The 57,671-nt window shown below is 42.3% G+C and carries 54 protein-coding genes and 6 pseudogenes (1 of these 60 running past the window's edge); 29 read left to right on the top strand and 31 right to left on the bottom strand.

The genetic code is table 11. From position 1 onward, the window contains the following. Both LC586_RS12345 and LC586_RS12340 read right to left on the bottom strand, forming a co-directional pair. On the bottom strand, window positions 1-1,118 hold the 5' portion of the coding sequence (locus LC586_RS12345) for an MFS transporter (RefSeq protein ID WP_229484847.1). It extends 145 nt beyond the left edge of the window; 1,118 of the gene's 1,263 nt are visible here — the first part of the coding sequence; it begins with the start codon at window positions 1,116-1,118; the stop codon falls past the left edge of the window. A 96-nt stretch (window positions 1,119-1,214) separates the two neighbouring features. Then, on the bottom strand, window positions 1,215-1,814 hold the full coding sequence (locus tag LC586_RS12340) for a hypothetical protein (RefSeq protein ID WP_229484846.1): 600 nt from the start codon (window positions 1,812-1,814) through the stop codon (window positions 1,215-1,217). Between the two features lie 293 nt (window positions 1,815-2,107). On the opposite strand from LC586_RS12340, the gene LC586_RS41870 reads away from it, so the two are divergent. The 3 genes from LC586_RS41870 (at window position 2,108) to LC586_RS12330 (ending at window position 3,991) form a co-directional block, all read left to right on the top strand. Continuing rightward, window positions 2,108-2,281, top strand: coding sequence for a DUF3137 domain-containing protein (locus tag LC586_RS41870; RefSeq protein ID WP_369010521.1), 174 nt, complete (start codon window positions 2,108-2,110; stop codon window positions 2,279-2,281). Window positions 2,282-2,300: 19 nt separating this feature from the next. Next, window positions 2,301-2,393, top strand: a complete 93-nt coding sequence (locus LC586_RS40575; protein WP_309143374.1) for a hypothetical protein — start codon at window positions 2,301-2,303, stop codon at window positions 2,391-2,393. A gap of 479 nt (window positions 2,394-2,872) precedes the next feature. Continuing rightward, complete coding sequence (locus tag LC586_RS12330; RefSeq protein WP_229484844.1) at window positions 2,873-3,991, top strand: ferrochelatase; 1,119 nt, start codon at window positions 2,873-2,875, stop codon at window positions 3,989-3,991. A gap of 304 nt (window positions 3,992-4,295) precedes the next feature. Here the strand turns inward: LC586_RS12330 and LC586_RS12325 are convergent, their stop codons facing one another. Continuing rightward, entirely contained in the window at window positions 4,296-4,841 is a 546-nt protein-coding gene (locus LC586_RS12325; protein WP_229484843.1) for an NADPH-dependent FMN reductase, read from the bottom strand. Window positions 4,842-5,142: 301 nt separating this feature from the next. Between LC586_RS12325 and ftsH the strand changes: the two genes are divergently transcribed. Further along, entirely contained in the window at window positions 5,143-7,032 is a 1,890-nt protein-coding gene (ftsH, locus tag LC586_RS12320; protein WP_306423244.1) for an ATP-dependent zinc metalloprotease FtsH, read from the top strand. A 90-nt stretch (window positions 7,033-7,122) separates the two neighbouring features. On the opposite strand, the gene LC586_RS12315 is transcribed toward ftsH, so the two are convergent. After that, window positions 7,123-7,488, bottom strand: a complete 366-nt coding sequence (locus LC586_RS12315) for a hypothetical protein (protein ID WP_229484841.1) — start codon at window positions 7,486-7,488, stop codon at window positions 7,123-7,125. Between the two features lie 124 nt (window positions 7,489-7,612). Between LC586_RS12315 and topA the strand changes: the two genes are divergently transcribed. Beyond that, window positions 7,613-9,781, top strand: a complete 2,169-nt coding sequence (gene topA, locus LC586_RS12310) for a type I DNA topoisomerase (RefSeq protein WP_229484840.1) — start codon at window positions 7,613-7,615, stop codon at window positions 9,779-9,781. A gap of 104 nt (window positions 9,782-9,885) precedes the next feature. Here the strand turns inward: topA and LC586_RS12305 are convergent, their stop codons facing one another. Further along, the gene (locus LC586_RS12305; protein ID WP_229484834.1) at window positions 9,886-10,404 is read right to left on the bottom strand and encodes a phosphoribosyltransferase; all 519 of its coding nucleotides are present in this window, start codon (window positions 10,402-10,404) and stop codon (window positions 9,886-9,888) included. 129 nt (window positions 10,405-10,533) lie between these two features. Here LC586_RS12305 and LC586_RS12300 point away from each other — a divergent pair, with 129 nt between their 5' ends. Beyond that, window positions 10,534-11,982, top strand: a complete 1,449-nt coding sequence (locus tag LC586_RS12300) for an MFS transporter (RefSeq protein ID WP_229484832.1) — start codon at window positions 10,534-10,536, stop codon at window positions 11,980-11,982. Between the two features lie 160 nt (window positions 11,983-12,142). Here LC586_RS12300 and LC586_RS12295 read toward each other — a convergent pair whose 3' ends face one another. The 4 genes and pseudogenes from LC586_RS12295 to LC586_RS12280 all read right to left on the bottom strand — a co-directional run bounded on the left by LC586_RS12295 (window position 12,143) and on the right by LC586_RS12280 (window position 13,924). Next, on the bottom strand, window positions 12,143-12,625 hold the full coding sequence (locus LC586_RS12295) for a hypothetical protein (protein WP_229484831.1): 483 nt from the start codon (window positions 12,623-12,625) through the stop codon (window positions 12,143-12,145). Between the two features lie 82 nt (window positions 12,626-12,707). Further along, complete coding sequence (locus tag LC586_RS12290) at window positions 12,708-13,046, bottom strand: TIR domain-containing protein (protein WP_229484970.1); 339 nt, start codon at window positions 13,044-13,046, stop codon at window positions 12,708-12,710. Next, window positions 13,006-13,161 (bottom strand): annotated as a pseudogene (locus LC586_RS12285) (RNA 3'-terminal phosphate cyclase); the annotation flags it as partial. The pseudogene LC586_RS12285 and the gene LC586_RS12290, both read right to left, overlap by 41 nt. Window positions 13,162-13,309: 148 nt before the next feature. Then, window positions 13,310-13,924 (bottom strand): annotated as a pseudogene (locus tag LC586_RS12280) (ABC transporter ATP-binding protein). Window positions 13,925-14,158: 234 nt separating this feature from the next. On the opposite strand from LC586_RS12280, the gene LC586_RS12275 reads away from it, so the two are divergent. After that, window positions 14,159-14,377, top strand: a complete 219-nt coding sequence (locus tag LC586_RS12275) for a DNA adenine methylase (RefSeq protein ID WP_229484830.1) — start codon at window positions 14,159-14,161, stop codon at window positions 14,375-14,377. On the opposite strand, the gene LC586_RS12270 is transcribed toward LC586_RS12275, so the two are convergent. From LC586_RS12270 to LC586_RS12260, 3 genes are read right to left on the bottom strand one after another with little or no spacing between them, the layout of a single operon-like run. Next, a complete protein-coding gene (locus LC586_RS12270; RefSeq protein ID WP_229484826.1) occupies window positions 14,333-14,509 on the bottom strand; it encodes a hypothetical protein in 177 nt (58 codons plus the stop codon). The genes LC586_RS12275 and LC586_RS12270 overlap by 45 nt on opposite strands. A 20-nt stretch (window positions 14,510-14,529) precedes the next feature. After that, entirely contained in the window at window positions 14,530-15,273 is a 744-nt protein-coding gene (locus tag LC586_RS12265) for an ABC transporter substrate-binding protein (RefSeq protein ID WP_229484825.1), read from the bottom strand. A gap of 21 nt (window positions 15,274-15,294) precedes the next feature. Beyond that, the gene (locus LC586_RS12260) at window positions 15,295-15,777 is read right to left on the bottom strand and encodes a tetratricopeptide repeat protein (RefSeq protein ID WP_229484814.1); all 483 of its coding nucleotides are present in this window, start codon (window positions 15,775-15,777) and stop codon (window positions 15,295-15,297) included. Between the two features lie 255 nt (window positions 15,778-16,032). Here LC586_RS12260 and LC586_RS12255 point away from each other — a divergent pair, with 255 nt between their 5' ends. Both LC586_RS12255 and LC586_RS12250 read left to right on the top strand, forming a co-directional pair. Next, window positions 16,033-16,227 (top strand): hypothetical protein, encoded by a 195-nt coding sequence (locus LC586_RS12255; RefSeq protein ID WP_438822891.1) that lies wholly within the window; start codon window positions 16,033-16,035, stop codon window positions 16,225-16,227. Between the two features lie 116 nt (window positions 16,228-16,343). Beyond that, a pseudogene (locus tag LC586_RS12250) lies at window positions 16,344-17,108 on the top strand (GTP cyclohydrolase II); the annotation flags it as partial. On the opposite strand, the gene LC586_RS42600 reads toward LC586_RS12250, so the two are convergent. Continuing rightward, on the bottom strand, window positions 17,063-17,227 hold the full coding sequence (locus LC586_RS42600) for a hypothetical protein (protein WP_438822893.1): 165 nt from the start codon (window positions 17,225-17,227) through the stop codon (window positions 17,063-17,065). The pseudogene LC586_RS12250 and the gene LC586_RS42600 sit on opposite strands and share 46 nt — an antisense overlap. On the opposite strand from LC586_RS42600, the pseudogene LC586_RS12245 reads away from it, so the two are divergent. Beyond that, window positions 17,171-17,332, top strand: a pseudogene (locus tag LC586_RS12245) (uracil phosphoribosyltransferase); the annotation flags it as partial. The gene LC586_RS42600 and the pseudogene LC586_RS12245 sit on opposite strands and share 57 nt — an antisense overlap. Window positions 17,333-17,732: 400 nt before the next feature. Continuing rightward, window positions 17,733-19,619 (top strand): aspartate kinase, encoded by a 1,887-nt coding sequence (locus tag LC586_RS12240; RefSeq protein ID WP_229484813.1) that lies wholly within the window; start codon window positions 17,733-17,735, stop codon window positions 19,617-19,619. On the opposite strand, the gene LC586_RS12235 is transcribed toward LC586_RS12240, so the two are convergent. After that, complete coding sequence (locus tag LC586_RS12235) at window positions 19,568-19,864, bottom strand: hypothetical protein (RefSeq protein ID WP_229484812.1); 297 nt, start codon at window positions 19,862-19,864, stop codon at window positions 19,568-19,570. The genes LC586_RS12240 and LC586_RS12235 overlap by 52 nt on opposite strands. A gap of 342 nt (window positions 19,865-20,206) precedes the next feature. Between LC586_RS12235 and LC586_RS12230 the strand changes: the two genes are divergently transcribed. From LC586_RS12230 to LC586_RS12220, 3 genes are all read left to right on the top strand, one after another. Continuing rightward, window positions 20,207-22,267 (top strand): serine/threonine-protein kinase, encoded by a 2,061-nt coding sequence (locus tag LC586_RS12230; protein ID WP_229484810.1) that lies wholly within the window; start codon window positions 20,207-20,209, stop codon window positions 22,265-22,267. A 471-nt stretch (window positions 22,268-22,738) separates the two neighbouring features. Further along, on the top strand, window positions 22,739-23,719 hold the full coding sequence (locus LC586_RS12225) for a magnesium transporter CorA family protein (RefSeq protein ID WP_229484809.1): 981 nt from the start codon (window positions 22,739-22,741) through the stop codon (window positions 23,717-23,719). A 110-nt stretch (window positions 23,720-23,829) separates the two neighbouring features. Beyond that, entirely contained in the window at window positions 23,830-25,314 is a 1,485-nt protein-coding gene (locus LC586_RS12220; protein ID WP_229484808.1) for an acyl-CoA synthetase, read from the top strand. Window positions 25,315-25,728: 414 nt separating this feature from the next. On the opposite strand, the gene LC586_RS12215 is transcribed toward LC586_RS12220, so the two are convergent. The 3 genes from LC586_RS12215 to LC586_RS12210 form a co-directional block, all read right to left on the bottom strand. Next, window positions 25,729-25,950, bottom strand: a complete 222-nt coding sequence (locus tag LC586_RS12215) for a hypothetical protein (RefSeq protein WP_229484806.1) — start codon at window positions 25,948-25,950, stop codon at window positions 25,729-25,731. Window positions 25,951-26,016: 66 nt separating this feature from the next. Further along, window positions 26,017-26,184 carry a type II toxin-antitoxin system RelE family toxin gene (locus LC586_RS41865; protein ID WP_369010522.1) on the bottom strand — a complete coding sequence of 56 codons (168 nt, stop codon included), beginning with the start codon at window positions 26,182-26,184 and terminating at the stop codon, window positions 26,017-26,019. An 85-nt stretch (window positions 26,185-26,269) separates the two neighbouring features. Next, entirely contained in the window at window positions 26,270-26,512 is a 243-nt protein-coding gene (locus LC586_RS12210) for a hypothetical protein (protein ID WP_229484804.1), read from the bottom strand. A 447-nt stretch (window positions 26,513-26,959) separates the two neighbouring features. On the opposite strand from LC586_RS12210, the gene LC586_RS12205 reads away from it, so the two are divergent. From LC586_RS12205 to LC586_RS12195, 3 genes are all read left to right on the top strand, one after another. Then, entirely contained in the window at window positions 26,960-27,271 is a 312-nt protein-coding gene (locus LC586_RS12205; protein WP_229484802.1) for a hypothetical protein, read from the top strand. 30 nt (window positions 27,272-27,301) lie between these two features. After that, a complete protein-coding gene (locus tag LC586_RS12200; protein WP_229484801.1) occupies window positions 27,302-29,242 on the top strand; it encodes a pentapeptide repeat-containing protein in 1,941 nt (646 codons plus the stop codon). Window positions 29,243-29,376: 134 nt separating this feature from the next. Continuing rightward, a complete protein-coding gene (locus LC586_RS12195) occupies window positions 29,377-30,855 on the top strand; it encodes an amidase (protein ID WP_229484800.1) in 1,479 nt (492 codons plus the stop codon). Window positions 30,856-31,560: 705 nt separating this feature from the next. On the opposite strand, the gene LC586_RS12190 is transcribed toward LC586_RS12195, so the two are convergent. Beyond that, window positions 31,561-33,804, bottom strand: coding sequence for a DUF1796 family putative cysteine peptidase (locus tag LC586_RS12190; RefSeq protein ID WP_229484799.1), 2,244 nt, complete (start codon window positions 33,802-33,804; stop codon window positions 31,561-31,563). A gap of 518 nt (window positions 33,805-34,322) precedes the next feature. Between LC586_RS12190 and LC586_RS12185 the strand changes: the two are divergent. The 4 genes and pseudogenes from LC586_RS12185 to LC586_RS12170 all read left to right on the top strand — a co-directional run. Further along, window positions 34,323-34,418: pseudogene (locus LC586_RS12185) on the top strand (transposase); the annotation flags it as partial. A gap of 161 nt (window positions 34,419-34,579) precedes the next feature. Beyond that, a complete protein-coding gene (locus LC586_RS12180) occupies window positions 34,580-34,867 on the top strand; it encodes a microviridin/marinostatin family tricyclic proteinase inhibitor (protein WP_229484798.1) in 288 nt (95 codons plus the stop codon). Window positions 34,868-35,026: 159 nt separating this feature from the next. Beyond that, complete coding sequence (locus LC586_RS12175; protein ID WP_229484797.1) at window positions 35,027-36,031, top strand: MvdC family ATP-grasp ribosomal peptide maturase; 1,005 nt, start codon at window positions 35,027-35,029, stop codon at window positions 36,029-36,031. Between the two features lie 77 nt (window positions 36,032-36,108). Further along, entirely contained in the window at window positions 36,109-37,074 is a 966-nt protein-coding gene (locus tag LC586_RS12170) for an MvdD family ATP-grasp ribosomal peptide maturase (RefSeq protein WP_229484796.1), read from the top strand. Between the two features lie 495 nt (window positions 37,075-37,569). On the opposite strand, the gene acsF is transcribed toward LC586_RS12170, so the two are convergent. Continuing rightward, window positions 37,570-38,646 carry a magnesium-protoporphyrin IX monomethyl ester (oxidative) cyclase gene (gene acsF / locus LC586_RS12165; RefSeq protein ID WP_229484795.1) on the bottom strand — a complete coding sequence of 359 codons (1,077 nt, stop codon included), beginning with the start codon at window positions 38,644-38,646 and terminating at the stop codon, window positions 37,570-37,572. A gap of 610 nt (window positions 38,647-39,256) precedes the next feature. Here acsF and hemN point away from each other — a divergent pair. The 4 genes from hemN to LC586_RS12145 all read left to right on the top strand — a co-directional run bounded on the left by hemN (window position 39,257) and on the right by LC586_RS12145 (window position 43,825). After that, window positions 39,257-40,639, top strand: a complete 1,383-nt coding sequence (gene hemN, locus LC586_RS12160; protein WP_229484794.1) for an oxygen-independent coproporphyrinogen III oxidase — start codon at window positions 39,257-39,259, stop codon at window positions 40,637-40,639. Between the two features lie 607 nt (window positions 40,640-41,246). Next, on the top strand, window positions 41,247-41,525 hold the full coding sequence (locus tag LC586_RS12155) for a GlsB/YeaQ/YmgE family stress response membrane protein (protein WP_229484793.1): 279 nt from the start codon (window positions 41,247-41,249) through the stop codon (window positions 41,523-41,525). Window positions 41,526-41,678: 153 nt separating this feature from the next. Next, window positions 41,679-42,371 (top strand): manganese catalase family protein, encoded by a 693-nt coding sequence (locus LC586_RS12150; RefSeq protein WP_229484792.1) that lies wholly within the window; start codon window positions 41,679-41,681, stop codon window positions 42,369-42,371. 713 nt (window positions 42,372-43,084) lie between these two features. Then, window positions 43,085-43,825, top strand: a complete 741-nt coding sequence (locus LC586_RS12145) for a DUF3891 family protein (RefSeq protein ID WP_229484791.1) — start codon at window positions 43,085-43,087, stop codon at window positions 43,823-43,825. A gap of 204 nt (window positions 43,826-44,029) precedes the next feature. Here LC586_RS12145 and psaK read toward each other — a convergent pair whose 3' ends face one another. Further along, the gene (gene psaK, locus LC586_RS12140) at window positions 44,030-44,290 is read right to left on the bottom strand and encodes a photosystem I reaction center subunit PsaK (RefSeq protein WP_229484790.1); all 261 of its coding nucleotides are present in this window, start codon (window positions 44,288-44,290) and stop codon (window positions 44,030-44,032) included. 679 nt (window positions 44,291-44,969) lie between these two features. Here psaK and LC586_RS12135 point away from each other — a divergent pair. Beyond that, window positions 44,970-46,202, top strand: a pseudogene (locus LC586_RS12135) (glycosyltransferase family 4 protein); the annotation flags it as partial. Between the two features lie 995 nt (window positions 46,203-47,197). Beyond that, a complete protein-coding gene (locus LC586_RS12130; protein ID WP_229484788.1) occupies window positions 47,198-48,925 on the top strand; it encodes an Rqc2 family fibronectin-binding protein in 1,728 nt (575 codons plus the stop codon). A 499-nt stretch (window positions 48,926-49,424) separates the two neighbouring features. Here the strand turns inward: LC586_RS12130 and LC586_RS40405 are convergent, their stop codons facing one another. From LC586_RS40405 to LC586_RS12100, 6 genes are all read right to left on the bottom strand, one after another. Continuing rightward, the gene (locus LC586_RS40405; RefSeq protein ID WP_229484787.1) at window positions 49,425-49,604 is read right to left on the bottom strand and encodes a PIN-like domain-containing protein; all 180 of its coding nucleotides are present in this window, start codon (window positions 49,602-49,604) and stop codon (window positions 49,425-49,427) included. Further along, window positions 49,601-49,909 (bottom strand): DUF433 domain-containing protein, encoded by a 309-nt coding sequence (locus LC586_RS12120; protein ID WP_229484786.1) that lies wholly within the window; start codon window positions 49,907-49,909, stop codon window positions 49,601-49,603. Before LC586_RS12120 ends, LC586_RS40405 begins: the two co-directional genes overlap by 4 nt. Next, window positions 49,910-50,467, bottom strand: coding sequence for a hypothetical protein (locus LC586_RS12115; RefSeq protein WP_229484785.1), 558 nt, complete (start codon window positions 50,465-50,467; stop codon window positions 49,910-49,912). It lies immediately after the preceding gene. 23 nt (window positions 50,468-50,490) lie between these two features. Continuing rightward, window positions 50,491-51,648, bottom strand: a complete 1,158-nt coding sequence (locus tag LC586_RS12110) for a LamG domain-containing protein (protein ID WP_229484784.1) — start codon at window positions 51,646-51,648, stop codon at window positions 50,491-50,493. Between the two features lie 85 nt (window positions 51,649-51,733). Continuing rightward, a complete protein-coding gene (locus tag LC586_RS12105; protein ID WP_229484783.1) occupies window positions 51,734-52,093 on the bottom strand; it encodes a hypothetical protein in 360 nt (119 codons plus the stop codon). A gap of 2 nt (window positions 52,094-52,095) precedes the next feature. After that, the gene (locus LC586_RS12100; protein ID WP_229484782.1) at window positions 52,096-52,431 is read right to left on the bottom strand and encodes a hypothetical protein; all 336 of its coding nucleotides are present in this window, start codon (window positions 52,429-52,431) and stop codon (window positions 52,096-52,098) included. Window positions 52,432-52,648: 217 nt separating this feature from the next. Here LC586_RS12100 and LC586_RS12095 point away from each other — a divergent pair, with 217 nt between their 5' ends. Further along, on the top strand, window positions 52,649-53,230 hold the full coding sequence (locus LC586_RS12095) for a tyrosine-type recombinase/integrase (protein ID WP_229484781.1): 582 nt from the start codon (window positions 52,649-52,651) through the stop codon (window positions 53,228-53,230). A gap of 109 nt (window positions 53,231-53,339) precedes the next feature. Then, window positions 53,340-53,768, top strand: coding sequence for a hypothetical protein (locus tag LC586_RS12090; protein WP_229484780.1), 429 nt, complete (start codon window positions 53,340-53,342; stop codon window positions 53,766-53,768). Here the strand turns inward: LC586_RS12090 and LC586_RS12085 are convergent, their stop codons facing one another. The 5 genes from LC586_RS12085 to LC586_RS12065 form a co-directional block, all read right to left on the bottom strand. After that, on the bottom strand, window positions 53,769-55,445 hold the full coding sequence (locus tag LC586_RS12085; protein ID WP_229484779.1) for an AAA family ATPase: 1,677 nt from the start codon (window positions 55,443-55,445) through the stop codon (window positions 53,769-53,771). It lies immediately after the preceding gene. Window positions 55,446-55,477: 32 nt separating this feature from the next. Continuing rightward, on the bottom strand, window positions 55,478-56,008 hold the full coding sequence (locus LC586_RS12080; protein WP_229484778.1) for a DnaB-like helicase N-terminal domain-containing protein: 531 nt from the start codon (window positions 56,006-56,008) through the stop codon (window positions 55,478-55,480). Between the two features lie 233 nt (window positions 56,009-56,241). After that, window positions 56,242-56,442 (bottom strand): hypothetical protein, encoded by a 201-nt coding sequence (locus tag LC586_RS12075; RefSeq protein ID WP_229484777.1) that lies wholly within the window; start codon window positions 56,440-56,442, stop codon window positions 56,242-56,244. A 48-nt stretch (window positions 56,443-56,490) separates the two neighbouring features. Then, window positions 56,491-56,715 carry a hypothetical protein gene (locus tag LC586_RS12070; protein ID WP_229484776.1) on the bottom strand — a complete coding sequence of 75 codons (225 nt, stop codon included), beginning with the start codon at window positions 56,713-56,715 and terminating at the stop codon, window positions 56,491-56,493. Between the two features lie 112 nt (window positions 56,716-56,827). Then, a complete protein-coding gene (locus LC586_RS12065; protein ID WP_229484775.1) occupies window positions 56,828-57,202 on the bottom strand; it encodes a hypothetical protein in 375 nt (124 codons plus the stop codon). Window positions 57,203-57,671: the final 469 nt, after the last annotated feature.

Raw genomic sequence — 57,671 nt, 5'->3', positions numbered from 1 at the left:
GCGATGTTAACGGCATGATTTTGAAAGCCAAATACTTTACCGAGCATGGTAGATGGTGTTTGCTGTTGAATTAAAGTTTGCATGGGTACGCCAATTAGGGAAGCACCTACACCCAAAAATGCACAGAGTCCTAGCGCCAGTAATAAGTTGTGCGTAAAAGTGAACACTCCTAAAACTAGTGCAATTATCAAAAATCCAATTAAAGGTAGGGGTTTGTGATGCAATTTATCACCCCAGTGGCCTAAAATCGCCGCACCAAATACCATACCCACGCCTGCTGCTGCCAAGAAAAAGCCAAACTGTTTTTCTTTTAAACCAAACTCCTCGGCTAATTGAATTGTCAGCACCGTTAAGGCTGCAAACACACAATATAAAGTTGTAAGTTGCAGCATGGCGTTCAAGATCAAAGGGTTTTTCTTGAGATAGCGCAGGCTTTCGGTGAATTCAGCCCAAAGGTGATTTGATGCCTGGTGTTCTTGGTGGGGTTTGTGTTCTTTAAACTTAATTGGCTGCATGACCGCAGCCGATAATATGTATAATCCACCAACTACAAGCTCTTGACCGTATTGTTCTCCCATCAAGGTTTTCGCCAAACTCAAAATCGGCTCTCCTATAGCAAAGCCAACAATTAAAGCTCCCATCATTGTGCTGCTAAACAGCGCATTGGCTGCCAACAAATTTTCTCGCTTCACCAACAAGGGAATGGCTGCTTGTTCAGCTGGTGCAAAAAATTGCGTCACCGTGGAAATGGCAAAAGTAAGAATTAACAGAATCAGGAATTCTCGTGGCAAAAGGGGAAGACACAGTGTTAACAGTCCACGCACAATGTCTGAGCCGATCATAATCAGCTTTTTTGGCAAGCGGTCAACAAAGAGACCACCGGCAGAGCCGAACAAAATTGCTGGTACTGTAAACGACAGCATCAAGGTTGAATACATCGAGTTTTGTGCCAACCCAGGAAGCGGTGAGTAGTTCTCCAGCAGAGCAATCATTAAAACGAAGAAGACTTTATCTGCTAACTGGGACACCAATTGCCCAATCCACAGGAGCATAAAACCACGGTTTTTTAGCAGTGCGCTAAACCCGTTATTAACAGCAGTCGGTTCAGTTGGAAACATTAGATACTTTCTTTAGGTAGATAGGGAGTGGGGAGTCGGGGAACTAATGACTAATGACTAACTCCTAACTCCTGTTTACTTACTCCATTGTCCGGATTAATTTGCTTCATAGCGCTTTAACAGCATAAGCAAAAATTCAGTGGCTGTCAGACGACCTTTGGGTGGAGAAATTTCAATGGATGAATCTACCCAGCAGCCTTGTACAGTTTGGGGCGTAGACGCAGAGCGGCTTGTCGTTAGACATCGCCAGATGGACAAATGATCAACTGCTGGCTCTGCATAAAAGTTATTTTGCCCACAACCTAGCAAACAAGAACTCCAATGGGTGAAATAATCATGACTCATCCGATGAATAGGGAAATTACCCTGTAGTGGTACTCCCCATCCATCTATAGCAATAAACGCTTTGACACGACCACCCAAGAGTTGCCACAAATGCGCTGCCCCTATTGCCCCGACTACGCCAGCACTAAAGCTAATAAATATAATTGGTGATTTTAAAGAGCCGGTCAAGCTATCGCGCAAAAACTGCAAAATATGAAATGCTGATAAAACCAAAAAATCTTTACCCGGATAAACCAGTATATTTGCGGCATTAGGAGCGATCGCGCTATTAGAAACTATATCTAACAATCCTACTCTAAAGCTTTCAGTTAACTCTGGTTCATGGATTCCAGGGCAAATAATTATACTCATTTTTAACACTACCTTTGATTTGTTGACTCTTCCGATGTACAGAGCTTTTTCAAAAATCAAGTATATTTTATATTTATTACCTTGTTTTTACTGAGTAAATTATAGCCTCTTCACAGATTTTTCCCAAATAATACTAGTTTTAAAAACTATTAGTTTTGATGATAAATAATATTAAATTAATTTCGCTAATCAAATGTTTATCTATTATATAATTAGTTTTATATTTTTGTTTTCAACTGTTTTTAGCGCTTTATATAAAAATAGGTTAATTCAGAAAAAGAATCAAGTCATTAATGCATTTTATACTATTGATGTTAATAGAAGCACGCTATGTTTTATCTACTAGCTTAATGGATAAAATAGTTAGCTTTTGCAAGAAAACCAATAGAAATATTTATATTTTCTTTGTTGAAGACATGATATATATAGCCATTGAAGAAGCAGTAGAAAATAATAAATATATTTGAACCTAATCTATTTAAAAGTGTGTTAAGCTTTGCGCCTTTAAGAGAATATTTTGAAACTCTCAACTTGATGTTGGGAATTGTTGAAGACTTAAATCTGGATAGACGCATTTAGGGAACTCCAAGAAACAAAAACAACCGCTTGAAGTTGTTGACTGTTGACTGTGAACAGTGGGATATTTTTTTATTTGGAAGTCCCTTAGCAAAAAGCTACACCAAATTAATGTCAGAATTCAGGAGTCAGAATAGTGGAAAGCTCAGGAGATAACTTGAAGGGATGAATGTACTTTTGATATGAAACCTTTTATAAATTCTGACTTCTGACTCCTGTTTGACTTTTGAATGTGTGACTTTTGACTTCCCCAAAGGGGCTGACCGCTTTCGCTATTCGAGCGACATACGAGATGGGGCATTGGTTCAATTTTCCATACCCAATGTCCTACGTAAGTTTTGTATGTCTTTTGATGTATTATTTTGGTTTTCCTAGCTTTCCTATCCCCCTGGATGGGATAATAAGTTACTAGTAGGGAAAATGTGTAAACTATTCTCTAACTCCAAATCTCTCTGCACTCTGGTTATATTGAGGAACTCATTGTGGTTGCCACGCCGGAAAAAGTACAACACACCCACGAGCATCTATCAGGTAAAGACCGTGTAGCCGTACTGCTTATGGGCTACGGCGAAGTCGAAAGCTATGAAGATTTCGCCAACTATAACGAACAGGCTTTAAATCTACTGACAGCAAAATTCGCACCGGTGCCAACCTGGATTTATCCCCCTTTGGCAAAACTTCTGGCGCTATTTGACCGCCACGAGTGGGGACACACACACCACGATTTTATCTCCCCACACAATGCCATCTTTGAACAGCAGCGTGCTGGGATTGAGAAGAATTTACAAGAAAAATGGGGCGATAAGGTTCAAGTTTTCAAAGCTTTCAACTTCTGCGCGCCTTTCCTACCCAATCAAGTCTTGGCAGAAATCAAAAACCAAGGCTTCGAGAAGTTGCTGATTTACCCACTGCTGGTTGTTGATTCTATCTTTACCAGTGGGATTGCGATCGAGCAAGTTAACAATGCTCTCGTTGAGTTGACTGATGGTGAGGAACACTGGGTTAAAGCACAGCGTTACATTCCTTCTTTCTTCAACGAACCAGCTTACATCGATTTGATGGCTCATCTGGTTGAGGAGAAAATTGCTGAATTAGCAGCAGCTTATCTACCTTCTCAAATCGGTATTGTGTTAATGAATCACGGCTGTCCCCACAAAGCCAAAGGCTTTACTTCTGGGATTGCCGAAAGTGAAGCAATGTACGATTTAGTTCGGGATAAGTTGATTAACCGCTATCCGTTAATCTCGGTGGGTTGGCTCAATCATGACACGCCCCTAATTGATTGGACACAGCCAAATGCAGAGCAAGCGGCAAATAACCTGATTCAACTGGGTGCAAAAGTGGTAATTTTTATGCCAATTGGCTTTGCCACAGAAAACCACGAAACTTTATTGGATGTACACCATATCATCCATGCTTTAGAGAAACAGCATCCTGGTACGAACTACGTGCAAATGGCTTGCGTCAACGATCATCCAGAATTTTTGGCAATGGCGGCCCAATGGGCTGATGCTCATATTGCAGAGTTGTTGTCAGAGCAAGCTTTGGCAGTTAATCCCCAACTCGCTGGAGATCACCATCACCACCACCATCATCATTAAATAATTCGTAATTCGTAATGACGCTCGATGACTCGCTAACGCTGCGCTAACGTAATTCGTAAATTTTGTTTTGTAATGGGGATTTAACCCCAACACAAAACAAAATTTTTATTGAACCGGGGGACTTAAACCCACGGACAGGAGTTAACGTGCGTCTTTGAGAAAAGCGCACGGATAATTAAGTTTAGTTTTATAGGGTGGGCAAAATTTTGCTCACCCTACATTTATTTATGGCGTACTTTCATGCATAGATGCGGCTCAAGTTTTCATATCGCACCGTTGCTGATGCCTCCTCAAGCTTTAACTAATTTACACCCCGCAGCTTGCGAGTATTGTCAACTAAACTCTGAGCAAATTGGTCAAATCTTTGCGAAAGCTTCTCATCTACTAGCTTGCCTTCAGGACTGAAAGCACCCCAAGCTTGTCCGATCGCAATTTGTTCTGGAATCACCCAACCATGCACCCAACGAATAATTAGCCGTAGGTCATTTAAAGCATTACTATTAGACTGACCCCCTAATACGCTGATTAGTCCTGTTACTTTATCAGACAGTTGGTCAAAGCTCATCAAATCTAGAGCATTTTTCAGGACACCACTAACCCCACCATGATATTCAGGTGTCGCTAAAATTAATCCATCGGCGCGGCTGACTGTATCTTGCAAGCGCTGAACATCTGGGTACTCTGGATACTCCTTGGCACCAGTGCAAAACGGTAACTGCAACTGTCTTAAATCAAGAATTTCTACCTCTGCTCCGAGGGCTTCTACCCTTTGCACTGCTACTTGTAAAGCAAGCTGGGTATATGAGTTGGATCTTAAACTACCACCAATTCCAATAATTCTCACCATAATTAACCCACAAACTATTAACTAGCTACTATTACCAGACTTCTTAAAAAGCGGAATCGTTATGACTATGTTTATCTTAGCGATTTGTGCCGGAATGTGTCAAATTGATATCTAGGGGACTGGGAAAGAATTATTTTAATCCTAATCTCTAATACCCAGTCCCCAATCCCAAATCCCCAATACCTAGTCTGGAAGTTAGACTAGATAAGAAAAGTGTAATTTCCAGTTATTACAATTTTTGGTAGAAGAATAGGCATAAAACCATAGCTCAACTTGTGCCAGCAGACAAAGGGTAATTATTATGACAAATTTGGGAAAAAAACCATTGATAAAAAGACAGTCGCCAAAGCGTGGTGCTTGGGTTGGTGCGATTGCAGCTAGTTTGATTATGTTACCAGGAATTTTCGGGAGTACTCCCGTCTTGGCACAAAAGGCAGAAAGCACCTCTTTAAATTATGGCGACTTGATCAAGAAAGCGAAGGCGGGAGAAATCCAAAAAGTAGAGCTTGACGAAACTGAACAGCTAGCAAAGGTTTATCTTAAAGGGCAAAAGGCTGATACACCACCGCAACAGGTGAGACTTCTGGCACAAAACACAGAGTTAATTAACATCCTCAAAGATAAGGATGTTGATTTTGGTGAAGTTTCTTCTGCTAATAGTCGAGCTGCTGTTGGATTGTTGATCAATCTCATGTGGATTTTGCCACTGGTGGCTTTAATGCTATTGTTCCTCCGTCGCTCTACTAATGCTTCTAGCCAAGCGATGAATTTCGGTAAATCCAAAGCTCGCTTCCAAATGGAGGCAAAAACTGGAGTAAAATTTGAAGATGTAGCCGGGGTTGAAGAAGCTAAAGAAGACCTCGAAGAAGTTGTTACTTTCCTGAAACAGCCAGAAAGATTTACTGCTGTAGGCGCACGTATTCCCAAAGGAGTGCTGTTAATTGGGCCTCCGGGTACTGGTAAAACTTTACTAGCAAAAGCGATCGCAGGTGAAGCAGGTGTACCATTTTTCAGTATTTCCGGTTCAGAATTCGTGGAAATGTTTGTTGGTGTAGGTGCATCTCGCGTGCGCGACCTCTTCAAGAAAGCCAAAGAGAATGCCCCTTGTCTAATATTTATCGATGAAATTGATGCAGTAGGTAGACAACGGGGTGCTGGTATCGGTGGTGGTAACGACGAGCGCGAACAAACCCTGAATCAACTGCTCACTGAAATGGATGGTTTTGAAGGTAACACAGGCATTATTATTATTGCTGCCACTAACCGCCCAGATGTTCTAGATGCAGCGCTGCTCAGACCAGGACGCTTTGACAGACAAGTGATGGTGGATGCACCGGATCTCAAAGGACGACTGGAAATTTTGAAAGTCCACGCGCGGAATAAGAAAATTGATCCTAGCGTATCATTAGAAGCGATCGCTCGTCGCACTCCTGGTTTTACTGGCGCAGACTTAGCCAACTTACTCAACGAAGCTGCCATTCTCACTGCTAGGAGGCGCAAAGAAGCTGTCACCCTTTTAGAAATTGATGCTGCTGTGGATAGAGTCGTTGCAGGTATGGAAGGTACCGCCTTAGTAGACAGCAAAAGCAAGCGCTTGATTGCCTATCATGAAGTTGGACATGCTTTAGTTGGTACATTCCTCAAAGACCATGACCCTGTACAAAAAGTTACACTCATCCCACGGGGACAAGCACTGGGATTAACTTGGTTTACTCCCAACGAAGAACAGGGGTTAATTTCCCGTTCCCAACTCAAAGCCAGGATTACTGCTACTTTGGGTGGTCGCGCCGCCGAGGAAATTGTTTTTGGTAAGCCAGAAGTGACCACAGGTGCAGGTAATGACCTGCAACAAGTTACAGGAATGGCGCGGCAGATGGTGACACGCTTCGGGATGTCAGAATTAGGCCCATTGTCACTAGAAAATCAGAGTGGAGAGGTATTTTTGGGACGTGACTGGATGAATAAATCAGACTATTCTGAGGAAATTGCCGCCAAAATTGATTCACAGGTGCGCGAAATTGTTAACAATTCCTACATTAGAGCAATAGAACTGTTGCAACTCAACCGCATAGTTTTGGAGCGTTTAGTAGATTTGTTAATAGAACAGGAAACAATTGAAGGCGATTTATTCCGCAAAATTGTTGCTGACAATACTCAGATAGCCGATGCACAAGTAGCTGTACCTCATTAGGGAATAATTGACATTCCCTAGTACACTGTAGCGGAAGTTTGCCTACCTTTAACAAGAGGATTTGTGCTGTACGAGTGAAAATCCAAATATTCAGATTCCCGATTTTTTGAAAAAGTCGGGAATTTTCTGTGAAAAATAATTTTTTATAGCGTAGATGCAAAGTGGCTTGCCACAGGGTACCGCAGAGGCAAGAGAGACGCAGAGAGAATAAAGAGAAATTTTCACGAATGATTTAGGATTGCTATATGCAATTTGGTTATTTTGAAACCAAACGGAGAAACTTGATATGATACATATCCAAGTTGTTGAGGCTAAAATCATAATAGTTGAGCCAGTTCCAACAGCGATGGCTGCGCCAACGCCTGCCGTAGGATGCCCAAAGGGCTGTAGGGCGAACGCACAATCAGGCATCCCGTTGATATGATTTACCTCTAAACTGAGTTGAGCAATTTCCAAAGCTTTTTGGTACAGTATTCTAGAAAATCCATATCACGAGAATAGGCGTTCGCCTTTGGCGTTGGCGCAGCCATCGCTGATTGCAATTGCCAGTTTATTGCTCAAAATCTAGAACGCAGTTGCTATGATCAAACGCCTCCTTGTGGTGGAATCTCCGGGAAAAGTCAAAAAACTCAGTCAAATTCTGGGTTCGGATTGGAAAGTTCTAGCCAGTTGTGGCCATATCCGAGAACTCAGCAATGAAGGAGACGATTCTTTGGGCTTTGTCATGGACGGCGGTAATGTCCGGTGCAATTACGTCCCGCGTGACCAACGAGCAAAGGAAACAATTCAGAAGCTCAAGTCTGCGGTGAGGCAGGTTGATGAAGTTGTCTTAGCAACTGACCCAGACCGGGAAGGTGAAACAATCGCTTGGCATCTCAAAGAAACGCTGGGTTTAAGAGAACCGAAACGAGTAATTTATACTGAGATTACAGCATCGGCGGTGCAAAGTGCGATCGCTAATCCCAGAAAGCTAGACCAAAACTTAATCGGTGCTGGGCTGTGCCGAGATTGCCTAGATAAGTTGGTGGGTTATAAAGGTAGCCCGTTAGTTTGGGCATTGAATAACGGCGCTAAGAGTGTTGGCAGAGTCCAAAGCGCGACGTTGCACTTGATTTGTCAGCGAGAAAATGAAATTCTTACTTTTGTCCCCCAAGATTACTGGAGTGTCTGGGTAGATTATGCGGAAGGATTTCGAGCTTTTTACAAAGGGACGGTCGATTCTGCAAAAGATGCAGCAGACCAAGAAACTGAAACTCACGATGACGCGAAAGTAGGTAATAGTCCAGAAACACCCGAGTCTAAGCGTGTTCTTTCCGAAGCAGAGGCAACACGTTTAGTTGAAGAAGCACAGCGACATCCTCATCAGGTGATTCATTTTGAAGGAAAAATCGTTAACCGCCAGCCACCTCCACCATTTACAACTTCCAGCCTTCAGCAAGCAGCCGGTTCAAAGCTGAGGTTTGCTCCCGACAAAACCATGATTGTGGCCCAAAAGCTTTATGAGGCAGGGCTGATAACATATATGCGAACAGACTCAGTAATGCTGAGTCCAGAATTTTGTGCCAGCGCCCGTAAATGGTTAGAGCAAAATGATCCGCAGAATGTACCGCAGCAAGTCGCCAAGCATCGCAGTAGCAAATCGGCTCAAGAAGCACATGAGGCGATTCGTCCAACAGACGTGTTTCGTCCCTCAGTTCAATTGCGCTCTGAACTTCCTGATGATGAGTTTAATCTGTATGTGATGATCTGGAAACGGTCAATTGCTTCTCAGTGTCGTGCTGCCCAATTGCGTAAAACTCTGGTGATTACTCAGTCTGGTTCTCTACTGTGGTCAGCTAGAGGGCAAGTGATTGAATTTTACGGTTATGCCCGGTACTGGAACAATCTCAGCAAAGATAGTATTTTACCTTCATTACAACAGGGACAAGCGCTGAAACTGGAGAATGCTGGACATGAGCAGAAGCAGACGCAGCCACCACCCCGTTATAGTGAACCAAAATTGGTGCAACTGATGGAACGTAAAGGAATTGGTCGCCCAAGTACTTATGCTCCTACTGTTGCTACCTTAAAAAAACGAAATTATGTTGAGTTGAAAAAAGACCATCTGCAACCGACAGCGTTAGGGTTAGAAGTTGATGCGTTTTTGCTTAAAGCACTGCCGGATTTACTAGAGGCGGAATTCACAGCGAAAATGGAAGATGCGCTTGATGCAATTTCTGAAGGAAAAAACTCTTGGCAGCATTATTTAACTAGTTGGAATCAGAATTACTTTGTACCAGCGCTTTCCAAAGCTAAAACTGTAGTTGCGAGTTCCTCAACAGGTAAAGCTAATGTGATAACTGAGCGCAAATATGAAACTTCCAAGACGCGATGCCCTGAATGCAAAAATTTTCTCGCAAAAATTCCGAGTAGTAAGGTCAAAAAGAAATATTTTCTCAAATGCACAAAAGGCTGTGAAAATGTTGTGCTATTTTGGAGCGACTTTAACAAAACTTGGAAACCACCACGAACCAAAACAGTCCAAGCTGAGAATCAACAAAAGCCTCCAGTTAAGATTACGACATATCCCTGCCCAGTATGTAAGAAACCTCTAGAGGAGTACAGTTATATCAAAGAGGGGCAAAGTAAGACAATGTTGCGATGTTCTGATCCACAATCCCGTAAGGACAATAAACATAAAGATGTGGCTTATTTCAGTACGCAAAAAGGGTGGTGGAGTCCTAAGTTTGGGGAGATATTAAAAACTTAACTAAAGTTATCTAACCCTAGCTGCTGTGGCTAACCCATTCAGAATATGACAAAAATAATTTGAATTCTTAATTTTGAATTTCGCGTAGCGCTACTAAGTATTTATCAACACACTTGACTTACCTTAGCCGCGAGTTGTGCGATGTTCATCTGCTCATAGTGTTCAAAGGGTTGATGAATCCAGGGGTTGTCAGCCAAATAATCAACATAATAATTGGGTGCTATAACTGAACAGGCTTTATACCAAAGAACGGCGGTGCGAATTTCCTCAATGGGGAAATTAGTATTTTGCTTGAGCCAAGGTATAGTCTGCTGGAGTGTAATGCCAGAATCTACTAAGTCATCCACTAAGAGAATGCGCGAACCTAACTTTTCGGCAGTCATTGTCAAGTGTTGAGAGAAAATTAAATTATTTCTTTCTTGCTTACCAGTGCCACTGTAAGATGATGTTGCTAAAATTGCCAGTGGTTGCTGGTATATACGGGAGAGAATATCTCCAACTCGTAATCCTCCTCTGGCAAGACAGATAATCTGGTTAAATTCCCAACTGGATTGATAAATCTGAATAGCCAGTTGTTCAATTTTTTGGTGATAATCTGACCAAGAAACATAAAGGTCTGGCATAAGTCTAACGGGAGTGGTAGATAGCTAGTATTGAAGGCGATGTCTACGACGGGCTGTGACGCTCCTGCGTCGCTAACGCTACGCTATCGGTGTCGCAGACGTTTTATTTTACTATGAGTGCAAAGTTTTATGAATAATTCTGGTGATGGCGATGCCCAACGAGATCCTAAGAGTGAAAAACTCGACTTGAAAACAAAACTGGCTTACGGTGCAGGGGATTTAGGCCCAGCAATCACTGCAAATATCTCCGTCTTTTTTCTGCTGGTTTTCTTTACCAATGTCGCTGGTATCCCTCCGGGTTTAGCTGGCAGTATTTTGATGATTGGCAAAATCTGGGATGGGGTAAATGATCCGGTTGTCGGGTTTCTGACTGATAAAACGAAATCTCGTCGTTGGGGCCGTCGTCTTCCTTGGATGTTTTATGGAGCAATCCCTTTTGGAATTTTCTTCTTCTTGCAGTGGATTGTACCGCGATTTAGTGCAAATCAGAGTGAGAATATTTGGCCGCTGTTTTGGTACTACGTAGCTATTGGGGTGATTTCTCAGGCGTTTTATACGGTTGTGAATTTGCCTTATACGGCGATGACTCCAGAACTAACTCAAGATTACGACGAACGCACCAGCCTTAACAGCTATCGGTTTACATTTTCCATTGGTGGCAGTATTCTGTCGTTGATTTTAACGCAAATTGTTTTTTCTCAAATTAGCGATCGCCAACAACAATATCTCGTTTTAGCAGCAATTTGTACGGTAATTTCAATTTTAGGATTATATTGGTGCGTTTTTGGAGTCCGCGATCGCATCTTGGCTTTTGAGACCAAACGCATCGAAACCGAGGAACCTGCATCTCTGCCCTTCTTTGAACAGTTAAAAATTGTCTTTAGCAACCGACCTTTTTTATTTGTGATTGGTATATATCTTTTTTCTTGGCTAGGTGTGCAGGTGACAGCCAGCATTATTCCCTATTTTGTAGTCAATTGTATGGGTCTTAAAGAATCAGATGTGCCCACAGTGATGATTGCAGTCCAAGGAAGTGCTTTGGTGATGCTATTTGTCTGGGGGGCGCTGAGTAAAAAAATCGGGAAAAAAGTTGTTTATTTTCTGGGAATGAGTTTGTGGATAATAGCCGCCGCTGGGCTATTTTTCTTACAGCCTGGTCAAATAGGTTTGATGTATTTTATGGCTGTCATGGCTGGTATTGGTGTCTCTACAGCTTATCTAATTCCTTGGTCGATGATTCCAGATGTGATTGAATTAGATGAACTGCAAACTGGACAACGCAGAGAAGGCATTTTTTATGGCTTCATGGTTTTACTACAAAAATTTGGTTTAGCTTTCGGGCTGTTTTTGGTGGGAAATGCTTTGCAAGTATCGGGTTTCAAAGAAACTGTAGCCGGAAGTCCACTGCCCATGCAACCTGAATCGGCACTGTTTGCGATTCGCATTGCTGTTGGGCCCATACCTACAGTTTGTTTGCTTTGTGGCTTAGTTTTAACGTATTTTTACCCAATTACCCGCGAGATGCACGCAGAGATCATGCTGAAACTCAAAGAACGGCAAGAGAAGAGGGGGAGTTAAGGGAGTGGAGCAGGGGAGGCAGAGGGAGCAGGGGGGGAATTTTGGAAGTTGCTAAATTATCCCGCTTTCTCTGCAACCCCAGATTTTTTTGTGTTATGGCAACCGCTAAAGTGGTTAGGACGCAAAATGCAAGACATACTCAATGGCATATCGTAAACAATCAAACTGCTCCAGTTTCAAGCTTACGGCCAACCATATACCACAAACCCACCGCATAGGGAACGTAATGGAGTTCTGTAAAACCTGCTTTCGCAAACTCGTACTCGAAGTTGAAATGGATAAAGTCATCCAACCACGGTTCTTGAAAAGAAGCACTCAGGGCGTATTCACCACGATAGGTGTCAGCGTATAGTATAAAAGACTCATTCACGAGTATAAAAGACTCGTCCGCGAGTATCAAAGACTCGTCCACGAGTATAAAAGACTCGTCCACGAGTATAAAAGACTCGTCCGCGAGTATCAAAGACTCGTCCACGAGTATAAAAGACTCGTCCGCGAGTATCAAAGACTCATTCACGAGTATAAAAGACTCGTCCGCGAGTATCAAAAACTCATTCACGAGTATAAAAGACTCATTCACGAGTATAAAAGACTCGTCCGCGAGTATAAAAGACTCATTAGCAAAGTTATGGCACTTATCCAAGAGTATGATTTGCTAGGTACAAGAGTCCTACACTTAATTGGCACAGCCAACGACAAACATCTCTCTGCTCAATGCCCAATGCCTAATTTCTTGTATTTGCGATCGCAAACTGACTTAACCTAAGAGCAACACTTAAAAATGCAGCATCACGACTTCCCCATTTTTTCACAGCTCTGCCGCCTTCAGGCAGAGCTTGAAGTTTGCCAAACGGTGCGCTCTGCCAATCAACAAAGTCGAGAATTGTAGGGATAACTCTGGCTTCTTTGCTTTCATGCCGTTCCATTGCCCGTTTTACCTCGACATCCCAGCAATAATCTGAAGCTATAAAATTTGCACTTACAAGCAGCAAAATTATCTGAGATGAATCTAAGTGGGTGTCTTGCAACTGTTTCCGCCGACAACCGTAAACGCCCAAATCCACCAAAGCCAGTCAAGCTGTTCTCATACTCAGCAGTTAAAAAAATACCCGCCCCCAGTGCTATACCTCTTTCTCGCAAAGCGTGTACAGCAACTTTCAAATGGGCTTCCCGTAACAAAATTCTGCTGTATGTGTTTCTGGTAGTTTGCTAATTTTGAATTTGCAATTGAAGAACCTTGCTTTTACCGGGATTCATCAACCGATATGGGTCAACTATTTCCTTAAATTTTAACTGCTCAGGATCAATAACTTTTCTGCCGCCGTCTTCAATAATATATGTGTTTTGATAAGTACACTGCTTCGTAAATATTGTGGGTAACAAAAACCACCGTCCATCGGTGTTGAAGCCACAAATCGAGTAAATCACCATTGAGTTTGCTACGAGTAATTTCATCTAATGCACCAAATGGTTCATCCATCAACAAAACATTTGGCTGAGTAACTAATGCCCTAGCAATTGATACTCGCATCTTCATTCCACCTGATAACTGGCGGGGATAGTTTTCCTCAAAACTTTTTAATCCTACCAGTTCTAATGTCTGCTGTACCAATTTTTGGCTATCTTTTTTAGACATTCTCGCCAATTTTAGCGGTAGGCGTATATTCTCCCTGACATTTGCCCAAGGCATGAGTGCGGCATCTTGGAAAACAAAAGCTAGTTTTCTTGCTTGCTGAGTTATACCTCAGTCAATACTACCAGAACTCGTGCGTCCCAATCCGGCAATCAGTCGCAGAACTGTACTTTTACCGCACCCGGAGGGGCCAACTAAACTGACAAATTGCGACTCTGGAATTGCTAAATTTAGGTCTTGCAGGGTAACAGTGCCATTGGTGTAGACCTTGCTAATCTGATTGAGTGTAATAACGGGATGGTGACTCATTCATTCTGTAGATTAAAATTTGACTGTATCAGACAATATGCAAAAGATGCTTGATAGTTAACCTAATTATCAGTTAAAACTCAAAGCCGTTGAAAGTATTAATAACATTTCTTCGAGTAGATGTTAACTAAATATTTATTAGGAATACTGGTAATGCAAGTTTTAATGGTATCTATTTGATTTTAAATGAATAACTTAGTGTTAAACTAGAGGGTTACATAAAATAGCAAACTTATGAGTAAGCTGATAGCATTCGGTTGGTATGGAGGGAAATACAGTCATCTTGACTGGCTTCTACCACTCTTGTCAAAAACTACTCACTACTGTGAGCCTTTTGGAGGTTCAGCAGCAGTTTTAATAAACAAAGAACCATCACCTGTAGAAACTTACAATGATATTGATGGCGAACTAGTTAACTTTGGCATCAGAAAGGATAATTCCATATTGTTTTAGCTTTTGAATGCTATAGACAAGTTGCTCATCCGTCATTTCTGGATTATCTTTTTTAATTAACTGATTGCCTGGTTGGGGATTTTCCAGGTAGCTATACCAACCTTTAATTGAGGCATCAACAAATCGCTGCACTAATTCAGGATTCTTTTCTACTAGTTGTTTTTTTTTTCAATAGTAGTTGCATAGGGTTGATAACCATAATCTGCTAATAAAAATACTACTGGCTGAAAACCACCCTGCTTGTCAATAGCAAAGGGTTCAGACGTAATATAACCTTGCTGGGCTGAGTTTTTGTTAATCAGAAAAGGAGCAGGATTAAAGTTGTAAGGGCGCTTTTGATCTTCGGTAAAACCATACTTTGCTTCGAGTAAAGGCCAATAGGTAATATTAGCAGAAGCAGAGACATAAATTGGTTTGCCTTTGAGGTCGGCAAGGGTTTTAATTGCTGTGTTGGGATGTGCAATAAGGCACCAGGGGTCTTTCTGGAAAATTGCTGCGACTGTGATTTTGGGAATACCTTGTGCTATGGCGTTCACGGCATCAATGCCATAACCCATAAAGAAATCTACCGCATCCCCCATCAACAATTGAGTACCACTGGGAACCTGCGGGCCACCCATTTTGATGGTGACATCTAAACCATAGTCTTTGTAAATACAAGTGGCGTAGGCGCAGCCCGTCGTAGACATCGCCTGGTAAAATCCGCCGTGTTCTACTTGTGCTATCCAGTTTGTGCCAAATGTAACTTTATCCAACCGAGAATTGCTAGTTGATGGTTGGTTGCTGTTAGTACAACCAGCAATGAAGCTACTACCAATCCAGATAGAACTGTATTGAATAAAATTACGGCGACTAAGGCGATGAACTGCTGTTGATGAGGGTAATGACGGATTCATAAAACAGTATGATGCTCTCTTTTATTTGCCCTTGTAGTTGAATCTAAATGTACATTCTAGAATCAACTTTTGATTCACTAGCGAATAGGGCTGAATTTCTAAAGCACCTTTAAAAGCTTTGATGGCTTTACTATATTCTCCTAGTGCTGCATAACACAAACCCATACCGTGAAGCGCTCCAAAATGTATCGGATTTATCTGCACAACCATCTGACAATCTGCCAGAGATTTTTGATAATCTCCAATACTGTAATAAAGAAAAGCACGGCGATTCCAAGCTTCGGCAAAATCTGGCTGGTCTTTGATTAGTGCTGTCAGCGCTGTTTCGGCTTCAGTAATTTCACCTGCATCGAGTAATTTTTGACTGCGATCAATTATTTCCAGTCCATAAATTCCCTTTTGCTGAAACCAAATCCGCCAGATTTTTCTAGTTGCTTTTTCGCGGACTGTGGCATCTGGGTTTTTCAACTCTTCAAGTAAGGAATTGATAGGTAAAGAATCCATGAATTTGAGATCAGTGAATATACGTTTGTATTAACTTTCTCACAAAATATATCTATTAAATGATTTTTAAAGCCATCTTTAAATTTGCGGTAATTTATTGCTAATTATGAATTTTCTGTGTTATTCATTGTATTCAGTATACGACTAATACCACACTCGACATTTAGATTTATAAAAATAAAAACTAACTAGAGGTACTTGACAAATACCTAGTGCCTAATAGCTTATAAAAACATCACCAAAAAAATAATGACTATGCCAAAGCAAAACGACGTTTCCAGGCATATTGTTCTTACTTGCCATCCTAGTAGCTTTGGCCCTAAACCAATCCCCATTCAATGGGGAGCAGCCGAACCTATGGAACGCGGGCCGATTATTGCCACGCTAACTAACCCTCTTCTGTCACTCTGGGAAAAGAAAAATAAGAGCCAAATTTTCAACTGTAGATAGAGTGAGCATTTGAGCGTTTATTTTCTAACAGAATGGCTGAAACTAAGATTTTTAGTAAAAGTCTTATGCTGTAAGCATCCCAGATTATTCTCTTCCGAAAGTGATAAAAGAGGGCTAAGCAGGTACATCGCAATGTGATTGGCACTCATTCTGGCAGTTATGCGATTTATCGCGCTCTAGCAGTGGCTAGCGGTGCTTTGCAGTCGGCTCATCGAGCGGATCTGACGAATACATCCCCAGTAGAGCATATCGGGCCTCACCCAAGTTGGGCTGACCCTGATAAAATAGTATCCCTCGACCCCTTTGGAGGCATCGCGTCTGAGGTTTTTGCATCCTATTACCAACAGGGATATGATATTCGTCCAACGATCGCCATCACTCAAGCTCACATTAATATGCCAGAACTGCAAGATGCAGTAGACAAAGGTCGTTTGCAGGTAGATGGCAAGATTATGAAACCAGGCGGTGATTTAGTTGTCACCAAAGCCGCAGTTGAACCTGTTTGGTATTTACCAGGAATTGCCAAGCGCTTTGGTATTGCAGAATCACTGTTGCGTCGCGCTTTATTTGAACAAACTGGGGGGATGTTTCCCGAATTGGTGACGCGATCTGATTTGGAGGTATTTTTGCCGCCAATTGGGGGCGTGACAGTGTATATTGTCGGTGATTTGGCTGCGATCGCAGATCCCAATAAACCTGTAGCGGTGCGGGTTCATGATGAATGCAACGGTTCTGATGTGTTTGGCTCAGATATCTGCACCTGTCGCCCCTATCTGGTACATGGCATTGAAGTGTGAGTCCAAACGGCACAAGAAGGCGGTGTCGGTATAATTGTCTATTGCCGCAAAGAAGGTCGCGCTTTAGGAACTGCAACTGTTTTCAATGCAGTTTTAGAAGGACTGAGTGAAATTTGGCCTAGCAGATTAGAAATTGCTGGGGTGAAATACATCCAGATGTGCCATTGTATACCGCCGCCATTGATAACTATTTGGATGAACATGGCTATATTATTCCTGGGTTGGGAGATGCAGGCGATCGCTTGTTTGGTACAAACCACGAATCGCCAATTTATGTGCAAGTTTTCTGGTATAGTAATGTTGGTTAACTTCACCTGTATTGCTGTCTGATAAGCCTCTGTCCAGTAGCATTACGATTATTGGTAAGCGACTCCGTTGCACAACATCGAAGTAAGTAGGCACATCTTGATTAATACAAGTTACCAATAGGTTTGAGGGGTAGCGCAAATAAGCCAGCATTTCATGCAAGACAGTAAAATTTGTAGGGTACAAGGTAGGAAGTTCATAGTCTGCGGCAGGGCATTTCGTGGACTTTAAACAAAGTTCAGCGCCTCCTAAGCAATAGCTGGATTGGCTGAAAAGCCTACACCGTATGCTTGCATCAGTGTGGGAATATGTCACTAAACTAAATATCTATTAATATCTTCAAGGCTTCCTAACCCGGCGGGGGCATTGAGCAAAGCAGACACAATTGATTGTATAAAAGTTATGGCGCTCATAGTTCAGAAATACGGTGGTACATCTGTCGGTTCAGTCGAACGTATTCAAGCTGTTGCACAACGCGTTTACAAAACCGTTAAAGCAGGAAACTCGCTTGTCGTAGTGGTTTCGGCAATGGGCAAAACCACCGATGGACTCGTCAAACTCGCTAATGAAATTTCTCCAAATCCTAACCGCCGGGAAATGGATATGCTGCTTTCTACTGGGGAACAAGTCACCATCGCCTTACTTAGTATGGCTTTGCAGGAACTCGGACAACCAGCAATTTCCATGACTGGCGCTCAGGTAGGAATTGTTACCGAAGCCGAACACAGCCGCGCTCGGATTTTGCATATTGAAACTACTCGCCTAACTCGCCACATAAATGCAGGTAAAGTAGTTGTAGTAGCAGGCTTTCAAGGCACATCCAGCGCTGGAGAAATGGAAATTACAACTTTGGGGCGTGGTGGTTCTGACACTTCGGCAGTAGCGATCGCAGCCGCATTACAAGCAAATTTTTGTGAAATTTATACAGACGTACCAGGGATTTTAACTACAGACCCCCGCTTAGTTGCCGAAGCCCAGTTGATGGATGACATCACCTGCGATGAAATGTTGGAATTAGCTAGCTTGGGGGCAAAAGTGCTGCATCCCCGCGCTGTGGAAATTGCTCGGAACTATGGTGTTCCCCTAGTAGTTAGGTCTAGCTGGACGGATGCCCCAGGTACCTGGGTAACATCAGCCAAACCCCAAGGGCGATCGCTAATAAATCTAGAAATTGCCCGTCCGGTGGATGCTGTAGAATTTGACACTGACCAAGCAAAGGTGGCTTTGTTGCGCGTACCCGATAAACCAGGCGTAGCAGCACGGTTATTTGGCGAAATTTCTCGGCAAGAAGTAGACGTAGATTTGATTATTCAGTCAGTTCATGAAGGTAATAGTAATGACATTGCCTTTACTGTCACCGCACCAATATTAAAACGGGCAGAAGCAGTAGCAGCAGCGATCGCCCCAGCACTGAGGAGTGAATCTAACCCCAAATCTGACGAAGCCGAGGTAATGGTAGAACATAACATTGCCAAAGTCAGTATCGCAGGCGCAGGAATGATTGGGCGTCCCGGTGTGGCTGCCAAGATGTTCGCCACCTTGGCAGAAGCAGGCGTCAACATCCAGATGATTTCCACCAGCGAAGTGAAAGTAAGTTGCGTAGTCAATGCAACCGAATGCGATCGCGCCGTCAACGCACTCCGCAGCGCCTTTGAGATAGAGGCAGGGGAAGCAAAAAGAGATGAGGGAGATGAGGAAGCAGGGGGAGATGAGGGAGTAGGAAGAGACAAATTAATTCTCTTATCCCCCTCATCTCCCTCATCCCCCTCATCCCCTCATCACCCCCCCGTTCGTGGTGTCGCCCTCGATTTGAACCAAGCGCGTCTTGCTATTCGCCAATTACCAGATCGGCCGGGGATGGCAGCGAAGCTGTTTGGATTATTAGCGCAACATAATATCAGCGTTGATATGATTATCCAATCTCAGCGTTGTCGGGTGATTGATGGTGTTCCCAGACGAGATATTGCCTTTACAGTCTCGCGGATAGACGGAGAAAGTGCAAAAAAAATGCTTACCCAAGTAGCAGCAGAATTAGGATGGGGTGAAGTTGTTTTAGATAGTGCGATCGCTAAGGTAAGTATTGTCGGTGCAGGTATGGTGGGACAACCAGGTGTAGCTGCTAAAATGTTTGGAGCGTTAGCCGAACACCAAATTAATATTCAAATGATTGCCACCTCAGAAATTAAAATTAGCTGTGTTGTGGCACAAGAGCAAGGTGTTAAAGCTTTGCAAGTCATTCATGCTGCTTTTGGACTGGCTGGTAGTGAGAAATTTGTCGTACCAGCGTAAAACCTGGCTCTAATTCCTTCTATGTACAGGAGAGAATAACTATTTTCTCCTTGCATTATTGATACATCGGCTGACAATGCGATTGTTTCGACTAACAATGCGATTGTTTTGGCTGACAATGCGATTGTTTCGGCTGACAATGCGATTGTTTTGACTGACAATGCGATTGTTTTGGCTGACAATGCGATTGTTTTGGCTGACAATGCGATATACTGTCTATTTTTGGGATGCCATTGTTCCATCATGGCTACTATTTCCGAAATCTGGCTTTCCCCACAACAAACTAAATTAAGTTTTTTGAGCGGCTTTTGGGTGATACCACCCTCTTCCTCTGCGATGCGATGATATTCTTTAAAAGAAATAAATCTTTATATCTAAAGTTCAACAGTAATAACACGTAAGCTATAATCAAACAATTTATAATACTATATTTATATTAACTAGTTCCGTGGGTTTAAGTCCCCCGGTTCAATAAAAAAGCAAGTTTTGTGTTGGGGTTAAATCGCCATTACAAAACAAAATTTACGAATTACGTTAGCGCAGCGTTAGCGAGTCATCGAGCGTCATTACGAATTACGAATTATTTAATGAATAGTCATTTACTAAATGGACATTATCGAATACTAAAAATTCTCAATGATGGTGAAAAGGGGAAAACGTATCTAGCTGAAGATGTTAATTTTCCTGGCAGCCAATTTCTAGTAAAGCAGTTACGTCCTGCTAGTAGCAATCCTGAAAATTTAACAATATTACGCCGCTTGGTTGCGAGTCTTGCAGCAACTTTAGAAAAACTAGGACAGAAACACGAGAAAATTCAAAAGCTAATTGCTTATTTTGAAGAGAATGAAGAATTCTATATAGTCCAAGAATTCATCCCCGGTAATCCTTTAACTCACGAAATTATCCAGGGGCAACCTCTGAGGGAAGACCAAGTAATTAGTCTTTTATCAGAGATATTAGAAATTTTGGTGATTGTACATAGCGATGGCGTGATTCATCGGGATATTAAACCAGCAAATATTATTCGCCGTGAATCAGACAAAAAGTTAGTTTTGGTTAACTTTGGCGCTTTTAATGGAGCCATAACTAATACCGTTAACAATCTGGAATATATGCCGATAGAACAAGTTAACGGCAATCTCAAATACAACAGCGATATATATGCTTTAGGTATCGTTGCGATCGCAGCGCTTCTAGGTTTATCTGGAAACGAAATATCTAACTTGCGAACTCAGAAAAATCGGCTGACAGATGAAATCGTTTGGTATAACAAAAAGCTAAAAGTTAACAGAAAATTAGCAATAATTATTAATAAGATGGTGCGTTTTGACTATCGTAAACGCTATCAATATGCTACCGAAGTTTTAGACGACCTGAAAAAGATAACAAATGTTGATCACAATCAGCAAAAACAGCATCAGAAAAAATTATTACTAGTTCTGACGGGGGTAGCTGGCTGTATCATACTTGGCGTTGGAGCATGGCAATTGAGGTCGCCAAAACCTGTAAGTGATGCTCAACAGACATTATACCAAGAGGGGGTCAATAAATATGATGCAGGAAACTATGAAGGTGCAGTTGAAGATTTCAATCAGGCGATTGAATTAGATCCAAAAAATGCTCTGGCTTATAATAAGCGAGGTGATGCTTATTATCGATTAGGAGACTACGAGCAAGCACAAGCAGATTCTAGCCAAGCTATTTTGCTCAACCCTCAAGATGCTAATGCCTATTTTGACCGAGGATTTGCTTTGTCTGAATTAGGCAAGTACAAAGAAGCGATCGCAGACTATACCCAAGCGATTAAGTTAAATTCTCAGGATGCTTATGCTTACTATGGCCGGGGGTTAGCCCGTACTCAACTGAAGGATAATAAAGGCGCAATTGGAGATTTTAACAAAGCGATCGCTCTCAAGCCTCAGTATACCGAAGCTTACTTGCAACGAGGAATTCTTCGCCGTCGCCTCAGACAAAGACTTGAAGCAATCCAAGATTTTGATACAGTAATTAAGATTAATCCTAGTGATGCTAAAGCTTATTATCAAAGGGGTTTAACTCAATCTATTAATAAACAAAAATATGCAGCGCTGAAAGATTACACGGACGCAATTAACATAAATCCCAAATACATAGAAGCCTATCTTAATCGTGGTGATGTTTACAGCGATCTGGGAGATAACCTCGAAGCTACTGAAGATTACAACACTATTTTACAGATTGATCCTAAATTTAGTGCGGCTTACATCCACAGAGGTATTCACCGCTTTTCATTTGGAGATTATAAAGGCGCTATTGAAGATTATACCGAAGCACTAAAACTAAATCCTAATGATGTAGCAGCTTATAACAACCGTGGTAATGCCTATCTCGAACTAGGAAATAAAAAAGCTGCAAATCAAGATTATTCACGAGCGATCGCAATTAATCCTAACAATGCCTTAGCCTACTATAACCGGGGTGTGATTCGCACCAAGCAGAAAAATAAACAGGGAGCGATCGCGGATTTCAAAAAAGCTGCAAAACTATTCCAACAGCAAGGTGAAAAAGATAGTTATCAAGATGCACAGAGGGAAATTGCAATTCTACAAAATAAGTCAGCACCAGCGAAAGCTACCCGCCCTAAATCTGGGAAAAGAGAAAAAAATTGAGCTATGACTCAATACACTAATACCATTTTAAGACTATCCCTTTTATACCATTAGCCTAATACGCCTGAGTTAAGGCTTGATCTTCCCTAACCCTCCTTAAAAAGCAATAAAGTTCAGTTAAGCATTTCTTTTTTCTCTCAGCGCCGCGCCAGTTGCTTCAAGTCGGGGAACCCGCCCAACGCACTGGCTTCTCTGCGCCTAATAAGGTTTGTTAAAAAAAATGACTTTGACAATGAGTTTTAGCCTTAACCCAAGCGTATGCCTTAAAAAGGAGGGAATTAGAGCAAGCTTTTTTAAGAAGGGTTGGGGGGATCTTCCGGGGTAAAATATCATTAATACCAAACGAATTGCAATATGTCTATTCACCGTCATAAACCGTAAGCTTTGACAGTTTATGTGTCCTTGTAGTCAAATAAATTATCGCTCAACATGAGTCATAGTATTTTCTTACGACTCAATTAGGATGGCTATATGCTAACTCTCCTCACTTTTCATCCAGACAACCTGGAATTATTTACCAGCAATCATGTCGATACGGTACTGAAACAAATCGATAGTTCTCACAATATTTGGTTGCGCTGTATTTACTTCCGCGATCGGACTGGAACAGCCAAAATTATTAAGCACTTTGGTCTTAATCCATCTCGTGTTAATATGATTTTCAACCATTCCCCTGTAGGAGTTGATGAAGACGTAGAAGATTGTTTATTTGACAGCTATGAAATCCTAACTCCTCAAATAAAAAATCATGAGTTTGAGGTTGCTCGTGGCAATATTGTGCTAGGAAATAATTTTATTATCACCTTTGAAATCACTGAATTAAAAGTTTTAAGTATTCTAGCGAATAATCTGCAAAAACGAACTAGAGATATTGAAAGCGTAGGAATTAGCTATGTTTTTTATCTCATTTTTAAAGAGGTTTTGAATAATTACCATACTGTATTTGACTATATTTCCAGAAAACTTGATGATTTAGAAGATGAAGTTTTAGATAATTCTGGTGATGAATTAACATACCAAAAAATTGCCACGATGAGGCAATCGACTCGTTCAGGACGCCGTAATTTTCAAAGCATCAAGTCACTTATGGCTATTATGGATCACGAAGATTTCCAATGGATTGCCCAACCAGTGAAGGAACTATTCAATCAAGAATTAGTTCATCACGTTGATAAACTTTGGCAAGAATATCAAGCGTTGAGAGCCTGGATGTCAGAATTAATGGAAATTCAACGCGATAATATTGCTAGCAAAACCGGTGAACGAATTAATCGTTTGACTATCCTCTCGACTATATTTTTACCAATTACTTTTATGTCTGGTTTCTATGGCATGAACTTCAAATATATGCCGGAATTAGAGCAACCTTGGGCTTATCCTGCTGTAATCTGCGTTATGGCATTAATTGTGATTGGTAGTATTGCTTATGCTAAAAAACAACGTTGGTTGTAACGTCTTTCAGGTTACAGACTATTGGTGGAATCGTAAAATTTACCTCTCGTTTGGCATTGCTATATGCTTTCTATAAGTAGACTGAATCAACCCTAAATCGGTAAATAAACGTGAATCTCCCATTGATTATTCGTGCTGAAGAACACAACGATAAAACAGCAATTGCTACAACGGATGGAGCATTTACCTATCGAGATTTGCTGCACACTTCCAGTCAAATAGCAACAGGTCTTCTTAAGAATGCAGAAGATTTACAGGAGCAGCGAGTTGCCTTTCTCATCCCGCCTGGGTTTGAGTATGTAGCTACTCAATGGGGAATTTGGCGTGCTGGTGGTATCGCTGTACCTCTGTGTATTTCCCATCCGCGACCAGAATTGGAGTATGTAATTACCAATTCTGGAGCATCGATTATTATTGCTCATCCTAATTTTGAGGGTATACTGCGATCGCTCGCCCAAGAACACAATTTGAGATTCATCCTCACCTCAGAAACGCTCCCATATAATGTTGGCCGTCTTCCAGAAGTAGATGTCACTAGACGCGCCTTAATTCTCTACACTAGCGGTACAACAGGTAAACCAAAGGGTGTGGTTACAACCCATCTAAATATTCAAGCGCAAGTGACTAGCTTAACTACCGCTTGGGAATGGACATCCGATGATCGCATTTTACATATACTGCCACTACATCATATTCATGGAATTGTTAACGTACTGACTTGTGCTTTATGGGCTGGGGCGGAGTGTCATATATTGAGCAAGTTTGATGCCGAAACCGTTTGGAACCGAATTTGTGACGGTGACTTAACCCTATTTATGGCAGTACCAACAATTTATGTAAAACTAATTGCTGCTTGGGAAACTGCCTCTAAGGAACGCCAAAAAACTATGTCAGAAGGCTGTGCTAAGATGCGCCTGATGGTTTCTGGCTCGGCAGCGTTACCAGTTCAAGTTTTAGAAAAGTGGCAGAGCATTAGCGGGCATTTTCTGCTTGAGCGCTATGGTATGACTGAAATTGGGATGGCGTTATCGAACCCTTTACACGGTGAACGGTTGTCTGGATATGTGGGGAAGCCACTACCTGAAGTTGAAGTGAGATTAGTAGATGAGAACGGGGAGTTAGTTCCAGCCGGAACACCAGGAGAGATTCAAGTTAAAGGGCCTGGAGTGTTTATAGAATATTGGCAAAACCCTCAAGCAACCGCCAAAGCCTTCCAAGATGGCTGGTTTTGTACTGGAGACACCGCCGTAGTTGAGAATGGCAACTACCGCATTTTGGGCCGGATGAGTGTGGATATTATCAAAACGGGAGGGTATAAAGTTTCGGCTCTAGAAATTGAAGAAGTATTGCGATCGCATCCAGATATTCAGGAATGTGCAGTGGTTGGGGTTGCTGATTTAGAGTGGGGTGAACGGGTTTGTGCGGCGTTAGTATTGCAAGGGTCACAACCTTTAACGTTAGAAGCTTTCAGGAGTTGGGCAAAAGAGCGATTGGCAGTTTATAAAGTGCCAACCCAAATTTTGATAGTTGAAGAATTACCGCGCAACGCTATGGGGAAAGTGACTAAGCCAACCGTGGTTGAGTTATTTTGCTGATAGCGATCGTAAATATTATTAGGACTTACGCAAAAACCCTCTCAAACTCTCATTCCTCCGTGACCTCTGCGTCGCGCCAGTTGCTTCTCCCAAGGGGAGACGCTGCGCGAACAAGTCGGGGAACCGCAAGGGCGCACTGGCTTCTCTGTGGTTCGTTTTTCATTAGCTGTGCGTAATATCATGTCCGCATAAATAGTTACGCTAACCACAGTCATTACACCCCACCCCCAACCCCTCCCCGCTTGCGGGGAGGGGAGACAAAGCATAGCTTTGGCGGGGTGGGGTTCTTCGGGTTTAATAAGTAATCAAGCGGACATGATATAAGTCCTAATTATAAATAACAAGAGATGCAATTGATTGCGTCTCTACAAATCGACTAAATGTAATTTATGTTTGCATTATTTTATTAATCTGCTAGTGATAGATAGCGATACCCTCTCTACGAGACGCTACGCGAATGGTAAGCTTTCCTTCGGAAGGCTGCGCGATCGCTAACGCAGGTGCTTCGTCAAATTGGTTGATAGGAGCGGGTTTCATGTCGCGGTAGTCCAGCAGTTGGACTAAGATCAGGTAGGCGATCGCTAAAATGACAGAAATTGCACCTGTAAGAATGGCAATTATTTTCGAGCGGTTCATCAGTAGTTTCTATAATGCAAATTATCGTGCTTATCTCCACATTAATACTTGACATACACCACACACTCACCGATATACATTGCTCCGATGGGCTATCAGTAAAATAGTAATTAGTTGCTGTTCTTCATCCACCTTATAAACAACTCGCCAGACACCAACTCGATAACGAAAAAGACCCGCGAAATCACCTTTGAGCCGCTTAATGTTTGGATGTTCATAAGCATTCTGTTGCAGTTAGTCAAAACAACGGTTTAGTCGTTCCGCTAGTGATGCATCTACTTCTTGATAAAACTTCTGTGCTTTGCGAGTCAGTACAAGTTCATACATGACGACGAATACTGTCAAATGACACCACTTCCCCAGCCTCAGCTTCTTGCATAGCTTCGCGCAAAGCTTGCTCAAAACCAGGGATATTCAAAAGTTCCGCCGTCGCCTCATGTTCTTCTTTTTCTTCTAGAGCAGCCAGAAAATCACTCACTACCCGCAGCCTTTCTGGAGACAGTCGCCGTAAACGCTTCTGTGCTTGTTGAAGAATAGTAATGTCATCTTGCTTTGATTCCATTGTTATCTTTACACTCAATGCTCTTTAAATACTATCTACATAATAAACTCGGCTATAGTTTTTCTGAGCTAGCGGCACTTTAGTACATAAAATATTAACAAGCTGAAAGCGATATTTTAGCCACATTTTTTCAGAGTTAAACTGTCACACTTACTAACATCCCGCCCAGAACTAAAGTTCAGGGCTAATAGCTGAAGTCCACTTAAGTGGACTGAATAATCAATTTAGTCCACTTAAGTGGACTTGGGCTATGAGACTCGGAATTCATTCCGAGGCGGGATAGAAACGCAGTGCGAGATTTATTAATTAATAAAGATATGGCTGCGACAAGACTTGTGTCTACACCGTAGTTACTAAGGCGAGGGGAGTAAGGGGTGGGGTTGGCGGGGTGGGTTTCTGGGGTTTAGCAACTAAGCAACCGGACATGATAACTCCATTAATGAAGCTTTGAACTCCGTTAACGAGTCTTTTATACTCGTGAACGAGTCTTTGAACTCCGTCAACGAGTCTTTTATACTCGTGAATGAGTCTTTGAACTCCGTTAACGAGTCTTTTATACTCGTGAATGAGTCTTTGAACTCCGTTAACGAGTCTTTTATACTCGTGAATGAGCCTTTGAACTCCGTTAACGAGTCTTTTATACTCGTGAACGAGTCTTTGAACTCCATTAATGAGCCTTTTATACTTGTGAACGAGTCTTTGAACTCCATTAATGAAAAATATCTAACCATTCCTGAACTTACAGGGGTAAGCGTGTAGTAAAATTTGCTCACCTCCGTAAAGTGGAACATGGCTTTAGACTTCTCCGGTCAAAATCTCCGAGGACGCAACTTCAAAGGACAAGACCTTGCGGATGCAAACTTTAGCTATGCCGACATCCGTGGGGCAAACTTCACCAACGCCAACCTGACAGGGGCAAACTTCAGCCACGCCAAAGCTGGACTGCAACGACATTGGGCAATTGGTTTAGTTATTGTCTCATTCTTATTGTCGGGACTGTCAGGACTTTTCTGGGCTGTCAATGGTTACTATGTGTCGCTGATATTTCACTTATCCAGTGAAGAGCAGATTAGGGGCTGGGTTGCTCTAATCACATTGATTGTCTTTTTATTCATCACGATTCGCCAAGGAATAATAGCTGGTTTAGGAGCCGTCGCCGTCGCCCTCGCCTTCGCCGTCGCCGGAATCGGAGCCTTCGCCGTCGCCCTCGCCTTCGCCTTCGCCGTCGCCCTCGCCTTCGCCTTCGCCGTCGCCCTCGCCTTCGCCGTCGCCCTCGCCCTCGCCTTCGCCGGAGCCGTCGCCTTCGCCCTCGCCTTCGCCGGAGCCGGAACGTTATTTAGTATCTATATCAGCTGGCGAGCCATGAAAGGAGATCAAAAACACTCCTTAATTCGTAATATTGCGATCGCTTTTGCTGCAACAGGAGGTACAAGTTTTCGTGGCGCTAATTTAACCAATGCTGATTTCACCCAAGCCACACTCAAAAGTACAGATTTACGAAACACTATTCTTATCTGTAGCCGTTGGCATCAAGCCAGAATGCTTGACCGTGTTCGTCCTGGCTCAACTTATCTTCAAAACTCACAAGTACGTCAACTGCTGGTTACAGGACAGGGACAGGATAAGAATTTTTACCGTGAAAACCTGCGGTGTATCAACTTACAAAAAGCTAACCTAGCAGATGCCAGCTTTATTGGTGCTGATCTCAGTGAAGCCAATTTGCAAGATGCCGATTTGTCAAGAGCAAAACTGAAGCAAACGCAACTAGATGCAACCGATTTAACTGGTGCAAATCTCACAGGCGCGTACATCGAAGATTGGGGCATTACAAATACAACTAAATTGCATGGGGTGAGGTGTGAATATATCTTCATGCGCTTACCCACCAAAGAAGACCCCGACCCCCTCCGCAAACCTGATAATAAACAAGAGGTATTTGCAGACGGGGATTTTGCCAACTTTATCAAGCCAATTTTTGACACCCTCGACCTTTATCATAATCAAGGCGTTGACCCTCGCGCTGTTGCGATCGCCTTCAAAAACCTTGCCGAAAACCATCCCGAAGCCGAGTTAGAAATCGTGGCAATGGAGAAACGCGGCGATGATAAAATCTTGCTCAGAGCCAAAACCGCAGCAGGTAGCGATAAATCTCAACTGAGTGCAGAATATTTTGATGACTATAATCAACTTAAAGCTTTATCGCAGAGTCAGCAATTATTGCTGATAGAAAAAGATAGTTATATTAGTGATTTAAAAAATATGATTACAACTGCACTTGGGCAGCCGAAATTTTATACACAAGGAGATACCAACATGTCAGATATCAGTGGCATCAATATTGAAGGTAGCAGTAATGTTAGCGGTATCGCTGGCAATAATTCTATTGCTAATCTAGGAACCATTAGCGGTAACGTGAGTATTGCCCTCAATCAGTTACCTGATGCAACCGATGCCGAGAAACCAGGAATTAAAGAATTATTGTCGCAGTTGCAAGATGCAATCATACAATCCACATATTTGCCAGAAGAAGAGAAAGCTGATGCACTCGAACAGGTGAAGGCTTTAGCAGAAGCGGGTAAAAATCCCCAAGAATCCACCAAACAAAAGACGGCAAAAACGGCAATCACAATGTTGAAAGGGATATTCACAGGCTTACCTGCTGTTGCTTCGCTGGTGGAAGCTGGTAATAAATTATTGCCTGCAATTTCTAAATTATTCGGTTTGGGATAATTTATCGCTTTACCGATAGCATCGTCAACGCCCAATTAGACCTGAAGTTTTAAACTGTGCAAATTCTTCAATTTAAATAAATATAATTAACTTGATCAAGCCTGGGAGTCCGACAAATGAGGTGAAATCGACCTATGAGTGACTTAGTTTTTCTACCCGCTCATCAACTTGCTCAGATGATTTGCGCTCGCCATGTCTCTGCTATCGAAGTGTTTGATGCTTACCTGGCGCAGATTTTTAAGCACAACTCAAAGTTGAATGCAATTTGCACATTAGACGAAGACAATGCTCGTACCAGAGCAAAGCTTGCGGATGAAGCCCTAGCTAGAGGAGAACACTGGGGCGCTCTGCACGGTGTTCCTGTGACGATCAAAGACATTTTTGAAACAGTAGGACTCCGTACCACAGCAGGTTACATTCCTCTCAAAGACTACATTCCTCAACAGGATGCCACCGTTGTTGCAAGGCTACGGGCAGCAGGAGCCGTTATCCTTGGCAAAACGAACATGGCAGAACTGGCTGGTGATTTTCAAAGTACAAATTCTCTGTTTCCACGGGTAAATAATCCCTGGAATCTTGACTACACAGCAGGCGGCAGTTCTGGAGGCAGTGCTGCTGCGGTTGCAGCCGGACTTTCACCATTAGATATAGGCAACGATATTGCGGGTTCCGTGCGCCAACCTGCAACTTTCTGTGGTGTGTATGGTTTAAAGCCAACAGATCGCCGTATTTCCACTGCCGGAAGTATTCCTGAAGTACCGGGAATGCCGCTATGTTTGCGACAAATGTTGACTATTGGCTGTTTTGCGCGATCGCTCGAAGATATTCGCCTTTGTTTTTCACTAATCGCTGGTGCAGATTTGCGTCGCCCAGATGTGCCACCGCTTCCCCTTGATACTCCATCTGGCAAGTCTTTGCAGGATCTTAAAATTGCTTGGATTGATGAATGGGTGGAGGTTCCCGTGGCTGCCCAAATTCGAGCCGCAGTACAGACAGTTGTGCAAAAACTTGCTCAAGCAGGTACTCATGTTGAACGCTGGCTTCCCAAAGACTTTGATTTATCCACAGTGTGGAACCTCTACGGGCGGATGGAAGCATACATCAACAACTACGCCCAACCCAAAGATCGCTATAATGTGAAACGCACTTTAGAGTTACTCTTTCGCACGGCAACTCAAGGCGACAAAAAACTCCGAAAATTGGGGAATTTCAACAGCTTTCTCCCAGAACTTTTGAATCCCAGTCTAAGAGGATATTTCGAGACACTCACCGAGCGCGATCGCTTCATTACTCAAATCGATGAAGCTTTAGAAGGGTGGGATGTATGGCTCACTCCTGTGACAGCAACTCCTGCATTTACCCATCGTCCGGCTTGGAGCGCCATTGATATTGAGGGCAAATCCTATCCTCATCTGGTGGCAAATGGAGCTTACACCATACCATTTAATCTCAGTGGTCATCCTGCGGTGGTAATTCCTATTGGGCAAACTCACAATGACTTACCGATTGGGATGCAAATTGTTGGCAAACGATGGCGCGAGATGGAGTTGTTGGCGATCGCTCAAGAACTTGACAAAGTGGTTGGTGATTTCCGCCATCCATTGGGCTATTGAGGAATGGCAGCAATTAAACTTCACCGTTATAACCCAATACGCTTCAATACTGCGTAGGTTTTGGCAATGCGTTACCCAACAAACCCCACAAAATGTTGGGTTTCGTTCCTCAACTCAACCTACGCATTTTTCTTTTTTAGGCAAAACCTACGCAGTATTGCAATACGCTTGGGTTACCCTGCGGGAAGCCCCTTCGGGTCTACGTTCCTCAACCCAACCTACGCAGTTTATGGTTTTTGACGCTAACCCAAGCGTATTGCGTTATAACCCAATACAGTTCAGTTAAGCAATTTTTCCTTCTCTCTCTTCTCTCTCTTCTCTCTTCTCTCTGTGTCCTCTGCGCCTCTGTGGTTCGTTAAAAAAAAGAGTCCTAGCCTTAACCCAAGCGTATTGCGTTATAACCCAATACGGTTCACTTAAGGCTAAAACTCTTTGTCAAAGTCAATTTTTTTAACGAACCGCAAAGGACGCAAAGGACGCAAAGAGAAGGAAGAAATGCTTAACTGAACTGTATTGCGTTATAACCAACTCACGGTAAGTTGAAAAACTCAAACAACCCAGTCGCCGAAATAGCAAATGAGTTCGCCGAAATAACAAATGAGTTCGCCGAAATAACAAATGCGAGCGCCGAAATAACAAATGCGAGCGCCGAAATACCAAATGCGAGCGCCGAAATACCAAATGCGAGCGCCCCTACCTAATTTCTCACCCCTTCGGTATTTTGGGTGGACACCAAAAGAGGTTTTTACTAGAAACCCCAAGAGATTCCAGAATTCTTCGCATCACCTCTGTGCAGTACATCCAATGTCCCAAATCGTCATACATGCGATCGGGATTAAACTCGACATTGTAGTGCAGCACATTGGGAAGGTCTAAAAACTCATCATCGCTTTGGGGAGAAAGAAGCAAGAGATGAAATGGTTTCGCCTGGCATTGTTTTTGTAGCTTGTTGACTAAATCTATCACACCACCGCGATCGCTAATTCCTGTGCGAACAAAAAGCACTTTATCGCATTGCCGCAGTGCGTACCAAAACCTTTCAGACCGTGCCGTGTACCGAACGCGCATCCGTTCATGGACGGGAGACATATCGCTCGTTGGGTCGTCTGTCTCCTCGACTTCATGGGCAAAGGATAAACCTGACCACTTACTGTGGTAAATTCTGCCTGCATCGGGACTGTAGTGCAGAAAGGCTGGATTCCACATATCATCAAAACCGTTTTCGATCGCATCCGCAACATCTGCAATATTAGTGGTGCGCGTCAAATCAAAGGGAAAGGCGGGGCCATCATACTCCATCTTATATAGCATCATGCGGACGGCACAGCGATCGCCAAGGGAAAGAATTGCCACACGGCTGATATCTGATAATTTGCATTTGTATTGGAACAGCACCGCAGACTTCGGTGATGCTTTCACCCGGCTTTCTAGCCCATCCTTGCCAATCATCATCGTGCGAAAGGGGGCGTCGGGATGAAGCGGATCTTCATAGATACCCGATGGCATAGCTCTAAGTGCGTTGCAAACCTCCGTCCACATTGGCTGGATATTGTACTCGTTGTCTGATTCGTTGATTACCCAGAGGTGGCGTTCGTCCGCTTGCAAAATCCCCAGATGCCCGTCATAGAATAAAACGTTGTTCGGCGAAAAGAGATTGAAGGCAGCGCTATATTCTAGGTCAGCACCAGGGGGAATGTTTATTGTAGTTGCGATCGCGCCATCCTCTACAGCAAAGAAGGGGAGCGTCCCTGGTTGAGTATCTTTCGCAATGTAGATACCCGGTATCAATCCAGCCTTACTTTGCAGTGCAGTTTGTAGTTCCTGCCAATAGGAAGCGATGGTATAGCTGTATTGTGATGGGTTAATGATCCGTAAACGCTTCTCTTCGATACAGACAGAGATATGAAAGCCCCCATTATCAAAGTAGATGGGGAATTCGTTTGGTTGCCGGAAGCGTTGTTTTTCTTTTGCTAATTCGTCTTTGTCGATGTCGAAGAGGTGCTGGTCGATCTGCTGATACATGAGGCTGTGACCAATAGTGTTCGGGTGAGCCGGGTCAAACGATATCCCCGCTTTCCATCGTCCTTGCCCATCATCCACAGTTGCCAACCAATCTAGTACAGTCACGCCCCAACTTAGCATTCGGTTGTGTGTGTCTCGGATCAGCCAGTAATGTTCCTGGGAATAGTCGCCATTGGGATAGACACCGCCCAGAATTGGAATTGCTCCGATGTCGCGCGTCATTTTTACAAGCTGCTGCAAGCCACTTTCAAACCGTCGCTGTACTGCTCGCCGTTCGTGAGGGGGACAGTAGGCTAACCCTTCGTTGCCCAGAGACAGGGCAATGATTACGATATCCGGTTGTTCTGGGGTGACAACTGAGCCAAATCGAGCGATCGTTCTGCTGACATTCGCCCCCACTTCCGACACATTCACGAGTTGATGCCCATATTTTTGCTGCAAAGCCTCTGCCAACAGCCAAACCCAACCTTTCAAAAACCAGGCTTTATGACCTAATGCGACGGAACTGCCAATTACTACAATTTTGAGCCTTTCAGCCCCTTCCTCCACGGGCATTTTGACAGCAGGCTCCTCAAGGTGTCCAAAGGGGTAAGGTTGTAAATAACCGAATGCGCCATCATCCACAATAATTGTGCTGGAATAATCGTTAGGATCAATGGGAATCCAGCGATTTGTATCTAGTAAGCTCTCCCATCGGGCATTACCGTTTGCATCGAGACGTATGTACTTATATTCGACTCTCTGTCCATCGCCCGATAAAGGCTGCTGAATGTCAATTTCATCTGTCCACCATAAAGGATAGCGATCGCCACTTGTACGCAGGCGGACACATTTCATGATGTCCCACAGTCCCAACTCTGGAGTCGAACCGACAAGACCGATGGATTCACCCGTTTGTGTGTATGCACTGATCTGGAATCGATACATAGAGTTTATCCTGGTTTAGTTAGTACAATACCAAACGGTCAGACTGAATCCTTAAACCTGCTTTGACAATATCACATACAACTACTTAAGAGTTCGGTATTAATATTTTTAAGTATATTTGCTGAAGCTCTGATTGATAACACTCAAGGCTACCAGTGGTAAAGCTTTTCAAAAATTAAATCGGGTTTTTATAGAAGATTTAATACTTATCAAATAAAATATATTCCATTAAAAGTATTGAGACAACTAAGAACAAATAAAAATAAGGATAAGATTAAGTTAAATCTGTTCTATCGCTCCCTTTATGTAAAAAAGAGAAAAATTCTTGAATTTATGGAATAAAATCATCTCATAATCGCGTCAAAGTCTTACGTAGTAAATATTTTTAGTTTTTTCAGACTGGAGTAAGAATGTTTGATCTGTAATTAAAATATAAAAATTTAGGTTTCACGATGCTAGTGATAAGATTTCCCGTAGAGCAAATGATTAACCTACCAGGGATGAATGACCTGAATCCTTACGAAGGAATTAATAATAAATTCAAGCTAATTAAAAAATTAGGCTATGGCTTTCACAACTTTGAAAATTTTAAATTACAAAGTTTATTAGCTTGAAATTTTGGTATTAATTATCCATAAAGGGAACAATAAAGTCACTATATTCACATAAATATTACAAATAATTACAAATGAAGTTTGTGCTTACAGAGATGAAATTCTATGTAGTATCATTGATTTGAGTATATATGTATCTTTACTTAACCGTAGGAGAAATTATGTCTGAAAACAAACCAGAAGAACTGAATTCACAAGCAGTACCCTTCTTTGCCAGATTTTTAGAAGGGCAAAGCTTTGAAGACCTATCTGATAAAGAATCAGAAACGATTAGCGGTGGAAGTTGTGGTGTAACCAAGAAGGAGAAAGATGAATTAGTCCAAACTCTGAAGTTTCCATCCGATCAAGAAGATGGAGTAACGAAAAAGGCTCCCTCTGATAGTGATGAATACGCTGTTACTCAGAAGTACCCTTCAGACGGCGATGATCATGTGGTGGCAATAGAATAACTGCATACTTTTGAGTACACCAAAGATGCAGTTTTGAACAATATTCTTAGAATAAAAAGACTGTTAGCTTTGCCAACTCCATTTAGGGGTTGGCTTCCCATTAAAACTAAGTTCATTTTTTTAATAGTTGATAATACAAGAATCTAATAAAGATATTTTATGCACATTGACCGTGATGTGGTTTTATTAATCACCCATAGTGGTGATTACTTTACAATCGATAAAGTTGTAGAAGCTGTATCAAAACGAGGCGCACAGCCATTTCGCCTTGATACTGATAAGTTTCCGATGAGAGTACAAATCGAGGCGAATTTCAGTAACTCTGGGAGCAATCATAAACTGGAATATGGCACTTGCTGCCTAAACACCGAGCAAGTTCAAGCAGTATGGATGCGACGGATCTGGCAACCTGATTTAGGTAAAGAATTAGCTCCACAATTCCAAGCAGCCTGTTCTAGTGAATCACTCGCAGTCTTAGATGGCTTTTGGGACAGTCTGAGGGGAGCTACCTGGGTGGATGATTTACAACGGATCAGTGCATCTGAAAATAAGCTACGCCAACTGAGAATTGCATCGGAAGTTGGTCTTGTCATACCTCGGACTATCGTCACCAACAATCCTCAACAAGCACGAGAGTTTTTTGGGGAAGTTAAAGGAAAAATGGTTGCCAAGCTACTCAGACCTCTTTCTTATGGGATGCAAGCCTCCTCTTTTTTCATGTATACCAGCGCCGTTAAAGAAGAAGACTTACTTGATGCTGAAACACTGCGCTATTGTCCAGTTGTGTTTCAAGAACAAATCCCCAAACAGCTAGAACTACGCGCAGTGTATGTGAATGGTAATCTCTTTGTCGGCGCACTGGATGCCTCTGAGTATGCAGCATCCACCCAAGATTGGCGACATGGAACAAAAGAGGCTCTTACCTGGCAACCATATCAATTACCTGATAAACTAATCCGTTGCCTGGATGCTTTTATGGCAAGGTTTGGACTGATTTTTGGAGCATTTGACTTCATCAAAACGCCATCAGGGGAATACGTTTTTTTAGAAATTAATCCTACAGGAGAGTGGGGGATGCTGGAAAGAGATTTGGAATACCCGATCGCAGATGCGATCGCAGATGCACTACTTTCAACAAGCCCTAAGCAAAATGCTCTTACTTAAAAATTCACAACCAACTGACAGCTTTTATAAATTTAGGAACTTGTTAATTTTTAATTTTTAATTCGGAGCGAAGCGACGTGACTGTTTTAATCATTACTCACAGCCAAGACAACGAAAGTATTCCTCTAGTTATTCAGGCAATTGAAGCCCAAGGAGGGAAAGCATTTCGTTTTGACACAGACCGATTTCCCACAGAAATCACCTTAGATGTTTACTATGCTAAAAGTGAGCGAGTTACTCTAAGCGTTGAAGACCAGACATTAGATTTGAGTGAAGTGTCAGCAGTTTGGTATCGCCGCATCGCAATTGGGTCAAGAATTCCCGACTCGATGGACAAGCAACTCAGACAAGCCTCACTCAAAGAATCTCGCGTCACAATTGAGGGAATGATTGCCAGTATTAAAGGCTTCCATCTCGACCCTCTGCCAAATATTCGCCGAGCCGAAAATAAGCAACTGCAATTACGAATAGCACGAGAGATTGGTCTAGATACGCCACGCACTCTGACTACAAACAATTCAGTGGCAGTAAAGCAATTTGCCCAAGAGTGTAAGGAGGGAATGATTACAAAGATGCTCTCTTCCTTCGCTATTTACGATGAACAAGGACGAGAAAAAGTTGTGTTTACGAATCCAATTTCATTTGAGGATCTGGACAACCTCGATGGATTACGTTTCTGCCCAATGACATTTCAAGAAAAAATCCCCAAGGCATTAGAATTGCGGACAATTATTGTAGGCAAACGTGTGCTGACGGCGGCGGTTGATTCTCAAGCTTTGAATCAGGCGCGTTACGATTGGCGCAAACAGGGAATTGCCTTACTCGACGCTTGGGAACCATACACTCTGCCAGAAGATGTCGAAGAGAAACTGCTCAAACTCATGGCAGAATTTGGTTTGAACTACGGAGCTATTGATATTATTTTGACTCCTGATGGTCGTCATGTATTTCTTGAGGTTAACCCAGTTGGCGAGTTTTTCTGGTTAGAACGCTGTCCTGGCTTACCGATTTCTCAGGCGATCGCACAGGTTCTACAAAATTGAAGGGGGCAGGGGGCGTCTACTCAAAATTTAGAGAGAATTGGTATTAAAATATGTAGCTGTGAAAAGTATGCAATTAGTTGTCTCAGAACTTGTACCAGCCACAACAACCGCCTCAGCATGAATGATACTGTTGGTCAATTTGCGAGGGGTTAAACTCCCCATCCCTAAAATCTTGGTTTTGCGTTGCTTTCCCGCCCTGCAATAAATTGCGGGCTAATAGCTAAAGTGCGTTTAAACGCACTGAAATTAAAGAAATTAAGATGGGGCTGATGGGTTAGATTCCCTACAAATTCGCCAGCACTATCATGAATTCTGGGGCTATCTTCTAAAGAAGGCTGAATAAGGATTGAGTCCACTTGAGTGGACTTGCGCTATTAGCCAGAGAATTCATTCTCTGGCGGGAAAGGAGGCAAGTGCAAGATATAACTTATAGAATTCGAGTGAAGAGATTCCCAAAGAAGACTTGTAGATTCAGTTAATGTATGCAGTTACTAGTTAATGAACTGTCCCTCTCAATGATTCAGCATCAACGGGTTTAATTAGGAAAGTCTGCAATAGATGCCCAACAATGGAAGCTATCAAGGGTAATTTTTGGCAGAATTTGACAACTGGTGAGCGATTGCTGTTATTAATCTCTGCTAGTTTCAAATTGAGGTCAGAACACTTTTCCAACCGCCGGAAGAACTCTGGATGATTTGTATTCAAAATCAGAGGAAATGCCCGCGCGGCAGTGTTATTCGTCTCTTGAATGACTCTAGTATTATATTCGCGCGGATCTATCCCAATGGATTGATAAAACGTGGCGCGTTCAAATACGGTCAATGTGTGAGTCGCAAAAACACTCAGCAAAAAGAAACGCACCCATAATCTAGCTCTCCAATTGTTCCATAGTTGAGGTTGCGATCGCAGCAGTGCTTTGAAAAAATCTCCATGTCGATTTTCATCCTGACACCAACTTTCAAACTTACGGAATAGTGGATAAATTTGGTGTTCTGGATGTTTCTCCATGTGGCGATACACCAAGATATAGCGCCAGTAGCCAATTTTCTCAGACAGGTAGACTGTGTAAATAATCCACTCTGGCGGAAAGAAGGTATAAGTGCGATTTTTGGTTAAATAACTTAAGTCGAGGGAAAGATTAAAATCTGCCATTGACTTATTTAAAAATCCCGCATGGCGTGCTTCATCCCGCGCCATAAAATTAAAAGCATCCGCCAAAATCGGATTGCGGTTTTTCAGACGGCGTGATAACTCTTTAAACAGCAGAAACCCAGAAAACTCTGAGGTGCAGGAACGTTCCAAAAAGTCAATAAAGGCGACGCGTGTTTCCCCATCAATGTGATCCCAACACTGCTGAAATTCTTCATCACGGACAAAGTGATGACGGTTATAGTCAGCTCGTAACTCCTCTACAATTGCCAGTAACTCCGCTTCCTGGGACGAAATATCCAACTGCGCCGCAGTTTCAAAGTCAGTGGTGTAAAACCGGGGTGTTAATAATGTTTCTTGGACAGGCGCTTTTACACCTGGTTTTAGCAACTCAGGTTGCGAGGTTTCCAGAGACTTAACCATAAGAATCCTTTGATTATTTCATCCTTTAAAAGTTATATAAGCATAAATAGTTGTTTGTAGACATCAGTTAAATTATTGAGAGTAAATTGTGAGAAATAAACTTATTACCCGTTGTTTCAGGAGAGTTTAAATGCCTATTCCCCAATCAGTTTTGTTACTACTCAACTAGGATGTGCCTAATGGTAGAAATTATAAAAACATAAATAAATACTAATATCTTTATAGTTATATATAAATTAATAGTTAAATAATCTTAGGAGAAATAAAAATAGTTGGGATCTACATCGGCAGTGGTACTTGCCAGATAGAGTGATGCAGATCCTCTCTAAACCTAGAATAACAATAGACCTCTTGCATAAATCAAACAATTTGAACCCCACCCCGCCAAAGCTAGGCTTTGTCTCCCCTAAGAGCTTGCGGGGAGGGGTTGGGGGTGGGGTGTTAGGGACTTTAGTCATTCGTCATTAGTCATTTATCATTCTCCCCCTGCCTCCCCTGCCTCCCCTGTCTCCCCTGCTCCCCCTGCCTCCCCTGCCTCCCCTGCCTCCCCTGCCTCCCCTACTCCCCACTCCCCACTCCCTACTCCCCTCATTCATTGGAAAGCAACTCAATGGTTTTTCTATTACCTGGTGTCAAGTTTGATCTGGATCTGATTCAAAAGTACGACACTCGCGCACCTAGATACACCAGTTACCCGCCTGCTACAGAGTTAAGCGAAACATTTACTGAAACTGATTTTAAGGCCGCGATCGCAGCCTCGAACCAACGGAAAACTCCTCTTTCTTTGTATTTCCACATCCCCTTTTGCCAAAGTGCTTGCTATTTCTGCGGCTGTAACACGGTAATTTCCAACAACAAGAATATTGCCAAACCTTATGTAGAATTTTTGGCTCAAGACATTAAAAACACCGCAGCTTTAATCAATCCAGATAGAAAAGTGCTGCAAATCCACTGGGGAGGCGGTACTCCTAATTACTTGGATCGTCACCAAATAGAATTTTTATGGAAAAACATCAATCGCCATTTCAACATCGATCCACAAGCAGAAATCTCAATTGAGATTAATCCCCGCTATATCGATAAAAACTACATTTTCTTTTTAAGAGAAATTGGGTTTAACCGGATTAGTTTTGGCATTCAAGATTTTAATAGCCAAGTTCAAGTAGCTGTAAATCGCGTCCAGCCAGAAGAAATGCTATTTGATGTCATGAGTTGGGTTAAAGAAGCCAAGTTTGAAAGTGTGAATGTAGACCTTATTTATGGTTTACCTTATCAAACCCGCGAAACGTTTCGGGAGACGTTGAAAAAAACTGTTGAGTTAGATCCTGACCGAATTGTTGTCTTTAACTTTGCATATATACCGTGGATCAAACCTACGCAAAAAAATATTCCTCAAGAGGCGCTACCCCCAGCCGAGGAAAAGTTAGAAATTCTGAAAATGACCATTGAAGAATTGACAAATAACCAATATCTATTTATTGGGATGGATCATTTTGCTAAAACTAATGATGAACTAGCGATCGCTCAACGCAATGGCACTCTCAAACGCAATTTCCAGGGCTACACTACCCATGCTGAGACAGAACTATTTGGTTTTGGTTCTACATCCATCAGTATGCTAGAAGATGCTTATGCTCAAAACCACAAGGAATTAAAAGATTATTATCAGGCAGTTGCAGCAGGTGCTTTACCTGTTAGCAAAGGTATCAAACTTACTCAAAATGACATCATCAGACGGGATGTGATCATGGGTATTATGTCTCACTTTCAGTTGCATAAGCAAGACATTGAAAACAAATATGATATCAATTTTGATGAATATTTCTCTGAGGAACTAGAGGCGTTAAAACCATTAGAAGCCGATGGGCTAGTCAATTTATCAAAAAATCAGATCCAGATTACAGACATCGGTAGATTACTAGTCAGAAATATTGCCGTCATCTTTGATACTCACACAAGAACGCGACAGACAAAATTCTCTCGTGCCATTTGATATCACTTTTGCAAATATCGGCTACCTATTATCCCCTCAATCTACCTTGAAAATAACGGTTGAGGAGATTTAACTAATTACGAATTATATCATGTCCGGGTAATTAGTTATGATTTCCATAGCCATTGCGCCCCACACGCCAGATGCTCCACTTGGGGAGACCCCAAGACCGCACTGGCTCCCCTTAATCCCCTCCCCGCTTGCTCTTAGGGGAGACAAAGCATAGCTTTGGCGGGGTGGGGTTCTTCGGGTTTAATAAGCAATCAGGCGAACATGATATTACAAAATACGAATTATTTTAACGCATCACCAAAAAGTTAGATTATTTTTTACATCTTGAGATAGATATAAAAAAATATAATTGAGTAATGTATTAGTGTCTAGTTCTAGAGCAAATAACGTCTAGACTTATGTATTCAATAACTCCTGATTTATCTGGCAAAAATTCATATAGCATTTTTCTACTATAAATAAATGCCAATTTCCATCTTAATCTTGATGTAAAGTTTTTTGTCTAACTTTCGGATTTAGCATTTATCCCATCTGGTAGAAAGAATTGTGAATCAGAGTTGATAACTTAGATATAAGTGAGATTGTTGAGGCAGTTATGAGTATTCTTGCTTGGGTAGTTTTAGGACTTTTGGCAGGTGCCATTGCTAAAGCTATTTATCCTGGTTATCAAGGTGGTGGAATTCTCTCCACAATGATTTTGGGTATTATTGGGGCTTTCGTCGGTGGAAGTCTATTTACCTTACTACGAACAGGAACTCTGCAAATTACTGCGGCTGGGGCTGGTTTAACTCTTCCAGGTATTTTAGTGGCTGTAGTTGGCGCAATTGTTGCTATTTATCTATGGGGATTAATCAGAAGAAGCAGCAATGCTTAATCCCTGATTGGCAGTTATCAACACTGACATGACTACTGTATTTTATTGGTCTTCTAGTTAACCAGTTCGAGAAGCTATATCTTGAAAGATGCTAAGAGACAATAAAATAGTTTATCAATTCTGTAAAATCATAATTTTTGGAAGTGTAAATCTATGTTTTTTCACAAAAAAGAGCCTATTCATGCAGTTAACGTTACTGAACCAAATCCTCGTTTTGCTCAGTTGCTTTTAGAGCAGTTTGGCGGAGCTACTGGAGAACTTAGTGCAGCACTTCAATATTGGGTTCAATCATTCCATGTCGAGAATGCTGGAATTAAAGACATGCTTCAAGACATTGCGATCGAGGAATTCAGCCATTTAGAAATGGTTGGTAAACTCATTGAAGCTCATACTAAGAATACGGATCAAACAGAGGCTTATAAAAGTACTCTCTTTGCAGTCCGAGGGATTGGGCCTCATTTTCTAGATAGTCAGGGTAATGCTTGGACTGCAAGTTACTTGAATGAAGGCGGAGATGTAGTGCGTGATTTGAGAGCTAACGTTGCAGCTGAAGCTGGCGCTCGTCAAACTTACGAAGAGTTAATTAAGTTGGCAACTGACAAAGGAACCCAAGAGACTTTAGTCCATCTGTTAACACGAGAAATTTCTCATACCCAGATGTTTATGAAAGCTCTAGATTCGCTGGGTAAGTTGACAGATCCGTTCTTTGGTAATATTAAGCCAGATGAAACTGTTGCTCTTTACTACAACCTATCTACAGACGGTAATGGTCAAGATGAGCGTGGCCCTTGGAATTCTGAGCCAACATTCAAATACATTGCAAATCCGCTAGAAAGTCACTCTTAATTTCATAGATTGCAGTTAGAGCTTCTTGAAAACTCCCAATTATTAGGTGGGCAAACAGCCCACCTTCTTTAGCAATAGTTAAACTGTTTGTCTATAGCGGTTCTCGTTTATGTGAGGTACATCGGTAAGGGCACGGCACTGCCCATAGGTGTCAACTTAACGTGAAACCCTTGTAAAGATGTGATATTGAGTTCACTCACTTACCCATCATGATCCGCGTCACCCCACCCCAGTTTTGTCTAAAGCCAAAACTTCCCCTCCCCGCTTGCGGGGAGGGGATTAAGGGGTGGGGTAAAATGACTGTGGAATGAAGCTCTCTGACTTAAGTTGACACCAATGGGCACTGCCGTGCCCCTACACCTGGCGATATAATGTTGTACCGCATCTGAATGTGAACCGCTATACATCAGGGATTTTTGAGGGAGAATTTAGCTTTATCTAAAAGATTCCCGATTTCTTAGAGAAGTCGGGAATCTAAGCCGATCAGTATTTGCTGATATTGATTTGGACGCAACACGCGCTTTGGATATATATCTGTGCGCTCAGATAAATGGACTATGTTACACTAAATTGAAAATGGCTATAAATATTAAGCCACAATTAAGTCACACTGAAGAAGTCAGAGCGATCGCCTCTTCAAATCTACCCCGACGTTTCTGAATTCAGAAATTAATTCAACTCAAAATCAAAACTAAGAATCAGGAGATTTATTTGTGATTGTCAACGCTACGCCAAATGGTTGGGAAGTTATTTATCACCGCGCCCATGCTTTATTAGCAGCTCAACTTGCAGGACAATGGCGGCGTAAAGATGCGCCAGTAAGGTTATATGAAACCGTCGCTGCAATTTCTCATCACGATGACCTAGAAAAAGAGTGGGAAGAGGACATTCTTACTGAAGCAGGTGCGCCACTGGACTTCACTCTCACCACAAAAAAGGATGTAGAGATTGGTATTAAGAAACTGGCCGATCTGGCAAAGAATGCCCGCTACCGGGGACGGTGGGTGGCTCTATTAATTTCCATGCACATCAGCCGTTTAAATGAGTCAAGCCGGGGTAAGTTTCCAGAACTAGACAAAATTTTAGATGAGCAACTTCAAAACCAGCAACGTTGGCGCAAGGAACTGGGCATCGAAAAGGAAGAAGTTGATGCAGCCTATGCATTTATGCAATGGTGCGATCGCCTTTCTCTCATCTTATGTCAGCAAGAACTACCTGCTGATGAGCGATTTTTAGAAATTAGCAAGGGCCCTGAAGGTCAGCGCTATGACATCATGCAGCGCAGCGATAACTTGGTTGTTGTCAAACCCTGGCCCTTCCAAGACGATAAATTCACGGTCAACGTCGAAGCCTGCGAACTCTCCCAAGTAAAATTTGAAAGTAGCACCGAATTAGCTCAAGCACTACAAGAAGCTCCCATCAAGGCACTAGAGTGGACATTCGTTAAGAGTTAGATAGTTGTCGCCGCCATAGTCACTAAGTGAAGCCTCCCGATGGGGGCTTTTGGTATTGGAAAAGTTTCTCTGGCTTTTCAATATCAATTGCAAGCAGGATCTATTCGCTATTAGTATTCAATAAAAAAGAGCCAGATAACTAACTCTCTGGCTCAAGGCTGGAGACAAAAGAATCATCGAATAAAGGCTAATTTGGGTAAAAACCTAAATTCTTCCCAAGTTATGCAGCCCTAAGACAACGCCCACTCCTAAGATATGACCAAAGGCGGTACTTGCTAAAAGGGCTGGCAAACCAAAATTACCTAAAAAATTGACTGAGGGTAGTCTTGGTTCTGCGTTGGGATACTTGATGGTAGATTTGCCAATGACAATGGCAACGATATTGGCAAGAATTATAATCAGTCCAACGGTAGGACTCCATTGCAGAGGTGTGGTTGCGGCAGCGAGTAAGGTTGAAGTAAACACCTGATTTGCTCCTGAAATTTATTAATGATTGCAAATATAATCTGAGACTTTCCGAAGCAAATTCCAGAAAGTACCCGATTTTGCATCAATATTTAACACTTATTCTCACTACTTAATACAACGTGAGTTCAACGGGATAAATTCAGGACTTACATAAAAATCGCCAAAAAGCTTAATTTATCGAACTACTTTTTCTACAAGAAGCTGTGCGTGCGGCTGCTTTTTCGCTTCGTCAAACTCACACTAATGTATGTATCTATGGGATTATATCTGCACAAACAAGACGAGAACTATAATAGTTATCTATCAAAAGTATTAGATATTCTGAATTAATATCGCAATCCGAATTGAAAAAGAGAAAGTATAGAAGCTCAAAGTACGTATTTACAACCTTTTCAGCCATTTTAATTTTTATAAGTTTTATAATCTATATATAAAAAATATAATTTTCATCTATCAAAAGTATGAAATCTAAAGATAAAAATTTTCTATATCTAAAGAAATTAAATATTTGTTGTATTTAATCTAATAGTATACTTCTGGCAGAAGATGTAAAAAAATATTAGGCATAGTAAATTAAAATCAATATTAATCAAAGTTCCTAAACAATTCGGGCAAGTGTGCTATACACGAGTTTGGAACAGCTTAAAACTTTGTTAAAATCAGCAACACACAAACTATGAATACCACCGAAAAACGTATCGCCTTGATTTCCGTCCACGGAGACCCGGCGATTGAAATAGGGAAAGAAGAAGCTGGGGGACAAAATGTTTATGTGCGTAACGTGGGTGAAGCACTAGCGCACCTGGGATGGCAAGTTGATATGTTTACTCGCAAAGTGAGTCTGGAGCAAGACTCGATTGTTGAACACAGCGACAATTGCCGCACTATTCGTTTAAAAGCTGGCCCCCTTGAGTTTGTGCCGCGAGATGAGATTTTTGAATTTCTGCCAGAATTTGTGGATAATTTCCTCAAATTTCAAGTAAAAAATGGCATTAAATACGAGTTAGTTCACACTAACTATTGGCTCTCTAGTTGGGTGGGGATGCAGTTAAAGAAAATCCAACATAGTAAACAGGTTCACACCTACCACTCTTTAGGAGCGGTCAAGTATAACACTATAGATAATATTCCTCAGATTGCAAGTGTGCGATTAGCAGTGGAAAAAGAGGTGTTGGAAAAAGCAGAGCGAATTGTGGCGACAAGTCCGCAAGAACAGCAACACATGCGATCGCTAGTTTCCACTAAAGGCAATATCGACATCATTCCCTGCGGTACAGATATTCAGCGCTTTGGCTCGATTGCACGAGAAGCAGCCAGGACTGAATTGGGAATTGAGAAAGATGCCAAAGTTGTATTATATGTAGGACGTTTTGACCCACGCAAAGGGATAGAAACCTTGGTGCGTGCAGTAAACGAGTCTGGGCTACGCGACTCCAAGAATCTCCAGCTAATTATTGGTGGTGGTAGTACTCCAGGTAACAGCGACGGCATAGAACGCGATCGCATTGAGCAAATCGTCGATGAATTGGGGATGAGTGACTTTACCACTTTTGCTGGTCGTCTGAGTCAAGATATTTTGCCAACTTATTACGCAGCTGCCGATGTTTGCGTTGTTCCCAGTCACTACGAACCCTTTGGACTGGTAGCGATCGAAGCGATGGCAAGCGGTACACCAGTGGTAGCAAGTGATGTCGGAGGACTTCAGTTTACTGTAGTTAATGAAGAAACTGGTTTATTGGCACCACCGCAAGATGTAGATGCCTTTGCATCTGCCATCGACCGAATTCTCTTAAATCCAGAGTGGCGAGACGAATTGGGTAAAGCTGGTAGAAAGCGTGTCGAAAGTAAGTTTAGCTGGGATGGCGTAGCACATCAACTGAGTGAACTTTACACCCAACTGTTACAGCCACAAACAGTAGCCTCAACAGCAAAAGAACTAATCGAGTCAACAGCCGAATTAGTGCAGTCAACAGCAAAAGAACTAGTGGAGTCAACAGTCGAATTAGTGCAGTCAACAGCAAAACAGCCAGTTTTGGTTGCTAAATAATTCTCTTGCTTGACAGATAATGGTGAATGGGTAACTTGGAAGTAAGCAATAATTTTATTTTTCTAGTCGTCACTCACCATTACTCAATCATTTCTTCTAAATATTCCTCTAGGCTGAGTGATTTCCATTATTAGTTTAATTAATGCAAATTACTTAGCTCAGAGTACCAGTCCCAACAACCGCCTCAGAATGAATTCTGAGGCTACTATTGCATTCTTCTAAAGAAGACTCAATAAGGATTAGAGTCCACTTAAGTGGACTTGCGCTATTAGCCAGAGAATTTATTCTCTGGCGGGAAAGTGGGCATGTGCAAGATATAATATGATGTCCGGCAAATCACCCTTAATATGTCATTGCGAGTAAAACGAAGTGAAACGACGCAATTCACTTGCGTTTTTGGGATTGCTTCCCTTCGGTCGCAATGACGGTTATTTGAACGGACATGATATAACTTATACCATTTATTGGTGAGGCTGCGTCAAACCCTTTTAACTTCTTTGTTTCTTTGTGTCCTACCCTGTGGCAAGCCCTTCGGGTTCGGGGGTAAGGCTACCTACACAGTCCAGTCTTGCTGATCAAATTAAAGCAGTTATAACTACTGATAGTACTTTGGGTTTAACTTTGGCAGCGATCGCTTGAGCGAGGAAAACTCTTCACCAAAAACAAACTGTATAAAAAACTCACTTGTCACCTAAGCGCAAAAGTCTATCTAATGATAAATAAATTTCTGCGTTTTTTTATTGGCAGCTATCACCAAACCAAGTAACCGCTATGATAGTTGAGGTCTGCTATGCTTTGACTAAACGAAGATAAAAGCATAGCGATCGCCACCATTTGAATGTTAACAACTAATCGCTTTGCAACCAGTTGACTTTACCACTCTCACAGCTGCTTGTAGCGAAATCCGCGCTAACTGGCTACCATCACGCTTAGAACAGGTTTACCAGCGCGATCGCTACACGATTGCTATGGCATTACGCACCCTGAAACAGCGAGATTGGCTACAAATTTCTTGGCATCCCCAAGCTGCACATATTTGTATCGGCGATCCACCACCGCGATCGCCAGATACCTTTACCTTTAGCCAACAACTGATACACCAATTGAATGGTTTAGCACTAGTAGCTATTGAAGCGATCGCCCCTTGGGAGCGTGTTATTGATTTGCAATTTGCCCGTCGTCCTGGAGAAACCGCCCTATATCATGTCTATGCAGAAATCATGGGCAAGTATAGCAACGTCATTCTCACCGACGCCAACAATATAATTATCACTGCTGCTCATCAAGTCAGTCAGCAACAATCTAGTGTCCGTCCCATCCAAACCGGACAACCTTATGAAACACCACCGAAACTGACTGGGACTGTCCCCAGTTTGAACGAATCCCAAGAACGTTGGCAAGAACGGGTAAGTTTAGTGCCAGGAGCAATCAAGCGGCAATTGCTCAAAAGTTATAGCGGCTTGAGTGCCGCACTACTGGAATTAATGCTGCTAGAAGCAAATATCGCACCAGAAACATCCACCGATACTCTCAACCCCGACGACTGGCGACGGCTATTTGAACGTTGGCAAGAATGGTTGCAAGCTTTGGATTCCAGTGAGTTTCAACCCGCTTGGACAAAAGATGGCTACACCGTAATGGGTTGGGGTGCAGTTGAAAAGGTCAAAGATATCCAGGAGTTACTCAACCGCTACTACAGTAACCAAATTGACCAACAGTTATTTTCTCAATTGCGCCATCAGTTGAGTCAGAAATTGAATAATATTCTGGCGAAATTACGGAATAAAGCTCAAACCTTTAAGACGCGCTTGCAGCAATCAGATCAAGCTGATGAGTATCGGCAAAAAGCTGATTTATTGATGGCTCATTTGCAAAACTGGGAACCGGGGATGAAAGAAATTATCCTTGCTGATTTTGATACAAATTTGCCAGTAGCGATCGCCCTTCAGCCAGATAAAAATGCCGTCCAAAATGCCCAAAGTCTTTACAAACAGCACCAAAAGCTCAAACGCGCTCGTGCTGCCGTGGAACCGCTACTATTAGAAGTGCAGACAGAAATTGAGTATTTAGAACAAGTAGAAGCTGCAATCGCTCAGATAGACACCTACCAAACAGCAGAAGATTTGCGAGCTTTAGAAGAAATCCGCGAAGAGTTGATTGGACAAAAGTATTTAGAAGATCCAGAATATCGCAGTCGCAGTGCCAATGAACCCCCCAGCACCAACTTTCATCGTTACCTTACCCCTAACGGCTTTGAAGTATTAATCGGTCGCAACAATCGCCAGAATGACCAATTGACCTTTCGTGTAGCTGGGGATTATGACTTATGGTTCCACGCTCAAGAAATTCCAGGGAGCCATCTGCTACTACGTCTAGAACCCGGTGCTGTTGCAGAAGAAGTTGATTTGCAATTTGTAGCTAATCTTGCCGCCTACTACAGTCGCGCCCGTCAGAGCGATCAAGTGCCAGTAGTTTACACTCAGCTAAAACACGTCTACAAACCCAAAGGAGCAAAACCGGGAATTGCAATTTACAAGCAGGAAAGCATCCTCTGGGGAAAACCACAAATGGTCATTAGTCATTAGTCATTAGTCACTTGTACTGAGCGGAGCCGAAGTATTAGTCATTTGTCATTAGTCAAAAATTAAGAATTCTTCCCCTGCTTCCCCTGCTCCCCCTGCTCCTCTACTCGACTCTTTTTCTACCCTGCGATTTGCTGAATTATCCTGATAGATAGAAGCTTTTAAACTTTGCTCCTATCTTTTTTGATGAAGTTTCACGAAAAATCTGTGTTGACTGTTACAATATTGTTAAGAAAAGTTGCCCGTTGCATTTTGGGAACGCGCAATTGGGTTTTAACTCTCTTGAGAAGACAACGCAAAAAAACAAACATTTTATAGACCAGCTGTGGGAGGCTGGTCTTTTTGTTTTTTAAGTGCTTATAAGGCAATACGCTTGGGTTAAGGCTTTACTCTTTGTCAAAGTGAATTTTTTTAACGAACCGCAAAGAACGCAAAGGACACGTTCGCGCAGCGTCTCGAAGAGAAGGAAGAAAAGGAAGAGAAGAAAGAGAAGAAAAAATGCTTAACTGAACTGTATTGGCTTATAAGGTACTTCTGGCAACCATTCTATATCTGGTGCATCAGGCAAAAAGTGGTCTGCATGAACTTCCACGTTTGCACCCACACTACGTAGAGCATCTGCAACATATTTCTTTCCTAACGCTCTGTCAATAAAGAAAATCGACTTGTCTGCTTTATTCACGCTGCTTGAGACAGAGACAATTCACATCGAATAGCTTCTTCAACCTGGAGGCGATCGCAACCATAATCATCAGCCAAATTATCAATCGACTCACCAGCTTTATATCGCTCTGCCAAAATTGCTGTTGGGATTCCCGTTCCGATTAATACTGGACGACCAAATGAAATTCTAGGGTCAATCACTAAAGTTTTAGGAGATTCTTTTTCCATCAAGCTTTCAGTTAGTCGTGTCAAGGGAAAAAGTTCATCAATTTTGCGGTTGAGCGCGGCTAGCCCTTGTTCGATATCTTTGCAAACTTCTGCCATTTACCGACCTACTTTATTTGCAAGATTTTTCAGGCGATCGCCAATTTCCTTGCAAGGCACACAGCAATACCCAGGATATTTATTATGTGTACATTTGTGAGAGCCTTCGGGGCAGTCTTCGTCGCAAGAAACTTGAAAACTGTTACCATCGGGCACACCTATAGTCATGTTCCCAGTATTATTTTTGATATACAAAGTCTTATCTTTGTAAGCAACTTTTAGAGGTGAGGGGAAGAGATATTCTTGCCCTGAAATAATAATTTTGGCTTGATTTCGATTTTCACAATAAGTTTTGAAAATTAGCAGACAGGCATCGCAACTCCCTTGTGGTGACGCTCCATCTAGCCAGTCTGCAAGAGTCTCTTCATTTAATAGCGTGATAGTCCCAGGCGTTGCGCCAAAACCATATTGTGCTAAATTAATCCCGTTGTCCGAAGGAAAATGATATCGATTTCCATAAACAGGATTTGGTGTCCATCCTGGGTTGCTGGCGCACGCAAGAAACCAGACATCAACACCACCCCCGTCTTTACCTTTCCAGCCATAACATTGCTGCATAATCTAGCCTTTTGATAGAATTTTTACGCATTAGAAAATGGATCTAGTGGTGGCGTAAAGTTTGCTGAATATCTCACTTTCCCTAGCGTGATCCTAAAATCATCTATATAGGCATTAAGCCAAGACGAACCATAATTATTGTCTCCTGGAGATCCTCCGATGTATCCAGTAGTGGCTCCAGAAGTAGGATTGGCAGTAATTGTTTTAGTGAGTATTCCATTTAAGTACAAGGAAATTACCCCGAATGAATCACGATTAACAGCCCAGTGTAGCCATTGATTTGTAGGCAAAGCGTATGTCACAAAAGCGGCGTCCGTGCCGATGCGGTCGGTTGCGAGTATCAAAGCACCCGATTGTGCGCCTCCAGGGTTATTGTATGTTGTAAAAATTGCGCGACTACCCGTTTGAGACAATGGATAAATCCAGCATTCAATTGTCCAAATAGGATTTACAGAAGAGCGTAAATCAATTGCTGTTCTTGCTATCCCAAGCACGGCATTAGTTCCATTCAGGTATAAAGAACTATTGCCAAATTTGCTTCTTATAGTGCTAATAATTGGGCTACCGGAAGTGCTGATTGTCTTGCCTGTTACTTCCGTAAAGGTTGTGCTGTTATTAGCTCCGTCGAAATGCATTAATAAAGCAACGAAGCTAAAATAATCGTCATTTGCAAGTCGTAATGAATTGCTTAATGCATACCATCCTGTAGTGCTATCTACCCAAAGCAGCCTTGTGTACCCTGGATTAAATTTTAATGCAGTGGCATAGGAAACTCCCTTGAATTTTGTTAATGAAACTAATACATCAACGGGAGCATTATTGTAGATTTCAATATCTCCAAATGTCGTTGGCAGCGTAACAGTAAAAACAGCAGATCCAGACAAAATTGCTTTCGTGTTGATGGCGGGAGAGTAATCGGCAGAAACTATCGCCCACGGTACAACTGATGTACCTCCATTACCAGTATTAAGTGATTCTAGTGTTGTTATCCGAGCGATAAGATTAAGGATCGCGCTAATGTTGCTGGCAATATTAGCGCTATTAGTAGCAATGGCGCTGGTAAGCTCTGTCAGAAAATTACCTCTACTAATGTGGCGTGTTATTCCACCACTTTCCTGTATAGGGATTAAATCAGTATCATCAGAAGTAATTTTTTCTATACCAAGTGACTTAATTTGCATAAAATTGCAGTCATCTGAAATCTGTTAATGCTTGAAATCATTTTCATTAATAAATCTGTAATCTTATCTTAATCTGTCAACTTAATTAAGATAAAGAATGACTTTCGTAGTGATGTACAATTATTTCATTCCGCACTCTATCTGTGTAGCTATCAGGAATATAAAATCGCCATTGAAACATCTCCAATGATTCCCAGAGATTTCTATTATCGTAGTCAATGGCGATATTGTTTTCGTCTGTAATCGGGGTATTGTTTTCGTCTGTCAGAATTCCTTGAAAGTTTTCAAGTGCCTTTAGTAAAATTGCTACCACCAATTGTTGGGCACGATTATTTGTTGTGGCAGTCATACCGAGTACCGATAAGTCAGATTTTTTGATAATCAATTCGTCGGCGGTCTGGATAGCATTAACACCAAATAGGTCTTGAAGAGTTAGTGCAAGCATGTTTAATAATCGTCTGGGTCAATTACATCTGCACCAGTCAACATTTTGTCAACTTCTACAGAGATGGTATTTCTCAGATAAATTGTATTGTTGCGCGTGGCAATAGAAGGGCTAAAACCTTCGACTACTGCAACACTTTGATCCACATTGGTATCGCGTGCCGTGTCGGTAAGCACTGCTTTAAATTTCAAAATAATGGCTAACAACAGAGATTCAGCCGTGTTATTGGCGCTGGCTGTTAGTCCAACTGCCACCAAATCAGCTTTACTAATTGTCAGTGTCGTAGCGTCCTGGGTCGCATTAAATCCAAATACTTGAATTAAGGTCGGTTCTGCCATAAAAGCGGATTAGTGAAGTGAATATAATCCGTTGTATGACTGATTAAAAATTATGTAAATATTCCAGTTTTATGTAAAACTGGAGTATTCACGGATTCCGCCAAAGTATTCCTGGCAATACAATAGAGCCTATATTTGCTCGGAGCAGATATAAAGTAAATTCCACTTTTACCATTAGCCAAAGTAAAAGTGGAATATCTAAAAGTTGGTTCAAGATATGAAAAATAACAGAAGTGGACAAGCTGCCACACTGTCCAATGATGAATACTCTAAAATCCGCAGACAAATCGTAAGTGAAAAGTACAAAATCCTTTTCGCTTTGGGGTGGTATACCGGCGAACGTTGGGGAGCTTTAATTCAACTGAAAGTCTCAGATGTTTACGATCCTGATGGTAAGCCATATTCAGAAATCACTTTCAGGGCTACTACCCGAAAGAAAGATCCAGACGGAAATAGCGAAACTCGACAAATTCCGATTCACGATTTACTACGTGAGCAACTGGGGTATTACAAGCCAGACAAAGATAGTATTTGGCTTTTTCCTGGTCGAGACTTTGAAAAACATACTTGCTTGCGTAATGCTTACGATATCCTCACTAGTGCTGTTGAGAAAGCGGGACTAGCAAGCAAGGGTGTTAGCACTCACAGCACTCGGAGAAGTTTTGTTACCAACCTGCACAATAACGGTATCAGTTTGGCAACGATTAAACGACTTACCGGACATAAAGACATCAAGTCTTTAGAACGTTATATCGATATCGGCGCTGACCAGTTGAAAGGCGCGATCGCTACTCTATGAACCCCAATTTCTTCGACAAACCGCATCTGAGGCGAATACTCTAGACCTGGTTGATAACACATTAGCTTTCGCGATCGCGCTTTGGCTTATGAGCGCGATAGCGATTTTTATGCCTTCACGCTATGATTGCCGTATCACACGGCAATACAGGATTTTGATGATGAACAAGGGAGGACGGACTAGCACCACATGGGGGACTGGTAGCACCTGGCGCAGCAGAGAATTTAAAACGATTAGAGTCCCAGTTGCCCTTGCTGATGAAATTATGGAATATGCCAAAGCGCTAGACGCTGGAATTGCCGTATCACACGGCAATACAGCCGAAATCATCATTGAGGCTATCACTCGCTACATCGAATACAAACGGCTCAATTACCACCCTAACCAGAACTCGAAGCAACTCGACATCAGCACCCGCGCTTGGGACGAACTGCGAAAGTTTCAAAAGCTTGTGCAAGAGAATCCAGCCGCTTTGGACATCGATGCCTACGGCGGCAAGCTACACGATACTTGTCGATCGCACTCTGCCGCACTATAATTAGCCACTCAATTTTCTAAGTTGACTTGGCTGGAAGGGGCCATAACAGTCAGTACCTGCCCTGGTTTTCCCCTCAATCCAGATACCACCTGAGTGAACTGCACTAATTGTGAATACTCTGTCTTTGAATTTCTTGTGTTCATCCAAGACTGCCACCTCTTCACTAACCTTGAACTCTGGCAGGGGGTAAAGTTCAGACAATTTCACCCGAATTTTATCTGTAGGATTCCCAGCCTGGTAGACTTCGGCTTCTGGCAGGGATTTAAAAAGCTTCCACACCATTACTTGGTTATTGAGTCGCGGCGACCAGTAAATACCCTTTTCCTGAAAATTATCTCGTTTTAGGGGAGATGGGGGCAGGCTTTGTAGTATGTCGCTGTTGTCATCGAGGCGATCGCAATCGCCGTTGCAAATCTCATGCACAACCTCATGCACAACTCCTTGCACAACTTCATCGCCCTCTGAAGTGCTTGTCAGGCAATCGTTTTCAGGAATGATAACGGAGTTGTGCAGTTGTGCATGATTAATTTGAGTTTTTTCCTCTATTTGTAATTCCGGTTTTTTCTCGTTTTCTAGCATACTTAGATGCACAACTCCTTTGTCACTCGGCTGAGATACTTCCTCTACATGGCTTACGCTAATGTTAAGTAGTTGTGCATCGGAGTTGTGCATATAGTTGTGCAGGGTTGTGCAATCGAAATTATACACTTCGCTAGACTGGAGAATTTCGTTTTTCTGACAAGCTTTTGAGCCGTTTTCAGAGTTGTGCCACGGAGACGATTCAATTGTTACGCTTGGTAACGGATTTTCTGTACTACAATCTTCGGACTCCCGTGCAATGTAGTACAACTTGCTTGTACCACGAAAGCTTTTCTCATCAAGAGTTACTATCCCGTCTCTGGCTAATTGCAATAAACAGCGTCTGGCGTTCGCAGGGCTGGTACTGATGTAGTGGGCTACTTCCTCAGCTTCATACTTGATATTGGCGTGTTCCTGCAAGAATTTGATGATCCGGTCTTTGGTGGAGTTGTCTGGTGAGCCTAATTCTTGACCAACTTCCTCTAACAGAGAGAAACTAAAATCTTCTTCATTGAAGAACAGTCGATAGCTTGCAGGGAATCGACGCGATCGCGATTTTTCAATGGTGAGAATTTTCTCCTGGGGGTTGGCGTTGGGGTTGGTGTCTTTCTCAAGTTTGATAACTTCGGAGACGGCGTTTCTAATTGATGTTGTCCCCCTAGACCCTCCGTTTTTGTTGGTGTGGTGAATGATGACTACAGTTATCCCGGTTTCAGCCGCAAACTTGTTTAGCTCCAGGACGCAGCGAGAATATTCTGTTCTGTTTTCGTCGTAAAGGGAGTAGCGGTTGGCGAACGTTAGGGAGTCAATCATTACGATCGCAGGTTGAAATTCAGCAGCGTCTTCATACAATATCGGCATTGCATCTGTATTCCAGCCAAACCTAACTGCTGTCCTTTGACGAACTTCTGTCCCTGGTCTAAAGCCGCGCTTATTGAGCGCCTGGAGCATATCGTGCTTTGACTCGTCCCCTTGGTAAATCAAAACGCGCCGGCTATCGGCAGTAGCAGGAAAGCCATTCCAGTTCTTGCCAGAGGCGATGCAGTGGAGTAAATCATAAAGCCACTTGGTTTTACCAACGCCACCATCGGCAATCACTAGCGCTGTGGTTGCCTGTGCAAGGATTCCGCCTAAGAGCCATTTTCTTCCCTGTGTGCCGACTTCCTCTTCAAGGTTTTATTCTCAAATGCTACACAGATATCTGTCCATTCTGTCTGTGTATCGTAAGCTAAATATTCAAGTTCATTAGCAGTTCTAATTACTTCTCGGCGATTGGCATTTATGATAATTAATCCAGCCAAACTATCGATGTTGACGGCACTAACTGTTCTGTCAACAAGAGTAGCTAACTTATTCCTGCCACCAATTCTTGCTAGCAAATCATGGTCTGATAGCCAGCTAGTAACATGCAGCAAGCCCGATGGGCCGCCTGTTGGTAGTCCTTTTTTACAAACACTAAGACAGGCTTGGTAAATATCCTTGTGTGCGCCGATATAAAAGTGTTCTGGTCTTAATCTGTCTTTAACTTGATAGATAGCATTTGGATCAAGGAATATTCCACCTAGTACCAATTCTTCGGCTTCTGTATTGCATGGTGGCAGCCTGTTATTATCAGGCTTAAAGTTTGGTTCTTCAGTGTATGTATAGGGGATTACTATCATTGCTCTGTCCCCCGATTAGCTAGTTTTGAATTATTTAATGTGGTAGAGTATGAGAAAAGAACGGATATTTTACCGATTAATCTTCGTAAGTGTTTGTTCATTTTTTTTACTGATATTTTTTGCGTTTGATTCACCAATGTCTAAATTGGTGAGTTTTTTTTACGTGTGATGAATTGCCTAGTTACTATTAAAACATCCTTGGTAATTTGAACAGTTCAGTTTTCTTTGATTAGCTAGGAGATTGGGGTATCGCAAAGTTGCAGGTAAAGGAGAAAGTTATCCAACTCCTCTTCGGTCAGTTGAAGGCGCGATCGCACTCCGTAGTATTTCCACAAGTGCTCTCGACCTTGGTCTTCTGTCCAACCCAATCGATACATTTCGAGGTCTGTTTTACCTACTAGTTCGCTGAATTTTTCGTATGTTGGTTTGGTCATTGGGCATTGGTCATTAGTTATTGGGCAAGAGCGATCGCACTTTCTTTTTCACGCAGCAGTGAAGTCAACGTAATAGCTAGTCCCAACAGAGAATTGAGACCACGCGGCTGGGTTGGTGATTTGGAGTGTAATGTTACCGGCTGGTGTCGCTTCCCAGAAAGTTAGGTTTTCTTCATTAGGTGGGTTGGTGGTTACTGGGGCGAGGATAACTGTTGCTATCTGAGTTTCGTGGTCGAGGGTATTTTGTTGACAGGTGAATTTAGCTCTGATCATTGGTTTTATTTGTTGGTGGTTTGGTCAATCAAATCTTCGTGGCGATCGCACTCCGGTTTGAAGTGAGGCGATAGCCACGAATAAAGCCGTCTACCCGAATAGGTAAACGGCTTTATTCTTTATTTGGTATATCTTGTAAGGCTTCACCTAACAGGGTGTATAAATCTTCGATTTCTGCTGTTAGTTGCTTCCTCTCATGTAGGCTGTTTTCAAGCTGCTTTTGCTGAGAGTCAATTACAGTTAGGCAGGCTTCATGTAATTCTTTCAGCCTACGATGAATTCCCCCAATAGTTGCTTGTCCTCCAAGAGAAGCCCATGATCCAGTTTTATTTCTCCCCTCGCTATTTGAATAAAAAACTGTGTCCGATTCATGCCTAATTGAGAGGCTTTGTCCTTCAAGGATTCCCAATCTTGAGCCGACATTCTTACTGTTGCATTGATCGTCTTTTTCTCTGTCGTGGTTTCTTCTGTCATCTGTTATAGGCATAGCAACCCCTAAATTATTGCACGTGCTAAAAGGATGATTCTGCACGTGCTTTATAAAAATATGCTTGACTTCTATTATTGCACGTGCAATAACTATTAAAAGATACTAGCACGTGCAAAATAATTTTGCACCATACAAACCTCCCCAACGCCTAACCCTTTGCGTTGCAACCGGAGCTTTTCCCCCGCGCCTTGTCCTTGCGCGGAAACACCCTGTACCTGATGCTCAATGACCGATAACTAACTCCCAAACAGACAGAGATAGCAGCCTGTAGCGGTAACGCAAATGAAAGACCTGCTGAGGAGTTGAGTAAGTAAAAAGGCGACCAACTACCGTCCAACAGAGCGATCGCCTTCATAAAACAATGGAATTTTATCTTAAGGAGATTGTACCAATGCCTAAAATACATTTCACTTCTAACGATCCAGAGTGGACTGAGTGGTGGGTCAACCCGGTCGAAGATGGGAGT

Source organism: Nostoc favosum CHAB5714 (assembly GCF_020829495.1).
Taxonomy (GTDB): Bacteria; Cyanobacteriota; Cyanobacteriia; order Cyanobacteriales; family Nostocaceae; genus Nostoc; species Nostoc favosum.
The sequence above is the reverse complement of the archived record's forward strand: the minus strand, read 5'-3'. Positions and strand labels throughout refer to the sequence as shown.

What these genes read in the sequence shown, in the direction of transcription:
- LC586_RS12340 (WP_229484846.1), bottom strand. Translation starts at nt 1,814, where the DNA reads ATGAGTATAATTATTTGCCCTGGAATCCATGAACCAGAGTTAACTGAA.
- LC586_RS41870 (WP_369010521.1), top strand. Translation starts at nt 2,108, where the DNA reads ATGCATTTTATACTATTGATGTTAATAGAAGCACGCTATGTTTTATCT.
- LC586_RS12325 (WP_229484843.1), bottom strand. Translation starts at nt 4,841, where the DNA reads ATGGTGAGAATTATTGGAATTGGTGGTAGTTTAAGATCCAACTCATAT.
- ftsH (WP_306423244.1), top strand. Translation starts at nt 5,143, where the DNA reads ATGACAAATTTGGGAAAAAAACCATTGATAAAAAGACAGTCGCCAAAG.
- topA (WP_229484840.1), top strand. Translation starts at nt 7,613, where the DNA reads ATGATCAAACGCCTCCTTGTGGTGGAATCTCCGGGAAAAGTCAAAAAA.
- LC586_RS12305 (WP_229484834.1), bottom strand. Translation starts at nt 10,404, where the DNA reads ATGCCAGACCTTTATGTTTCTTGGTCAGATTATCACCAAAAAATTGAA.
- LC586_RS12300 (WP_229484832.1), top strand. Translation starts at nt 10,534, where the DNA reads ATGAATAATTCTGGTGATGGCGATGCCCAACGAGATCCTAAGAGTGAA.
- LC586_RS12275 (WP_229484830.1), top strand. Translation starts at nt 14,159, where the DNA reads ATGAGTAAGCTGATAGCATTCGGTTGGTATGGAGGGAAATACAGTCAT.
- LC586_RS12265 (WP_229484825.1), bottom strand. Translation starts at nt 15,273, where the DNA reads ATGAATCCGTCATTACCCTCATCAACAGCAGTTCATCGCCTTAGTCGC.
- LC586_RS12260 (WP_229484814.1), bottom strand. Translation starts at nt 15,777, where the DNA reads ATGGATTCTTTACCTATCAATTCCTTACTTGAAGAGTTGAAAAACCCA.
- LC586_RS12255 (WP_438822891.1), top strand. Translation starts at nt 16,033, where the DNA reads ATGCCAAAGCAAAACGACGTTTCCAGGCATATTGTTCTTACTTGCCAT.
- LC586_RS42600 (WP_438822893.1), bottom strand. Translation starts at nt 17,227, where the DNA reads ATGTTCATCCAAATAGTTATCAATGGCGGCGGTATACAATGGCACATC.
- LC586_RS12240 (WP_229484813.1), top strand. Translation starts at nt 17,733, where the DNA reads ATGGCGCTCATAGTTCAGAAATACGGTGGTACATCTGTCGGTTCAGTC.
- LC586_RS12235 (WP_229484812.1), bottom strand. Translation starts at nt 19,864, where the DNA reads ATGATGGAACAATGGCATCCCAAAAATAGACAGTATATCGCATTGTCA.
- LC586_RS12230 (WP_229484810.1), top strand. Translation starts at nt 20,207, where the DNA reads ATGAATAGTCATTTACTAAATGGACATTATCGAATACTAAAAATTCTC.
- LC586_RS12225 (WP_229484809.1), top strand. Translation starts at nt 22,739, where the DNA reads ATGCTAACTCTCCTCACTTTTCATCCAGACAACCTGGAATTATTTACC.
- LC586_RS12215 (WP_229484806.1), bottom strand. Translation starts at nt 25,950, where the DNA reads ATGAACCGCTCGAAAATAATTGCCATTCTTACAGGTGCAATTTCTGTC.
- LC586_RS12210 (WP_229484804.1), bottom strand. Translation starts at nt 26,512, where the DNA reads ATGGAATCAAAGCAAGATGACATTACTATTCTTCAACAAGCACAGAAG.
- LC586_RS12200 (WP_229484801.1), top strand. Translation starts at nt 27,302, where the DNA reads ATGGCTTTAGACTTCTCCGGTCAAAATCTCCGAGGACGCAACTTCAAA.
- LC586_RS12195 (WP_229484800.1), top strand. Translation starts at nt 29,377, where the DNA reads ATGAGTGACTTAGTTTTTCTACCCGCTCATCAACTTGCTCAGATGATT.
- LC586_RS12190 (WP_229484799.1), bottom strand. Translation starts at nt 33,804, where the DNA reads ATGTATCGATTCCAGATCAGTGCATACACACAAACGGGTGAATCCATC.
- LC586_RS12180 (WP_229484798.1), top strand. Translation starts at nt 34,580, where the DNA reads ATGTCTGAAAACAAACCAGAAGAACTGAATTCACAAGCAGTACCCTTC.
- LC586_RS12175 (WP_229484797.1), top strand. Translation starts at nt 35,027, where the DNA reads ATGCACATTGACCGTGATGTGGTTTTATTAATCACCCATAGTGGTGAT.
- acsF (WP_229484795.1), bottom strand. Translation starts at nt 38,646, where the DNA reads ATGGTTAAGTCTCTGGAAACCTCGCAACCTGAGTTGCTAAAACCAGGT.
- hemN (WP_229484794.1), top strand. Translation starts at nt 39,257, where the DNA reads ATGGTTTTTCTATTACCTGGTGTCAAGTTTGATCTGGATCTGATTCAA.
- LC586_RS12155 (WP_229484793.1), top strand. Translation starts at nt 41,247, where the DNA reads ATGAGTATTCTTGCTTGGGTAGTTTTAGGACTTTTGGCAGGTGCCATT.
- LC586_RS12150 (WP_229484792.1), top strand. Translation starts at nt 41,679, where the DNA reads ATGTTTTTTCACAAAAAAGAGCCTATTCATGCAGTTAACGTTACTGAA.
- LC586_RS12120 (WP_229484786.1), bottom strand. Translation starts at nt 49,909, where the DNA reads ATGGCAGAAGTTTGCAAAGATATCGAACAAGGGCTAGCCGCGCTCAAC.
- LC586_RS12115 (WP_229484785.1), bottom strand. Translation starts at nt 50,467, where the DNA reads ATGCAGCAATGTTATGGCTGGAAAGGTAAAGACGGGGGTGGTGTTGAT.
- LC586_RS12110 (WP_229484784.1), bottom strand. Translation starts at nt 51,648, where the DNA reads ATGCAAATTAAGTCACTTGGTATAGAAAAAATTACTTCTGATGATACT.
- LC586_RS12105 (WP_229484783.1), bottom strand. Translation starts at nt 52,093, where the DNA reads ATGCTTGCACTAACTCTTCAAGACCTATTTGGTGTTAATGCTATCCAG.
- LC586_RS12100 (WP_229484782.1), bottom strand. Translation starts at nt 52,431, where the DNA reads ATGGCAGAACCGACCTTAATTCAAGTATTTGGATTTAATGCGACCCAG.
- LC586_RS12095 (WP_229484781.1), top strand. Translation starts at nt 52,649, where the DNA reads ATGAAAAATAACAGAAGTGGACAAGCTGCCACACTGTCCAATGATGAA.
- LC586_RS12090 (WP_229484780.1), top strand. Translation starts at nt 53,340, where the DNA reads ATGCCTTCACGCTATGATTGCCGTATCACACGGCAATACAGGATTTTG.
- LC586_RS12080 (WP_229484778.1), bottom strand. Translation starts at nt 56,008, where the DNA reads ATGATAGTAATCCCCTATACATACACTGAAGAACCAAACTTTAAGCCT.
- LC586_RS12075 (WP_229484777.1), bottom strand. Translation starts at nt 56,442, where the DNA reads ATGACCAAACCAACATACGAAAAATTCAGCGAACTAGTAGGTAAAACA.
- LC586_RS12070 (WP_229484776.1), bottom strand. Translation starts at nt 56,715, where the DNA reads ATGATCAGAGCTAAATTCACCTGTCAACAAAATACCCTCGACCACGAA.
- LC586_RS12065 (WP_229484775.1), bottom strand. Translation starts at nt 57,202, where the DNA reads ATGCCTATAACAGATGACAGAAGAAACCACGACAGAGAAAAAGACGAT.